The 56,472-nt window shown below is 73.1% G+C and carries 48 protein-coding genes and 2 pseudogenes (1 of these 50 only partly in view); 26 read left to right on the top strand and 24 right to left on the bottom strand.

Going from position 1 to position 56,472, the window contains the following annotated elements:
* A protein-coding gene (locus tag ABD385_RS21665) for a SufS family cysteine desulfurase (RefSeq protein WP_344578645.1) crosses the window boundary here: on the top strand, positions 1-812 show its 3' portion. Its footprint begins 553 nt before the window's first position; 812 of the gene's 1,365 nt are visible here — the last part of the coding sequence; its start codon lies off the left edge, out of view; it ends in the stop codon at positions 810-812.
* 275 nt (positions 813-1,087) lie between these two features.
* Positions 1,088-2,152 (top strand): sodium:calcium antiporter, encoded by a 1,065-nt coding sequence (locus ABD385_RS21660; RefSeq protein WP_344578643.1) that lies wholly within the window; start codon positions 1,088-1,090, stop codon positions 2,150-2,152.
* 12 nt (positions 2,153-2,164) lie between these two features.
* On the opposite strand, the gene ABD385_RS21655 is transcribed toward ABD385_RS21660, so the two are convergent.
* Positions 2,165-3,265 carry a cation diffusion facilitator family transporter gene (locus tag ABD385_RS21655; RefSeq protein ID WP_425585450.1) on the bottom strand — a complete coding sequence of 367 codons (1,101 nt, stop codon included), beginning with the start codon at positions 3,263-3,265 and terminating at the stop codon, positions 2,165-2,167.
* A gap of 64 nt (positions 3,266-3,329) precedes the next feature.
* On the opposite strand from ABD385_RS21655, the gene ABD385_RS21650 reads away from it, so the two are divergent.
* The gene (locus tag ABD385_RS21650; RefSeq protein ID WP_344578639.1) at positions 3,330-3,686 is read left to right on the top strand and encodes an ArsR/SmtB family transcription factor; all 357 of its coding nucleotides are present in this window, start codon (positions 3,330-3,332) and stop codon (positions 3,684-3,686) included.
* Positions 3,687-3,783: 97 nt separating this feature from the next.
* Here ABD385_RS21650 and ABD385_RS21645 read toward each other — a convergent pair whose 3' ends face one another.
* On the bottom strand, positions 3,784-4,653 hold the full coding sequence (locus ABD385_RS21645; RefSeq protein WP_344578631.1) for a MerR family transcriptional regulator: 870 nt from the start codon (positions 4,651-4,653) through the stop codon (positions 3,784-3,786).
* A gap of 333 nt (positions 4,654-4,986) precedes the next feature.
* Here ABD385_RS21645 and rsgA point away from each other — a divergent pair, with 333 nt between their 5' ends.
* Positions 4,987-6,117: a ribosome small subunit-dependent GTPase A gene (gene rsgA, locus ABD385_RS21640; RefSeq protein WP_344578627.1), complete on the top strand. Its 1,131-nt coding sequence runs from the start codon at positions 4,987-4,989 to the stop codon at positions 6,115-6,117.
* A 177-nt stretch (positions 6,118-6,294) separates the two neighbouring features.
* On the opposite strand, the gene ABD385_RS21635 is transcribed toward rsgA, so the two are convergent.
* Entirely contained in the window at positions 6,295-6,777 is a 483-nt protein-coding gene (locus tag ABD385_RS21635; protein ID WP_344578622.1) for a DUF456 domain-containing protein, read from the bottom strand.
* A gap of 195 nt (positions 6,778-6,972) precedes the next feature.
* Here ABD385_RS21635 and ABD385_RS21630 point away from each other — a divergent pair, with 195 nt between their 5' ends.
* The 3 genes from ABD385_RS21630 (at position 6,973) to ABD385_RS21620 (ending at position 11,440) form a co-directional block, all read left to right on the top strand.
* Entirely contained in the window at positions 6,973-8,730 is a 1,758-nt protein-coding gene (locus ABD385_RS21630; protein WP_344578619.1) for a hypothetical protein, read from the top strand.
* Between the two features lie 146 nt (positions 8,731-8,876).
* Positions 8,877-10,619, top strand: coding sequence for a pyruvate dehydrogenase (locus tag ABD385_RS21625; RefSeq protein ID WP_344578618.1), 1,743 nt, complete (start codon positions 8,877-8,879; stop codon positions 10,617-10,619).
* 449 nt (positions 10,620-11,068) lie between these two features.
* On the top strand, positions 11,069-11,440 hold the full coding sequence (locus tag ABD385_RS21620; RefSeq protein ID WP_344578616.1) for an ATP-binding protein: 372 nt from the start codon (positions 11,069-11,071) through the stop codon (positions 11,438-11,440).
* Between the two features lie 40 nt (positions 11,441-11,480).
* Here ABD385_RS21620 and ABD385_RS21615 read toward each other — a convergent pair whose 3' ends face one another.
* Both ABD385_RS21615 and ABD385_RS21610 read right to left on the bottom strand, forming a co-directional pair.
* On the bottom strand, positions 11,481-12,584 hold the full coding sequence (locus tag ABD385_RS21615; protein ID WP_344578613.1) for a DUF2637 domain-containing protein: 1,104 nt from the start codon (positions 12,582-12,584) through the stop codon (positions 11,481-11,483).
* A gap of 229 nt (positions 12,585-12,813) precedes the next feature.
* Positions 12,814-13,665 carry a (2Fe-2S)-binding protein gene (locus tag ABD385_RS21610; RefSeq protein WP_344578612.1) on the bottom strand — a complete coding sequence of 284 codons (852 nt, stop codon included), beginning with the start codon at positions 13,663-13,665 and terminating at the stop codon, positions 12,814-12,816.
* 134 nt (positions 13,666-13,799) lie between these two features.
* Between ABD385_RS21610 and ABD385_RS21605 the strand changes: the two genes are divergently transcribed.
* Positions 13,800-14,570: a GntR family transcriptional regulator gene (locus ABD385_RS21605; RefSeq protein ID WP_344578611.1), complete on the top strand. Its 771-nt coding sequence runs from the start codon at positions 13,800-13,802 to the stop codon at positions 14,568-14,570.
* A gap of 53 nt (positions 14,571-14,623) precedes the next feature.
* Here ABD385_RS21605 and ABD385_RS21600 read toward each other — a convergent pair whose 3' ends face one another.
* From ABD385_RS21600 to ABD385_RS21590, 3 genes are all read right to left on the bottom strand, one after another.
* On the bottom strand, positions 14,624-15,490 hold the full coding sequence (locus ABD385_RS21600; protein WP_344578861.1) for a hypothetical protein: 867 nt from the start codon (positions 15,488-15,490) through the stop codon (positions 14,624-14,626).
* 335 nt (positions 15,491-15,825) lie between these two features.
* A complete protein-coding gene (locus ABD385_RS21595) occupies positions 15,826-16,656 on the bottom strand; it encodes a hypothetical protein (RefSeq protein WP_344578610.1) in 831 nt (276 codons plus the stop codon).
* 359 nt (positions 16,657-17,015) lie between these two features.
* Positions 17,016-18,683: a PucR family transcriptional regulator gene (locus tag ABD385_RS21590; protein ID WP_344578608.1), complete on the bottom strand. Its 1,668-nt coding sequence runs from the start codon at positions 18,681-18,683 to the stop codon at positions 17,016-17,018.
* 262 nt (positions 18,684-18,945) lie between these two features.
* On the opposite strand from ABD385_RS21590, the gene ABD385_RS21585 reads away from it, so the two are divergent.
* From ABD385_RS21585 to mgtA, 6 genes are all read left to right on the top strand, one after another.
* Complete coding sequence (locus ABD385_RS21585) at positions 18,946-19,848, top strand: FAD binding domain-containing protein (RefSeq protein WP_344578606.1); 903 nt, start codon at positions 18,946-18,948, stop codon at positions 19,846-19,848.
* Positions 19,839-20,438 (top strand): (2Fe-2S)-binding protein, encoded by a 600-nt coding sequence (locus ABD385_RS21580; protein ID WP_344578603.1) that lies wholly within the window; start codon positions 19,839-19,841, stop codon positions 20,436-20,438. Before ABD385_RS21585 ends, ABD385_RS21580 begins: the two co-directional genes overlap by 10 nt.
* A 2-nt stretch (positions 20,439-20,440) precedes the next feature.
* Positions 20,441-22,828 carry a xanthine dehydrogenase family protein molybdopterin-binding subunit gene (locus ABD385_RS21575; protein WP_344578602.1) on the top strand — a complete coding sequence of 796 codons (2,388 nt, stop codon included), beginning with the start codon at positions 20,441-20,443 and terminating at the stop codon, positions 22,826-22,828.
* A gap of 346 nt (positions 22,829-23,174) precedes the next feature.
* A complete protein-coding gene (locus tag ABD385_RS21570) occupies positions 23,175-24,641 on the top strand; it encodes an NCS2 family permease (RefSeq protein WP_344578597.1) in 1,467 nt (488 codons plus the stop codon).
* Between the two features lie 33 nt (positions 24,642-24,674).
* A complete protein-coding gene (locus ABD385_RS21565; protein WP_344578596.1) occupies positions 24,675-25,868 on the top strand; it encodes an XdhC family protein in 1,194 nt (397 codons plus the stop codon).
* Between the two features lie 803 nt (positions 25,869-26,671).
* Positions 26,672-29,437, top strand: coding sequence for a magnesium-translocating P-type ATPase (gene mgtA / locus ABD385_RS21560; protein WP_344578592.1), 2,766 nt, complete (start codon positions 26,672-26,674; stop codon positions 29,435-29,437).
* A 36-nt stretch (positions 29,438-29,473) separates the two neighbouring features.
* Here mgtA and ABD385_RS21555 read toward each other — a convergent pair whose 3' ends face one another.
* Positions 29,474-30,796: an MFS transporter gene (locus ABD385_RS21555; RefSeq protein WP_344578590.1), complete on the bottom strand. Its 1,323-nt coding sequence runs from the start codon at positions 30,794-30,796 to the stop codon at positions 29,474-29,476.
* 302 nt (positions 30,797-31,098) lie between these two features.
* Between ABD385_RS21555 and ABD385_RS21550 the strand changes: the two genes are divergently transcribed.
* Positions 31,099-32,193 carry a helix-turn-helix domain-containing protein gene (locus ABD385_RS21550; RefSeq protein WP_344578583.1) on the top strand — a complete coding sequence of 365 codons (1,095 nt, stop codon included), beginning with the start codon at positions 31,099-31,101 and terminating at the stop codon, positions 32,191-32,193.
* Positions 32,194-32,203: 10 nt separating this feature from the next.
* Positions 32,204-33,457, top strand: a complete 1,254-nt coding sequence (locus ABD385_RS21545; RefSeq protein WP_344578580.1) for a GNAT family N-acetyltransferase — start codon at positions 32,204-32,206, stop codon at positions 33,455-33,457.
* Positions 33,458-33,471: 14 nt separating this feature from the next.
* Here the strand turns inward: ABD385_RS21545 and ABD385_RS21540 are convergent, their stop codons facing one another.
* Positions 33,472-34,020, bottom strand: a complete 549-nt coding sequence (locus ABD385_RS21540; RefSeq protein WP_344578579.1) for a GNAT family N-acetyltransferase — start codon at positions 34,018-34,020, stop codon at positions 33,472-33,474.
* A 116-nt stretch (positions 34,021-34,136) separates the two neighbouring features.
* Here ABD385_RS21540 and ABD385_RS21535 point away from each other — a divergent pair, with 116 nt between their 5' ends.
* Positions 34,137-35,081 carry a LysR family transcriptional regulator gene (locus tag ABD385_RS21535; protein ID WP_344578578.1) on the top strand — a complete coding sequence of 315 codons (945 nt, stop codon included), beginning with the start codon at positions 34,137-34,139 and terminating at the stop codon, positions 35,079-35,081.
* 182 nt (positions 35,082-35,263) lie between these two features.
* Positions 35,264-36,805 carry an AMP-binding protein gene (locus tag ABD385_RS21530; protein WP_344578575.1) on the top strand — a complete coding sequence of 514 codons (1,542 nt, stop codon included), beginning with the start codon at positions 35,264-35,266 and terminating at the stop codon, positions 36,803-36,805.
* A gap of 460 nt (positions 36,806-37,265) precedes the next feature.
* On the opposite strand, the pseudogene ABD385_RS21525 reads toward ABD385_RS21530, so the two are convergent.
* Together ABD385_RS21525 and ABD385_RS21520 are read right to left on the bottom strand one after the other, a co-directional pair.
* Positions 37,266-37,493 (bottom strand): annotated as a pseudogene (locus tag ABD385_RS21525) (chaplin); the annotation flags it as partial.
* 418 nt (positions 37,494-37,911) lie between these two features.
* Positions 37,912-38,091, bottom strand: a complete 180-nt coding sequence (locus ABD385_RS21520) for a hypothetical protein (protein ID WP_344578573.1) — start codon at positions 38,089-38,091, stop codon at positions 37,912-37,914.
* Between the two features lie 324 nt (positions 38,092-38,415).
* On the opposite strand from ABD385_RS21520, the gene ABD385_RS21515 reads away from it, so the two are divergent.
* Entirely contained in the window at positions 38,416-38,706 is a 291-nt protein-coding gene (locus ABD385_RS21515) for a hypothetical protein (protein ID WP_344578570.1), read from the top strand.
* A 316-nt stretch (positions 38,707-39,022) separates the two neighbouring features.
* Here the strand turns inward: ABD385_RS21515 and ABD385_RS21510 are convergent, their stop codons facing one another.
* Together ABD385_RS21510 and ABD385_RS21505 are read right to left on the bottom strand one after the other, a co-directional pair.
* Positions 39,023-39,370 carry a hypothetical protein gene (locus ABD385_RS21510; protein ID WP_344578568.1) on the bottom strand — a complete coding sequence of 116 codons (348 nt, stop codon included), beginning with the start codon at positions 39,368-39,370 and terminating at the stop codon, positions 39,023-39,025.
* A gap of 128 nt (positions 39,371-39,498) precedes the next feature.
* Positions 39,499-40,116 carry a hypothetical protein gene (locus ABD385_RS21505; RefSeq protein ID WP_344578875.1) on the bottom strand — a complete coding sequence of 206 codons (618 nt, stop codon included), beginning with the start codon at positions 40,114-40,116 and terminating at the stop codon, positions 39,499-39,501.
* A gap of 713 nt (positions 40,117-40,829) precedes the next feature.
* On the opposite strand from ABD385_RS21505, the gene ABD385_RS21500 reads away from it, so the two are divergent.
* The 3 genes from ABD385_RS21500 (at position 40,830) to ABD385_RS21490 (ending at position 42,127) form a co-directional block, all read left to right on the top strand.
* Entirely contained in the window at positions 40,830-41,075 is a 246-nt protein-coding gene (locus ABD385_RS21500) for a hypothetical protein (protein ID WP_344578566.1), read from the top strand.
* Positions 41,076-41,395: 320 nt separating this feature from the next.
* Positions 41,396-41,671: a hypothetical protein gene (locus ABD385_RS21495; protein ID WP_344578564.1), complete on the top strand. Its 276-nt coding sequence runs from the start codon at positions 41,396-41,398 to the stop codon at positions 41,669-41,671.
* A gap of 126 nt (positions 41,672-41,797) precedes the next feature.
* The gene (locus tag ABD385_RS21490) at positions 41,798-42,127 is read left to right on the top strand and encodes a hypothetical protein (protein ID WP_344578561.1); all 330 of its coding nucleotides are present in this window, start codon (positions 41,798-41,800) and stop codon (positions 42,125-42,127) included.
* Between the two features lie 267 nt (positions 42,128-42,394).
* Here ABD385_RS21490 and ABD385_RS21485 read toward each other — a convergent pair whose 3' ends face one another.
* From ABD385_RS21485 to ABD385_RS21470, 4 genes are all read right to left on the bottom strand, one after another.
* Positions 42,395-42,670, bottom strand: a complete 276-nt coding sequence (locus tag ABD385_RS21485; RefSeq protein ID WP_344578560.1) for a hypothetical protein — start codon at positions 42,668-42,670, stop codon at positions 42,395-42,397.
* A gap of 133 nt (positions 42,671-42,803) precedes the next feature.
* Entirely contained in the window at positions 42,804-43,577 is a 774-nt protein-coding gene (locus ABD385_RS21480) for a hypothetical protein (protein ID WP_344578559.1), read from the bottom strand.
* A gap of 591 nt (positions 43,578-44,168) precedes the next feature.
* Positions 44,169-44,447: a hypothetical protein gene (locus tag ABD385_RS21475; protein ID WP_344578558.1), complete on the bottom strand. Its 279-nt coding sequence runs from the start codon at positions 44,445-44,447 to the stop codon at positions 44,169-44,171.
* Between the two features lie 321 nt (positions 44,448-44,768).
* Positions 44,769-45,269, bottom strand: coding sequence for a hypothetical protein (locus ABD385_RS21470; protein WP_344578557.1), 501 nt, complete (start codon positions 45,267-45,269; stop codon positions 44,769-44,771).
* Between the two features lie 936 nt (positions 45,270-46,205).
* On the opposite strand from ABD385_RS21470, the gene ABD385_RS21465 reads away from it, so the two are divergent.
* The 4 genes from ABD385_RS21465 to ABD385_RS21450 all read left to right on the top strand — a co-directional run bounded on the left by ABD385_RS21465 (position 46,206) and on the right by ABD385_RS21450 (position 51,050).
* Complete coding sequence (locus tag ABD385_RS21465; RefSeq protein WP_344578554.1) at positions 46,206-47,333, top strand: PP2C family protein-serine/threonine phosphatase; 1,128 nt, start codon at positions 46,206-46,208, stop codon at positions 47,331-47,333.
* 392 nt (positions 47,334-47,725) lie between these two features.
* On the top strand, positions 47,726-47,977 hold the full coding sequence (locus ABD385_RS21460) for a hypothetical protein (RefSeq protein WP_344578552.1): 252 nt from the start codon (positions 47,726-47,728) through the stop codon (positions 47,975-47,977).
* Positions 47,978-48,437: 460 nt separating this feature from the next.
* Entirely contained in the window at positions 48,438-50,138 is a 1,701-nt protein-coding gene (locus ABD385_RS21455; RefSeq protein WP_344578549.1) for an AMP-binding protein, read from the top strand.
* Between the two features lie 234 nt (positions 50,139-50,372).
* Positions 50,373-51,050, top strand: coding sequence for a hypothetical protein (locus tag ABD385_RS21450; RefSeq protein WP_344578548.1), 678 nt, complete (start codon positions 50,373-50,375; stop codon positions 51,048-51,050).
* Positions 51,051-51,194: 144 nt separating this feature from the next.
* Here ABD385_RS21450 and ABD385_RS21445 read toward each other — a convergent pair whose 3' ends face one another.
* The 6 genes and pseudogenes from ABD385_RS21445 to ABD385_RS21420 form a co-directional block, all read right to left on the bottom strand.
* Positions 51,195-51,572 (bottom strand): MmcQ/YjbR family DNA-binding protein, encoded by a 378-nt coding sequence (locus ABD385_RS21445; protein WP_344578547.1) that lies wholly within the window; start codon positions 51,570-51,572, stop codon positions 51,195-51,197.
* Positions 51,573-51,619: 47 nt separating this feature from the next.
* Positions 51,620-52,138, bottom strand: a complete 519-nt coding sequence (locus ABD385_RS21440; RefSeq protein WP_344578545.1) for a GNAT family N-acetyltransferase — start codon at positions 52,136-52,138, stop codon at positions 51,620-51,622.
* A gap of 68 nt (positions 52,139-52,206) precedes the next feature.
* Positions 52,207-52,977, bottom strand: coding sequence for a hypothetical protein (locus ABD385_RS21435; RefSeq protein ID WP_344578859.1), 771 nt, complete (start codon positions 52,975-52,977; stop codon positions 52,207-52,209).
* A 476-nt stretch (positions 52,978-53,453) separates the two neighbouring features.
* Entirely contained in the window at positions 53,454-54,911 is a 1,458-nt protein-coding gene (locus tag ABD385_RS21430; RefSeq protein ID WP_344578543.1) for a catalase, read from the bottom strand.
* Positions 54,912-55,130: 219 nt separating this feature from the next.
* The gene (locus ABD385_RS21425) at positions 55,131-56,342 is read right to left on the bottom strand and encodes a thiamine pyrophosphate-binding protein (RefSeq protein ID WP_344578541.1); all 1,212 of its coding nucleotides are present in this window, start codon (positions 56,340-56,342) and stop codon (positions 55,131-55,133) included.
* Between the two features lie 9 nt (positions 56,343-56,351).
* Positions 56,352-56,472 (bottom strand): annotated as a pseudogene (locus tag ABD385_RS21420) (2-hydroxy-3-oxopropionate reductase); the annotation flags it as partial.

The raw sequence follows: 56,472 nt of genomic DNA, 5'->3' as shown, positions 1-56,472 counted from the left end.
AGACCCGGGCCCGGGTGGTGCCCGTCCCGCTCCGGCCCGACGGGCAGATCGACCTCGACGCCTACGCCGACCGGCTCTCCATGCGGACCCGGCTGGTCGCGCTCAGCCAGGCGTCGAACGTCCTCGGCACCGTCCCGCCGGTCAAGGAGATGACCGCGCTGGCCCACCGCTACCGGGCCAAGGTGCTGGTCGACGGCGCCCAGGCGGTGGCCCACTTCCCGGTCGACGTGCGCGATCTCGACGCCGACTTCTACGTCTTCTCCGGCCACAAGCTGTTCGCCCCCACGGGCATCGGCGCCCTGTACGCCAAGCCGGAGGTCCTCGAAGCGATGGCCCCGTGGCAGGGCGGCGGCAACATGATCGAGTCCGTCTCCTTCGACCGCACCGTCTACGCACCCGTCCCGCACCGCCTGGAGGCCGGCACCGGGCACATCGCCGGCGTGGTCGGCCTGCTCGCCGCCATCAACTGGCTGAGCGGCTTCGACCGGGACGCCGTCGCCGCCTACGAGACCGACCTGCTCGCCTACGCCCAGCAGGCGTTGGCCACGGTCCCCGGACTGGACCTGATCGGCTCCGCCGCCGACCGGATCGCGGTGCTGACCTTCACCCTGGCCGGCCACGACCCGGCCCGGATCGCCGACTGGCTCGACCGGGACGGCATCGCCGTCCGCGCCGGCCACCACTGCGCCCAGCCGGCCCTCGCCCACTACGGACTGACGAGCGCCGCCCGCGCCTCGCTCGCCCTCTACAACACCCCCGAGGAGGTGGACCAGCTGGTCGCCTCGCTGCAACGGCTCCAACGCTCCGCCTGACGCCGCCGGCACGTCCGCTTCGGCCGACGTGCCGCCGCGCCCGTGGTGTGTAGGGTGAGTGGCGGCGAAGGGGAGTAGCCCCGCGAACCGGTCGTCGACACACTGGAGCCGCAGCCGGCTCCCGGTGGCCGGGCCCACGCAGTGACTGCGCGGGCGGGCGAGACCTTCGGCCCCATGTCGACGACTTCGAACGCGTCGGCGGGGTCGAAGTCGTGCCGCCGCTCCCACGCCGGTCGTCGTCGAGGCCCGCCGGAGCGGAAAGGCTGACGATCAGCGTGCTGCATTTCGTGCTGCTCATCGCGTGCGCGGTGGCGATCTACCTCTCCTGCGAGTGGTTCGTCAACGCCGTGGAATGGCTGGGGGAACGGCTCAACGTGGGCCGGATGGCCGTGGGCACCATCCTGGCCGCCTTCGGCACCGCCCTGCCCGAGTCCGTGGTGACCCTGGTCGCGGTGACCACCGGCGCCACCCCCGAGGCCAAGGACATCGGCGTCGGCGCCGCGATGGGCGGCCCGCTGGCGCTGGCCACCGTCGCCTACGGCGTGACCGGCACCATGCTGCTGCTCCGGCGGCGCAAGCTCCGCGCCGCCGCAGAGACGGGTGCGCCCGCCGCCAAGCCGGACCGGCCGGCCACCGCGGGGCGGCCGGAGCAGGCGCTGGGCTCGGAGCGGGAACTGCGCCGGCTGGCCAAGGACCAGAGCTGGTTCCTGCCGGTGTTCGTCGTCAAGGTCGCGCTCGGCCTGGTCGCCTTCGCCTTCAAGCCGGTGCTCGGCCTCGCGTTCTTCGCGGTGTACGCGGTGTACTTCTGGCGCGAGATCCGCGGCGACCACGAGGAGGACGCGGACGGCGTCGCGTTGGAGCCGCTGAAGTTCCAGCCCAAGGCGGCGTCCCCGGCGACCTGGGCCGTGGTCGCCCAGACCCTGGCGACCCTCGCGGTGATCTTCTTCGCCTCGCAGCTCTTCGTCCATCAGCTGGACGCCATCGGCCCGATGCTCGGACTCTCCGCGTCGGTCACCGCGCTGCTGCTCTCGCCGATCGCCACCGAACTTCCCGAGATCATGAACGCCGTGATCTGGGTGCGCCAGGGCAAGACCAAGCTGGCGCTGGCCAACATCTCCGGCGCCATGATGATCCAGGCCACCGTCCCCAGCGGCCTCGGCCTGCTCTTCACCCGCTGGGAGTTCGACACCGCCCTGCTGTGGTCCGGCCTGATCACCATCGCGGCGATCGGCTACCTCCTGCTGACCATGCGCGCGCACCGCCTCACCCCCGGCCGGCTGGCCGCGGCGGCCGGGTTCTACGTGGTGTTCGGACTGGGACTGATCCCGATCCTGCGGTGAGCGGCCGGCCGCTCAGCCGGCCGGGGCGTGGTGGGCCAACGCCGCGTGCGGGTCCGGCCCGCCGGCCTCCGGGGTGTGGTCCAGGTGGACGGTGGCCGCGGTCAGCCGCGGTACGCCGTGGATCAGCGCGTGTTCGGCCGCCACCGCGATCCGGTGCCCCCGGGCCACGGTGAGCTGCGGGTCGAGGACGATGTCCGCCTCGGCCCGCAGCGCGTGGCCGATCCAGCGCATCCGCACCCGCCCCACGCCGCGGACGCCGGGCACGCCCCGCAGCGCCGCCTCGCCCGCCGCCACCAGCGCCGGGTCCACCGAGTCCATCAGCCGCCGGAACACCTCCCGCGCCGCGTCCTTGAGCACCAGCAGGATCGCGACGGTGATCAGCAGGCCGACGACCGGGTCCGCGGCCCGCCAGCCCAGCGCCGAACCGCCCGCGCCCAGCAGCACCGCCAACGACGTGAAGCCGTCGGTGCGCGCGTGCAGCCCGTCCGCGACCAGCGCGGCCGAGCCGATCCGGCGGCCGGTGCGGATGCGGTAGCGGGCCACCCACTCGTTGCCGAGGAAGCCGACCAGGGCGGCGGCCGCGACCGCCCACAGGTGAGACACGTCCCGCGGGTGCAGCAGCCGGTCGACGGCCGCGTAGAGCGCGGGCACTGCGGACGCCGCGATGGTGAGCACGATGACCACCCCGGCCAGGTCCTCGGCCCGGCCGTAGCCGTAGGTGTAGCGGCGGGTGGCGGCCCGCCGGCCGAGGAGGAAGGCGATGCCGAGGGGGACCGCGGTGAGCGCGTCGGCGGCGTTGTGCAGCGCGTCGCCGAGCAGCGCCACCGAGCCGGACAGGGCGAAGACGCCGGCCTGGACCACGGTGGTCAGCCCGAGGACCGCGAGCGAGAGCCACAGCGTGCGCAGGCCCTCCCGGGAGCCCTCCAACGCCGCGTCGACCTTGTCCCGGGCCTCGTGGCTGTGGGGGGTGACGGCGTGCGCCAGTCGGTGCCGCAGCCGGGCGGCGCGGGAGCGGCCGGCGGGCCCGGTGTGCCGGTGCGCCGCGTGGTCGTGGTGGTGGCCGTCGCCGTGGGAGTGGGGCTCGGAAACCGGCAGCTGCGCGTTCACGGGCATCGCACCTTCCCGACGTCCGGGGCGCGGCTTGTGCCGGGCGCCCTCGTCCCCCCATTATGTGCGTATGAGCGCACGCATGCACCTATCAGCTGCGCACGGTGCGCAGGAGCCCGACGACGGCAGGCGGCTGGCCGTCGCCGTGGAGATCCTCGGACTCCTCGCCGACCGCACCCGACTGACCCTGCTGCGGCGGCTCGGCGCGGGCGAGGCCGACGTCACCACCCTCACCGAGGCATGCGGCGCCTCCCGCACCTCCGTCAGCCAACACCTCGCCCGCCTCCGGCTGGCCGGGCTCGTCACCACCCGCAAGGACGGCCGCCGGGCCGTCTACGCGCTGCGCCACGGCCACCTGCGCCGCCTGGTCGACGAGGCCCTCAACGCCGCCGACCACCAGATCCGCCACCTGCCGCCGCACGACTGAGCCCGGGCCCCGGCCTGGTGGGTCGTCCCGAACTCCGTTCTTCCTACGGTGAGTTCGCGCTGCCGGAGCCGTTCCCGCGGCACCCCGGCGGGCTCCCTCACTCCCAGGTCGCGGAGTCCGGATCGACGCCGTGCGCCTCGGCGTTCGCGAAGATCACGTCGCGCAGCCACCGGGTGAGGTCCGGCGCCAGGGCGTCGAAGTACTCCGCGTAGCCGGGGTCGTCGACGAACATCCGCCCGAGGCAGGCGTGCATCGCGTGGGTGCAGTCGAAGTACCGCGAGAGCAGGGCGCGGTGCCGCTCGGCGAGGGCGTTCGCCGCGTCGGAGCCCGGGGCCACGCCGGCGCGCAGCGCGGCCGCGAGGTCGGCGTTGAGCGCCTCGGTCGAGGCCGCGACCTCCTGCCAGTCCGCCGGCGTCATCCGCGCGGCCCGCTCCGCGTACTGGCCCCACTGCGCGGTGTCGCCCCAGCGCTGCTCGGCCTCGTCCACCCAGGTCGGCTGCCAGTCGGCACCGAAGATCTCGACCTGCTCCTCCGGGGTCAGCCGCATGCCGGACCTCGACGCCGCCAGCATCTGGTCGACCGCACCGACCATCTTCTCCAGCCGGGCGATGCGCGCCACGAGCTGGGACCGCTGCCGGCGCAGGTGCTCACGCGCGTCGGCGTCCGGATCGTCGAGGAGGCGGCCGATCCGGGCCAGTGGGAACCCGAGCTCCTTGTAGACCAGGATCCGGTGGATCCGGGCGACGTCGTCACCGGAGTACACCCGGTACCCGGCCCAGGTGCGGCCGCTCGGGCGCGCCAGGCCGATCGCGTCCCAGTGGTGCAGCGTCTTCACGCTGACCCCGACGAGCGCGGCCGTGCGCCCGACGGTGAGCCCGTCGGGGCCGGCCCGGTCGGCGCCCTCCCAGATGATGGTCGGTTCCTCCTCGGGGGCATCGGGGGAACCACCAGGGGATTCACTCGTCATCGCTCCAGTGTTGCGCACGGGGGGCCGCGGCGCGCAGCACCGCAGGGCCGGCGTCGCGGCGGCCGAAGGGGCACCTCCCGGTGGGAAAAACCATTGGCGCCCCCGCCCGGGCCCGTTCTACCGTGGGCGCGTTCGGACGGCGGCCCAGGGCTGCCGTCGCTCAGCCGTCGAAGGTTCGGGAGGTGGGTACTGATGACTGTCGCCACGAGGGGCGTTGCCCGCATGCAGAAGACCATCGTTTCCCTTTCCGCGGTCTCCGGCTGACTCGACCTTTTCGTTTTCCCGCGCGTTGCGCGCACGGCCGGGACCGCTCCTTCTCGAAGGGCCTTCCCGTTGTTCGACCTCGACTTCCCCGCTGCCCGTCCACTGACCGCCTATGGCTGGGACGAAGGCTTCGCGGAGAGTTTCCTCCCCCATGCCGGGCAGGGGTGCCTGCCCGGCCGCGTGGTCCGCGTCGACCGCGGCCGCGTGGACGCCGTCGTGCCGGACGGCACCGGCGTCCGCACCGTCCTGTTGGACACCGCCCTGGTGGCGACCAGCGATCCGACGCGGGTGCCGTGCACCGGCGACTGGGCCGTCGTCGACCTGCACAACGGTCGCGTCGGCGACCATCTCGACGGCGTGCTGCGGGCGTTGCTGCCGCGCCGCACGGCGATCCTGCGTTCGGCCTCGACCAAGCGTTCCGAGGGGCAGGTCCTGGCCGCGAACGTCGAGTACGCGGTCGTCGCGGTCTCGCTGGCCGAGGCGCTGGACCTGGACCGCGTCGAGCGGTTCGTCTCCCTGGTGTGGGAGAGCGGGGCGCAGCCCCTGGTGGCGCTCACCAAGGCGGACCTGGTGGCGGACCCGGCCGCGCTGGGTCACCTCGTCGCGGACGCCTCGGACGCCGCCCCCGGCGTGCAGGTGCTGGCGGTCAGCGCGGCGACCGGCGCCGGCGTCGCGGAGCTGACCGCGACGCTCTCGGGGGCCACCGCCGTCCTCCTGGGCCGGTCCGGCGCCGGCAAGTCCACCCTGGCCAACGCGCTTTACGGGGCGGACGTGCAGGACGTGCGGGCGGTCCGCGACCAGGACGGCAAGGGGCGGCACACCACCACCACCCGTGACCTGCTGGTGCTGCCCGGCGGCGGCGTCCTCATCGACACACCGGGGCTGCGCGGCGTCGGCATGTGGGACGCGGCGGACGGGCTGGCCCGGACGTTCTCCGACGTGGAGCAGCTGGCCCAGCAGTGCCGGTTCCACGACTGCGCCCACCAGGCGGAGCCGGACTGCGCGGTCCAAGACGCCGTGGAACACGGCGAGTTGGCGGTCCGTCGACTGGAGAGCTACCGCAAGCTGCAGCGGGAGAACCAGCGGATCGTGGCCAAGACCGACGTCCGACTGCGCGCCGAGATCCGACGCGACTGGAAGCGCAAGCAGGCACTGGGCCGCCACATGATGGAACGGAAGCGGGGACCGGGCGCGGGCTAGGAGCGCGGCGCCCGCCGCGCCGGGGCCGCGGGAGGCGCTTGGCGGCACCGCCCTGGTGGCAGGGTGTCGGTCCGCGCCCGCGGCTCCGTTCCCGGTACGCCGCGGCGTCCTGTAGCACCGTTACAGGACGCCGTCGCGTGCGCTTCCGGGGCGCGGTGGCCGCGGGCGTTGCGGCCCTCACCGCGCGACCACCGCCCCCATCCAGGCGCCCACCACCACCAGGCAGGCGAACAGTTCCACCAACACGCTCAGGCCGATGGCGCGCAGGACCGTGCGGGTCGAGGCCCAGGCGTCGCCGTGGCCGCCGAGGCGGACCCGTTCGAGGACGTAGAGGCCGCCGAGCGCACCCAGCGGGCACCCGATGACGGGGACCAGGAAGAACCCCGCGACACCGGCCAGACCGGCGAGGAGCAGCGTGCGGTAGGGCGCGCCCGCTTCGCGCAGGTCGCGGGCCGGCAGCAGCCACTTGAGCACCTGGTTGAGGAGGAGCACGGCGGTGCCGGCCGTGAACACCGCCCAGGCGAGGGAGGACCGTTCCGCCGTCGCCCACCACAGCAGTCCGGCCCAGACCACCAGCGGCCCCGGGAGGCCGGGGACCAGCACCCCGAGCACCCCGAGCAGCAGGACGAGGCCGACGCCGGTCAGCTGCCAGGCGTTCATGCGCCCGCCCCGGCGGCCCCGGCGGCGCCGGCGCGCGGGCGTGCCGCGGACGGCGCAGGCACGACGCCGGTTCGCACGCTGGGCTCTCTCCCGGCCGGCATGGCCCAAGCCTGCCGGAACCGGCCGGCCCGCGCTTCCTGGAATGCCCTTTTCGCGCCCTGTTTCGACGGCCCGCGCCACGGGACAATGCGGCCCATGAGGCAGCAGGGGCCGGGCCGTGGCAGGGAGGACGACTGGTGGTGGCGGGAGCTGTACGGCGACGCCCCCGAGGCGGGCGGTGAGCACGCCGGGGGCCCGCCGTCCGCCGTCTCCGACACCCTCGACGAGCGGATCGAGTCGGCGTTGCGGACGGTGGGCCGGCGCCGGGCATCGGGCCCGCCGGGCGCCGCGGGCACACCGCAGCCCGGCCCGGACCGGCGGCGCTCGCCCGCCGCACCGCAGGTGCCGGACCAGCGCGTCGGGTGGGAGGCGCCGGAGCCGCCCGCCGGGCCGGGGGCGAAGGATGCGCGCGGCGGAGCGGACCGGACGGCGGGGCCCGCCGGGCCGGGACGACCGGACCCGGCCGCCGCCACCGCGGCCGGAGAGCCGAGCGCCGGGGAGCCGAGCGCCGCGGGACGGGCCGTACCCGGGGCGTCGCCGGCCGGGGGCTTCGACCCGAACGGGTTCGAACCCCGGCCGTGGGAGCCGAGCGGGTGGGAGCCGCGGCCCTGGGAACTCCCGGGCAGCACGGCGACGCCCCCGGGCGGCCCGGCACAACCGCCCCCGCCCCCGCTCGCGTGGCGCGCCACGTGGCCGGACGTCGAGGCGCCGGCCGACGAGGCGCCGGACGGCGGGATGCCGGCCGTCGACCCGGCCGACGGCGCGACGCCGGACGCCGGGCTGACGGCCACCGAGCCGCGATACGCGACGAACAGCGCTGCCGAGAGCAGGGACCTGCGGGACGGGGCCGCGGAGCCCGCCGCCCCGCCGTCTGCCGCCCCGCCGTCTTCCGCCGCGCCGCCTGCCGTCTTGCCCTCCATCGCTCCCTCCTCCCCACCGGCCGGCGCGCCCGCGCTCCCGGCCAACTCGCCCTCGCCCGGGGCCGACTCGCGGGCGGCCCCCGACACCTGCCCGCCGACCGCCCCGGACGCCCTCGACGACTGGGTGCCCGACACCGTTCTGGACGGCGTCGGGTTCGGCTCCGTCGCGGTCCGTGCGGTGTCGCAGCGCGGCGACGCCGCCCGCGAGCGGGGTGACGTGCGCGGCGAGGCGTTCGGCACCGCCCGGTTCGGGACGGGCCGGGACGCACTGCTCCTGGTGGCCGTCGCCAGCGGCCCGAGCACGACGGGGGCGGCCGCGCACCGGGCCGCCCGCGACGCCTGCGCGTGGGCTTCCGGCGCCGTCGGCGGCTGCTCCACCCAACTGGCGCAGGACCTGCGTGCGGGTCGGCGCGACGCGCTCAAGGCGGGGCTCCAGCGCCTCACCGACCGCGGGTACGGCAGGCTGCGCGCTCGCGCCGCGGACCCGGCGGCGGCGTCCGGCGGGCACCCGGCCGCGCTGCGCTGCCTGTTGTTGTCCGCCGACCCGGACTGCCGGACCCGGGTGTTCTTCGGCGTCGGTGCCGGCGGACTCTTCCGACTGCGCGCCGGCGGCTGGGAGGACCTGGAACCCACCGCCACCGCACCGACGGACCCACGGCCCGCCCCGTCCGCGCCGCAGCCGCCCGGTGGCGCGGCACCCCGCCCCGCGCCGTTCCGGTTCCGCGTCGTGACGGGTCGACCGGGGGACGTGTTGCTGTTGTGCGGCCCGGGGCTGGCGGGACCGCTGAGCGGTGACCCGGACTTCGCCGCCCGGCTCGCCGCGGCCTGGTCCGTTCCCGGACCGCCGGACCTGGCCGACTTCCTCACCGCCGTCCAACCCCGCGGCGCGGGCGACGCAGAGGACCGCACGGCCGCCGCGTTGTGGGAGCCGTAGTGGCCGGCGCCACAACCGCGCCCGCCCGGCTCGCCCGCCCCGCCGCGGCCCATACCGCCGCGGCACCCGGTTCTCCCGGAGGCGCCCCGCGCCCCTGCATGGGTTGATGGGAACCGTTCGCCCCGCCGATCGAGGAGGCTCCTGCCGTGGCCAAGCAGACCGTAGCCGAGCAGTTCATCGACATCCTGGTGCGGGCCGGGGTCCGGCGGCTCTACGGGGTCGTCGGGGACAGCCTGAACCCGGTGGTGGACGCCATCCGCCGCAACCGCGCCATCGACTGGATCCAGGTCCGGCACGAGGAGACCGCCGCCTTCGCCGCGGGCGCGGAGGCGCAGCTCACCGGCAAGCTCGCGGCGTGCGCCGGATCCTGCGGGCCCGGGAACCTCCACCTGATCAACGGGCTCTACGACGCGCACCGCTCCATGGCCCCGGTGCTCGCGCTGGCCTCGCACATCCCGTCCAGCGAGATCGGCACCGGCTACTTCCAGGAGACGCACCCGGACCGGCTGTTCTCCGAGTGCAGCCACTACAGCGAACTGATCTCCAACCCCCGCCAGATGCCGCGGGTGGTGCAGACCGCGATCCAGCACGCCGTGGGGCAGGGCGGCGTCGCGGTCGTCTCGCTGCCCGGGGACGTCGCCGCCGAACCCGCGCCCGAACGCGCCGTCGAGCACGCCCTGGTCACCTCCCGGCCGTCGGTGCGGCCCGGGGACGACGAGATCGACGCGCTGGCCCGGATGGTCGACGAGGCCCACAAGGTCACGCTGTTCTGCGGCAGCGGGACGGCGGGCGCGCACGCCGAGGTGATGGAGTTCGCCGAGCGGGTGAAGGCGCCCGTGGGCCACGCGCTGCGCGGCAAGGAGTGGATCCAGTACGACAACCCGTACGACGTCGGCATGAGCGGGTTGCTGGGCTACGGCGCGGCCTACGAGGCGACCCACGAGTGCGACCTGCTGATCCTGCTCGGCACGGACTTCCCCTACAGCGCGTTCCTCCCCGACGACGTGCGGATCGTCCAGGTCGACGTGCGGCCCGAGCACCTGGGCCGCCGCACCACACTGGAGCTCGCCGTGTGGGGCGATGTCCGGGAGACGCTGCGGTGCCTGCTCCCCAAAGTGCGGGAGAAGGGCAACCGCACGTTCCTGGACCGGATGCTGAAGAAGCACGCGGACGCGCTGGAGGGGGTGGTCAAGGCGTACACCCGCAAGGTGGAGAAGCACCTGCCGATCCACCCGGAGTACGTGGCCTCGGTGCTCGACGAGGAGGCCGCCGCCGATGCGGTCTTCACCGTCGACACCGGGATGTGCAACGTCTGGGCGGCCCGGTACCTCACGCCCAACGGCAGCCGGCGGGTGATCGGTTCGTTCAGCCACGGCTCGATGGCCAACGCGCTGCCGCAGGCGATCGGCGCGCAGCTCATGGACCGCGGCCGGCAGGTCGTCTCCATGTCGGGGGACGGCGGCTTCTCGATGCTGATGGGCGACTTCCTGACGCTGGTCCAGTACGACCTGCCGGTGAAGGTGGTGCTCTTCAACAACTCCTCTTTGGGAATGGTGGAGTTGGAGATGATGGTGTCGGGCCTGCCGGCGTACGGCACCACCAACCGCAACCCCGACTTCGCGGCGATCGCGCGGGCGGCCGGGGCGTACGGCGTGCGGGTGGAGAAGCCCAAGCAGGTGCGCGGCGCGCTGCGCGACGCGTTCCGGCACGAGGGACCGGCGCTGGTCGACGTCGTCACCGACCCCAACGCGCTGTCCATCCCGCCGAAGATCAGCGCCGAGATGGTCTCGGGCTTCGCGCTCTCCGCCGGGAAGATCGTGCTGGACGGCGGGGTGGGCCGGATGGTGCAGATGGCGCGGTCCAACCTGCGGAACGTCCCGCGGGTGTGAGCACCCGCGGCCGGGAGCGCCGTGGCGCACGGGGACTTCCGCCCGTCCCCGCCGCGCGGCTGCCGGACACCCGTACCGCGCCCGGCACTTCGGGGCGCCGCACCGGCAGCCGGCCGACCGGTGCGCGGACCGGCCCGCTCCGGCCGGTCGCGGAACGCCTTCCCGCCCCGCCAGGTGAGGGTGTGGTCCGTGCGGGCGCCGCAGACCGCCAGGCCCGGTCCGTGCGCCCGGCGTGCGCCGGCGGGGGCCAAGCGGAAGCATGGTGGCGGGCCCGATGGGAATGCTGACCGTGAGGCTGTTCGAGGCAGAGCGCTGGTGGTTCGTTGGGGGCGGGGGAGAGCATGCGTCAGCCTGTGCGACGCGAGGACCGGAACAGACGGCGACGAGCGGACGGGGGGAGCGGGGGCGCGGCGGTCGCGGAGCGGCCGTCCCGCACGCTCGAGCGGAAGGTGCGGCAGGCCGATCTGCAGGCCGTCGGCGAAGTGCGCAGGGAGCTGCGGGAGTTACTGTGCCGCTGGGTGCCGCCCGACGGCGAGGCCCCGGCGGACCCCGAGGTGGCGACGCTGCTGACCAGCGAATTGGTCACCAACGCCCTGCTGCACACCGAGGGCGGGGCGGTGGTCACGGCGTGGGTCACCGACCGGCTGCGGGTGGAGGTGCGGGACTGTGCCGAGCGTCGCCCCGAGCCGCGGGAGCCGTCGGCCGACGGGACGTCGGGACGGGGGCTGATGCTGGTCCGGGCCCTGGCGGACGCGTGGGGCATCCGGTCCGAGGGGGTCGGCAAGTGCGTGTGGTTCGAGTTGGGCGGCGGACCGGCCTGACGCGGAGCCGGCGGGGTGGGTCGGCGCGGTCCGCCACCGCTCAGCCGAACTGCCTTTCGATCTCGGCGAGTTTCTCCTCCAGGGAGTCCAGCCGCGGGATCGTCTGGGCCTCGTCCTCGACGGTGAGGTCCGCGGCACCGCGCCGACCGGGCGCGGAGCCGTCCGGCTCGGCGCCCGACACGGCCTTGAGGGCCGGCCGCGGCCGCTTGACCGGCTCGCCGTGGTGGGGCGGCGCCGCATCGGCGGGCCCGGCGGCATCCGGACCGGCCGACGGGGCCTCCTCCGTGGCGGGCGCCGCGGGCACGGCCGGCGCGCCCACCGGGGCGGCGACCTGACGCGCCCCGCCCCTGCCCCATGACCGGTGCTGCCGGTTGAGGGCCTTGATGCGGGCCCGTTCGAACTTGCCCTGCTCCCGCCTGCGGAGCCGGTTCAGCGCCTTCTCCCGCTTGTCCTCGCGGACCTCCTCGACCGCCTCGTCCAGGGTGCGGACGCCCTCCAGCAGCATCAGCGACCAGGCCGCGAAGGTCTCGCGGGGCGCCCGCAGCCAGCGCACGATGCGGATCTGCGGCAGCGGCCGGGGCACCAGGCCCTGCTCGCGCAGCGCCGCCCGGCGGGTCTGCTTCAGCGCCCGGTCGAAGAGGACCGCGGCGGACAGCGACATGCCGGCGAAGAACTGCGGTGCGCCGGCGTGGTCCAGGCCGCGCGGGGCGTGCACCCAGTTGAACCACGCGGCGGCGCCGGCGAACGTCCACACCAGCAACCGCGAGCCGAGCGCCGCATCACCGTGGCTGGCCTCGCGCACCGCCAGGACGGAGCAGAACATCGCCGCACCGTCGAGCCCGAACGGGACCAGGTACTCCCAGCCGCCGGTCAACCCGAGGTTCTGCACGCCGAAGCCGACCAGGCCGTGGAAGGACAGTGCCGCGGCGACCGCGGCGCAGCAGAACAGCAGCACGTAGGAGGCGGAGGCGAAGACGGTCTCCTTGCGGCGGCGGCGCTCCTCGCTGCGTTCCCAGGAGTCGTCGGCGCCGGCCCGTCGGTCCGCGCGGCGCCCGCGCAGCACGAGGACGGCGGTGATCAGGACCCCGGCGAGCAGCAGAAGAGCTGGAATCAGCCAATTCGGCGATATGTCGGTCATTCTCATTCCGGGACCCCTTGCTCAGGTTGCTCAGATTGCTCAGGTTGCGGCGCTTCCGCGGATTCGCGAAGCGCGCGCCATCCTGGCGGAACCGGACCCGGCCGCACGGGATTTCGGAGCAAGAGAACGCCAAGGGGTGCCGGAGTGGTCAGTTGAGCGACCAGGGGATCGAACTCCCGTGCCCGGTGGGGGAGTTCCGTGCGAAGTGCGGCCACTCCTGCGGGTGGTTGATGGGTCAGGAGGTTGCGGTGAGGCGACTGATGCGCTCCGCGTCGCAGGTGCGCGGGCAGGTGACGCAGGTGTCCTCGGGGCGCAGCGTGTAGTACATGCAGCAGCTGGCGCGGTCCCGGGTGGACAGCGCCGCGCCGTCCGGCCCGGTCAGCTCGCGGAAGCCCGCGCCGGCCGCGTACGGGGCGGTGGACCCCGGCAGCAGGCGCGCCAGCTCGCGGACGGCCCGGCGCTCCTCGCCCAGCAGCTGTCCGACGTACCAGAGCCCCTCGACGATCTCGTCGGAGGCCATGCCCCACAGGGCCCGCGGGCCCCGCCGCACCCGGGTGCGGAAGCCGTCCAGCACCGGCCCCAGGTGGGCGGCGACCGCGGCGCGGAGCTCGGTGCGCAGCGCTTCCTCGTCCGGCACCACCCGGGCGCCGGGCAGGGCCGCCGCCGGGTCGTCCGGGAGGCATCCGAACGTGCCCGCCCGTACGGCCATCCGGCCCAGCTCGCGGTGGAAGCGGACGTCGCCCGCGGACAGGTGCGGCACCCGGCGGTGCAGGAACCACGGGACGGTGATCAGCAGGCAGGCCGGCCAGGCATAGCGGTGCAGCGCGAAGCTCGCGACCACGTCGGGGCGGGCGGAGCGGCCGTAGTCCCGGGTGATCCGCGCCGCCTCGTCGGCGAGGAAGACGTCCAGCGCGGGCCCGGCTGCGGCCAGTGCGGCCGCGTCCAGCCATCCGTCGCCCTCGGACGGCGTCGGGTGCCCGAGCGTCACCCGCAGGTCCGGGAACACCTCGGCGAGCCGGGCGTAGGCGTCCGCCACGGGGTGGGTGGCGGACGGGGCGGCGGGCGCGGCAGCAACGGCAGGGGGCATGCGGGGGACCACCGAATCGCGATCGTTGGCAGGTAAGGCTTACCTTATCCGACATCCCTACCCGGGCCCGCTGAGGTGTGAACCCGGGCGACGGACGCTTATGGTGCTGGCAGCCGTCAGCAGGAGGAACCGTCATGGAGCAGGGCACAGCGGAGCCGCAGCCGGAGACCCGGGTGTGGCTGCCCGCGCAGGCCGTCTCCGGCGGGCCGGCCGGCGTCCGGGACCGGGCCGCGGGCCCGGGGACCGGTGAGTCCGGCGTCCGGCCGTCCGCCCCGCGACCGCGCCGGCACTCGGTGCGCGGCCAGGTCCTGGCGGCGCTGCGCCGGGCGCTGACCGCCGGCGAACTGCTGGCCGGCGAGATCTACTCCGCCCCGGTCCTCGCCGAGCGGTACGGCGTCTCCGCGACCCCGGTCCGGGAGGCCATGCAGCAGCTCGCCGGGGAGGGCGCCGTCGAGGTGGTGCCCAACCGCGGCTTCCGGGTCTGCGAGCGCAGCTCCCGGGACCTCGCCGAACTCTCCGAGGTCCGCACCATGCTGGAGCTGCCGGCCATCGTCCGACTGGCCCGGGCGGTGCCCCCGGAGCGCTGGGAGGAGCTGCGTCCGCTGGCCGAGGACGGGGTGGCCGCCGCCGCCCGCGGCGACCGGTCCGGGTACGCCGAGGCCGACCACGCCTTCCACCAGGCGTTGATCGCGCTCACCGGGAACCGCCGGCTCACCCAGGTCACCGGTGACCTGCTGCGCCGCGCGCAGTGGGCGGCGGGCGGCGCGGGGCGGCCCGGCACGGCCGCCCTGCTGGCCGACGCCTCCGAGCACACCGCCCTGCTCGACGCGCTGCTCGCCCAGGAGCACGGGGTCGTCGAGCGGATCGCCCGCGCGCACCTCTCGGCGGCCCGCCACCGGCACTGAGGCGGGCGCGGCCCGGCGGCGGGCCCAGGGGACGGTGGGGCGGCCGGGCGGCCTCAGAAGGCGGGCAGCAGCTCCGCCAGGGGCAGCGCCGCGACGTCGGCGGCGGGTCGGGAGACGTACAGCTCGGCGTGGTAGAAGCCGTCGGCCTCCTTGCCGCCGACGGTCAGTCCGCGGCGCGCCAGGGCCTCGACGGCGGCCCGCCGCTCGGCCTCGTCGGCGAACCGCCGCTGCCGGAACGTCCGGGTGGTGAGCCGCTCGGTGACCAGCCCGGCCCGGGCCAGCAGCGTCGAGACCGGCCGGTACGACACGGTGCGCAGCACGAACGCGGCGACCCAGGGCGGCGCCGAGACGCAGTCGAAGAGCCGGGCGAAGGTGCGTGCGGTGATGTAGCCGACGCCGCCGGTGACGGTGATCAGCTCGGTGCCGTCCAGCGCCCGGCACAGCTCGGGGGGCGCGGCCTCGTCCTCAAGGTTCGCCGCGAAGCCGTGGTCGAGCAGCCCGGCCGCCACCGCGTAGCCGACCGCGCGCTCCGCCGCGTCGATGCCGGTGATCCGGGCTGCCGCGGGCCGGCGCCGGGCCGCGTAGAACGCCCGGTCCGCCTGGGCCAGCCGGTCGCCCCCGGGGGTGTTGGGGCCGGTGCCGGCGTAGCGCCGGTAGAGGTCGTCGAGGGTCAGCTCGTGGTTGAACAGCGCCGCGTTGACCCCGTACGAGCAGCACAGGTCGACGACGCGCAGCGGCGGTCGGTCCCCGCGGCGGCGCTGGAGGGCGGCGGCCAGGGCGCGGAACACCGCCTGGCCGTGCTGCGGGATCTGGTACTCCAAGGGTTGCAGCGTGCTGAAGTACCGGCGTGGATCGGGGCAGTTGTAGATCGCCTCGAAATGGGCCTTGCCCCAGTCGGTTCCGGTGCTGGTGTGGGTCACTCCTGCCACGGTGGGCCTCCTGAAGGCTCTGCCAGGGGGAAGCTGGACGCGGACCAGCATCCAGGCCGCGCCGCCGTGCCGCAGTGCGACTTGTGGCCATTCTCGGGGCAGGTGGGACGCGGCGCTACCGACCGGTCGGCGACCGGCCGCCGCCCGGCAGCCACCGGGGCCCGGCCGATCCGCCGCCGGCAGGGCCCGGATCCGGCCATTCGATCCGGGGTGCGGCATGGCCGAGGTCGGGTGGTTGACGGCCACCCCGACGGGCGGAGCCGGTCCGGTCCTGGGACCGGACCGGGACCGGGCCGTGGCCCCGGCCCCGATCCGCCGGCCGGGTGCTAGCTCCCCGCGGTCGCCTGCGGGGGCTCCGCCTCCTCCGGCGGGGGCGGCGGGAGCTGGCCGGCGAGCCAGGTGGGGACGCCGCCCATGAGCCGGAACAGCCGGGCGGCCTCGGTGCGCAGGCGGGCCGCCTCGTCCTCCGGTGCGGCGTCGGCCAGCGCCGCCAGCGCCGGTGCGGTGCCCACCAGGAAGCCCAGCTCCTCGCGGATCCGCAGGGACTCCGCGAAGCCGTGCCGGGCCTCCGCCAACTCCCCGTCGCGCAGGGCCAGTCCGGCCAGGTGTCGCCAGGTGAAGGAGAGCAGCAGGGCGTCGCCGTGGGCGGTGGCGCCGGCGTGCGCGCGGCGGTAGGCGGCGCGGGCGGAGTCGGGGCTGTCGGCGACGTGCTCGGCCATCAGGCCGCGGCGGAAGTCCAGCAGCGGGCGGCCGGCGGTGCCGGGGGCGAGCAGCGCGGCGGCCCGACCCAGCGCCGAGCGGGCCTCGTCGGCGCGGTCGCGGACGCCCAACACCGTGGAGGTGTAGGCGAGTTGGCCGCGTTCACAGGCGGCGCCGCCGCGTTCGTCGTCGCCGCCGGCCAGCGCCTCCGCGGTACGCAGCGCGTCCTCCGCCTCGGCCCAGCCGGCGGCGGTGAACATGCAGCGCTCGACGAGCAGGGCGGCGCGGCGCAGGGCGGCGGGCGCCTGCCGGGCCGCGAGCGGCTCCAGGAGGGCGGCGGCGTCGAGCCAGCAGCCGCGGGAGCGCAGCCGCCACACGGCGCGGTCGAGGGGGTCGTCGCCGGCGGGGGCGGCCGCCGGTCGTGGTGCCGGGACCGGTACCTGATCCACGGACCTCATGGAATCCGCGGGATCCGCGGATCCGGACATGGCGGTATCCGCCACAGTGCCCTCCCCGAGCGCGCCATTGAGACGGGAATGCAGGATGCTGTGGGCGCATCTCAGCACGAATTCCGTCGCCGGGCCAAGGGGGCGGGTGAAAGATTTCACAATCGCGCGGGGTGGTATCGGTGGCCGGTATGCGGTGGTTCGGCCGTGGTGCGGGGCGGGACGACGGCCCGGTGTGGCAACGCCGTTGACGCGACGCCCCCCGATCGGGGGACCCCGGACGGCGTACCGCCGGCGGCGCTCGCGCGACGTGCGTCGGGCCCGGTGCGCACATAGCACCGGGCCCGACGGGACGCCTCCCTGAGGGGGTGTCAGCTCATCCGCAGTGCCAGGAAGAAGTCCAACTTGTCCTCCAGGCGCGCGAGGTCACGGCCGGTCAGCTGCTCGATCCGGCCCACGCGGTAGCGCAGGGTGTTGACGTGCAGGTGCAGGCGGGTCGCGCAGCGCGTCCAGGAGCCGTCGCAGTCCAGGAACGCCTCCAGCGTGGGGATCAGCTCGGCGCGGTGGCGGCGGTCGTAGTCCCGCAGCGGGTCCAGGAGCCGGGCGGTGAAGGCCCGGCGGACGTCGTCGGGGACGAACGGCAGCAGCAGGACGTGCGAGGCCAGCTCCTCGTGGCCGGCGGCGCAGACCCGGCCGGGGCGGGCGGCGGCGACCCGCCGGGCGTGCCGGGCCTCCTCCAGGGCGCCGCGCAGTCCCTCGGCGGAGTGCACGGAGGCGCTGACGCCGATGGTGAGCCGGCCGTCGCCGTCCAGGCCGCGGCCGAGCGGCTCCTGGATGACGCGCAGCAGGTGGTCGGCGTGCAGGCCGTCCGTCGAGGCGGCCTCGGTGGAGTCCTCCGCGACGGCGGGCAGCGGCACCAGCGCGACCGCCTCGTCGCCGGTGTGCGCCACCGCGATCCGGTCCGACGGCTCGGGCCCGAAGGTGCCGGGATCGACCAGCACCTCCTCCAGCAGGCTCTGCGCCACCGGGCCGCCGGGCACGTCGCCGCCCTCCCACTCGACCCGGGCCACCACGATCTGCCAGTGCGGGGCGGCGCCCAGGCCGGGCAGCAGCACCGGTGCGGCCACCCGCAGCCGGGCGGCGATCTCGGCCGGCGGCGCGCCCGTCTGGACCAGCTCCAGGACCTCCTGGGCGAGCCGGCGGCGGACCGTGCGGGCGGCGTCCCTGCGGTCCCGTTCGACGGCGATCAGCTGGGTGACGCCGTGCAGCAGGTCCAGCCGCTCCTCGGACCAGTCGCCGGCGTCCGCCTCGACCGCCAGCAGCCAGTCGCTGAGCAGCGTCTGCCGCAGGTCACGGCTCTCGTAGCGGATCGGGAAGAGCGAGTAGGTGGCGCCGGCCAGGCCGATCCGGTGCGGACCGCGACGGCCGCTGCGGGCGGCCGCCAGGTGCTCGCCGGCCAGCCGGGCGGCCAGCTCCGCGGGCAGCTCCGGCCCGGCGCCGGCCAGGCTGGAGCCGGCGATCTGCCGGCCGATGGGGGAGAGCACCCAGGCGCGCAGGTCCAGGTCGGAGCCGAGCAGGTCCAGGACCACCTCGGGGCCGCCGCCGGCCGGGCCGGAGGTCATCATCCGCCGGTGGCGGTCGACCACGGCGGCCAGGTCGCCGGCCCGCTCGCTGGAGACCTGGCGGACCACGTGCTCGGTGATCGAGGCGAACGAGACCGTCTCGTCCACCGAGAACAGTGGCAGCCGGTGCCGGGTGCAGGCCCTCACCAGGTCGTCGGGGATGGCGCCCAGTTCGGCCTCGCCGGCCGCGAGGCCGGCGACGCCGGCGCCGGCCAGGATGCGGACGAACCGCTCGGAGTCCTCGGCTTCCCGGCGCCAGGCCAGGCCGGTGAGCACCAGCTCGCCGCCGGAGAGGTACCGGCTGGGGTCCCGCAGGTCGGTGGTCATCACGCCACGGACGGTGCGGTCCAGCTCGTCCTCGCCCCCAAGGAGCTGGAGGCCCAGGGAGTGTGTGTCCAGGAGTGCGCGGAGCCGCATGACCTCGCCCGCCGTTCTGTGCTGTCTCGTGTGGCCGGTGGAATGCCGCGAGGTTTTGATCCCTCGTCTTTCGTTCGAATCTACAAGACGGGCGGCGTGGCCAGCCAACCGCTTCATGGTTTCGGTGACTGCACCGGGTGGGGCCACAGCGCGTTCACTAAGCCCAACCGCGTTAACAAGACATGAACGACGCCATGGCGCCGAGGGCCGAAGGTCCCGACCATGAGCAGCGAACGACCCCATTTCGTAGAAGAGGCCAACCATGGACTTCCTTCGCCCCGCCAGCTGGGAGGAGGCGCTCGCCGCCAAGGCAGAGCACCCTACCGCTGTGCCCATCGCGGGCGGTACGGACGTGATGGTCGAGATCAACTTCGACCACCGCCGCCCGGAGTACCTGCTCGACCTGAACCGGATCGCCGATCTGGGTGAGTGGGAGGTCGGGGAGAAGACCGTACGCCTGGGCGCGTCCGTCCCGTACACCAAGATCATGGAGAACCTGCGGGCCGAGCTGCCGGGCCTGGCCCTGGCGTCGCACACCGTCGCCTCCCCGCAGATCCGCAACCGCGGCGGCGTCGGCGGCAACCTCGGCTGCGCCTCGCCGGCCGGTGACGCCCACCCCGCACTGCTCTCCGCCGGTTGCGAGGTCGAGGTCGAGTCCGCCGAGCGCGGCGTCCGCATGATCCCGATCGACGAGTTCTACCTCGGCGTCAAGCGCAACGCCCTCCAGCAGGACGAGCTGATCCGCGCCGTGCACCTGCCCAAGGCCGACGGCCCGCAGCAGTTCTCCAAGGTCGGCACCCGCAACGCGATGGTCATCGCGGTGTGCGCCTTCGGCATCGCCCTGCACCCCGAGACCCGCACGGTCCGCACCGGCATCGGTTCGGCCGCGCCCACCCCCGTTCGGGCCAAGGAGGCCGAGCAGTTCCTGGCCGCGGCGCTGGACGAGGGCGGCTTCTGGGAGTCGGGGGCGCCCATCCCGCCGTCCGTCGCCAAGCAGTTCGCGCAGCTCGCCTCGGGGGCCTGCAACCCGATCGACGACGTGCGCGGCAGCGCCAAGTACCGCCGGCACGCGGTGGGCATCATGGCGCGCCGCACCCTCGGCTGGACCTGGGAGTCCTACCGCGGCAACGCCCATGGCACCAAGGGAGGCGCACAGTGCGCGTGAACTTCACCGTCAACGGCCGCAAGCAAGAGGCCGACGACGTCTGGGAAGGCGAGAGCCTGCTGTACGTCCTGCGCGAGCGGATGGGCCTGCCGGGCTCCAAGAACGCCTGCGAGCAGGGCGAGTGCGGCTCCTGCACGGTCCGCCTGGACGGGGTGCCGGTGTGCTCCTGCCTGGTCGCGGCCGGGCAGGTCGAGGGCCGTGAGGTGGTGACCGTCGAGGGCCTGGCCGACTTCGCCAAGCAGCGCGCCGAGCACGGCGGCTGCGCCTCCGGAGCCTGCGGGACGAGCCTGCAGGACGCCCAGCAGTGGCAGTCCAAGCCGGCCGACTCGCAGGCCGGCGAGAACGGCGAACTCGCGCCGATCCAGCAGGCGTTCCTCGACGCCGGCGCGGTCCAGTGCGGATTCTGCACCCCGGGCCTGCTGGTCGCCGCGGACGAGCTGCTGGAGCGCAACGCCTCGCCGTCGGACTCCGACATCCGCGAGGCACTGTCGGGCAACCTGTGCCGCTGCACGGGTTACGAGAAGATCCTCGACGCGGTCCGGCTGGCGGCCGCCCGCGGCGAGAACCAGACCGCGGGACAGGGGGCCTGATCATGGCTGGTGCCACCCGTACACCCACCAACCTCACCCAGGGCGGCAAGACCGACGCCGGCATCGGCGCGTCCACGCTCCGCCCGGACGGCACCTTGAAGGTGACCGGCGAGTTCGCCTACTCCTCGGACATGTGGCACGAGGACATGCTGTGGGGCTTCACGCTCCGCTCCACCGAGGCGCACGCCGAGATCGTCTCCATCGACACCGCGGAGGCGCTCGCGACCTCCGGCGTTTACGCCGTCCTCACCTACGACGACCTGCCCACCGAGGTGAAGAACTACGGCCTGGAGATCCAGGACACGCCGGTTCTCGCGCACGGCAAGGTGCGGCACCACGGCGAGCCGGTGGCGCTGGTCGCCGCCGACCACCCGGAGACCGCGCGCCGCGCGGCCGCCAAGATCAAGATCGAGTACAAGCAGCTGCCGCTGGTCACCGACGAGGCCAGTGCGCTCGCCGAGGGCGCGCCGCTGATCCACGAGGGGCGCGACGACCACCACATCGGGCACGTCCCGCACCCCAACATCGTCCACCGCCAGCCGATCGTCCGCGGCGACGTCACCGAGGCCGCCAAGAAGGCCGACGTCATCGTCTCCGGCGAGTACGTCTTCGGCATGCAGGACCAGGCCTTCCTCGGCCCGGAGTCCGGCCTCGCGGTGCCCGGTGAGGACGGCGGCGTCGACCTCTACGTCGCCACCCAGTGGCTGCACTCCGACCTCCGCCAGATCGCCCCGGTCCTCGGCCTGCCCGAGGAGAAGGTGCGGATGACGCTGTCCGGCGTCGGCGGCGCCTTCGGCGGCCGCGAGGACCTGTCGATGCAGGTCCACGCCTGCCTGCTGGCGCTGCGCACCAGCAAGCCCGTCAAGATCGTCTACAACCGGTTCGAGTCCTTCTTCGGGCACGTCCACCGGCACCCGGCGAAGCTCTGGTACGAGCACGGCGCCACCAAGGACGGCAAGCTCACCCACCTGAAGTGCCGGATCGTCCTGGACGGCGGCGCCTACGCGTCGGCCTCCCCGGCGGTCGTCGGCAACGCCTCCTCGCTCGCGGCCGGCCCGTACATCGTCGACGACGTGGAGATCGAGGCGATCGCCCTCTACTCCAACAACCCGCCGTGCGGCGCGATGCGTGGCTTCGGCGCGGTCCAGGCGTGCTTCGCCTACGAGGCGCAGATGGACAAGCTCGCCGCGAAGCTCGGGATGGACCCGGTCGCGTTCCGGCAGCTCAACGCCATGGAGCAGGGCACGCTCATGCCCACCGGCCAGGAGGTCGACTCGCCCGCTCCGGTCGCCGAACTCCTCCGCCGGATCAAGGCGATGCCGCTGCCGCCCGAGCAGCAGTGGCTGGCGGCCGGCGAGGGCGCCGACGTCCGGGCGCTGCCCGGCGGCCTGTCCAACACCACCCACGGCGAGGGCGTCGTCCGCGGCGTCGGCTACGCCGTCGGCATCAAGAACGTCGGCTTCTCCGAGGGCTTCGACGACTACTCCACCGCCCGGGTGCGCCTGGAGGTCATCGCCGGCGAGGCGGTGGCCACCGTGCACACCGCGATGGCGGAGGTCGGCCAGGGCGGCGTCACCGTGCACGCCCAGATCGCCCGCACCGAGCTCGGCGTCCAACAGGTCACCATCCACCCGGCCGACACCCAGGTCGGCTCCGCCGGCTCCACCTCCGCCTCCCGGCAGACGTACATGACCGGCGGCGCGGTGAAGAACACCTGCGAGGCCGTGCGCGAGAAGGCCCTGGAGCTCGGCCGCCGCAAGTTCGGCACCTACCACCCCGCGTGGGCCACCGCCGAACTGCTCCTGGAGAGCGGCAAGGTCGTCACCGACGGCGGCGAGGTCCTGGCCGACCTCGTCGACGTCCTGGAGACCGAGGCGATCGACCTGGAGCTGGAGTTCCGGCACCGGCCCACCGAGGCGTTCGACCTCACCACCGGCCAGGGCTTCGGCCACGTCCAGTACTCCTTCGCCGCGCACCGCGCGGTGGTCGAGGTGGACACCGAGCTGGGCCTGGTCAAGGTCATCGAGCTGGCCTGCGCCCAGGACGTCGGCAAGGCGCTCAACCCGCTCTCCGTCGTCGGCCAGATCCAGGGTGGCACCACCCAGGGCCTGGGCGTGGCGGTGATGGAGGAGATCATCGTCGACCCCAAGACGGCGAAGGTGCGCAACCCCTCCTTCACGGACTACCTGATCCCCACCATCCTCGACACCCCGACCATCCCGGTCGACGTGCTCGAACTCGCCGACGAGCACGCCCCGTACGGGCTGCGCGGCATCGGTGAGGCCCCCACCCTGTCGTCCACTCCGGCCGTCCTCGCGGCGATCCGGAACGCGACCGGGTTGGAGCTCAACAAGACCCCGGTACGTCCCGAGCACCTGACGGGCACGTAACGGAGAACCGCCTGGGGGCCGCCTCCCCAGGCCCCCAAACCCTCCGGGCGGTGCGCGAACAAGGGGTGTCCTGTCCGTCCTCCGCAGCGCACCGCCCGGAGTTCTCCTCGCACCACACCGCACCACACCGCACCACCGCACCACACCGCACCACCGCACCACACCGCACCACCGGACCGCTCAGCACCACCGCACCACGTCGCATCACACCCCGACTGACCTGCGGCAACTCGACGCAGTCAGTACCCGTTCGTCTCGGGCCGTCCCCCGGGTCGTGCAGCCGAATATCCATCCCAAATCTCGCCGCCTCGGCGGGGGCCCCTTTGAACCTTGGGAGTAAGGCACCATGACCCAGCAGTCCACCGAGCCGAGGACCACGGCGGAAGACGCGGGTGAGGGCTCACGCCCACCCGCCGGCCGCTCCTGGCTCGACCGCTATTTCCATATATCCGAAAGAGGGTCGAGCTTCGCGCGGGAAACGCGCGGTGGCATCACCACCTTCATGGCCATGTGTTACATCCTGCTGCTGAACCCCGTGATTCTGGGTTCGGTGCAGGACGTCCAGAAGGACACCCTGGCCCACGGCGCGCTGGTCACCGCCACCGCGCTGGGCGCCGCGATCTGCACCCTGCTGATGGGCTTCGTCGGCAAGGTCCCGCTGGCCCTCGCCGCCGGCCTCAACGTCTCGGCGGCACTGACCACGCAGGTGGTCCCGCACATGACCTGGCCGCAGGCCATGGGCATGTGTGTGATGTACGGCGTCGTCATCTGCCTCCTGGTCGTCACCGGGCTCCGCGAGATGGTCATGAACGCCATCCCGCTCGCCCTGAAGCACGCGATCACCATGGGCATCGGCATGTTCGTCGCCCTGCTGGGCCTGGTGAAGGCCGGGTTCGTGGGCAAGGGCGCCGGCGGTCCGGTCACGCTCGGCAGCGACCTGTCGGGCCACCTGGTCGGTTGGCCGGTGCTGTTCTTCTGCATCACCCTGCTCCTGATCTTCATGTTGCAGGCCCGCAAGGTGCCCGGCGCCATCCTGATCGGCATCGTCGTCGGCTCCGCACTCGCCATCGGCGCCACCAAGTTCGGCGGGCTGACCGCCAAGGACTGGGGCGGCAGCCCGCCGAGCCTGAGCGGCAGCGCCGTCTCCATGCCGGACTTCGGACTCTTCGGGCACGTGGAGTTCGGTGGCTGGGGCTCCATCGGCGCACTCAGCGTCACCATGATCGTCTTCACCCTGGTGCTGGCCGGCTTCTTCGACGCGATGGCCACCATCATCGGCGTCGGCACCGAGGCGAAGCTCGCCGACGACAAGGGCCGGATGCCGGGCCTGTCCAAGGCGCTGTTCGTCGACGGTGCGGGCGGTGCGATCGGTGGTCTGACCGGTGGCTCCGGCCAGACGGTCTTCATCGAGTCGGCCAGTGGTGTCGGCGAGGGCGCCCGGACCGGCCTGTCCTCCGTCGTCACCGGTCTGCTCTTCGCGGCCTGCCTGTTCTTCACGCCGGTGACCCAGCTCGTGCCGGCCCAGGTCGCCGCCGCGGCACTGGTCGTCATCGGGTCGATGATGATGAGTGTGGCCGGCCACGTGGACTGGAGTGACCGGGCAACCTCGATCCCGGTGTTCCTTACCGTTGCCCTGATGCCGTTCACTTACCAGATCACCACCGGCGTCGGTGCCGGCGTCATCGCCTACACCGCCATCAAGGCGGCCCAGGGCAAGTGGCGCGAGATCGGTGCCTTCATGTGGGTGCTGACCGGCATCTTCCTCGTCTACTTCTCGCTCCATCCGATCGAGCAGTGGCTGGGCGTCAAATAACGCCCGCCGGCTCCCTCCCGTAAGGAGACCGACATGCTGGACATCGCCGACGAGCTGAACCGGTGGGTCGAGCAGGGACGCACGTTCGCGGTGGCCACCGTGGTGGCCACCAACGGCAGCGCCCCGCGCCAGCCCGGTGCCGCGCTCGCCGTCGACAGCGACGGCACGGCGATCGGGTCGGTCTCCGGTGGATGCGTGGAGGGAGCCGTCTACGCGTTGTGCCAGGAGGCGTTGCAGACCGGCGAGTCGGTCCTGGAGCGCTTCGGCTACAGCGATGAGGATGCCTTCGCCGTGGGCCTGACCTGCGGCGGGATCATCGACATCTTCATCACACCGGTACGGGCGAGCGCCCCCGGCGCCGCTGCCGAGCGCGGCCCCGCGGGGGACGTGGTGGACAGCAACGCCGCACCGCTCGCCGCCGCGCTGGCCGCCGCCTCCTCGGGTGAGGCGGCGGCGGTCGCGCGGATCATCGAGGGCCCGGCCGACCTGCTCGGCCGCGCCCTGGTGGTGCGCCCCGACGGCAGCCACACCGGCAGCCTCGGCGGCCACCCCGCCCTGGACCGCACCGCGGTCGAGGAGACCCGCGCCCTGCTGGACGCCGGCCGGACCACGACGCTGGAGATCGGCGCGGACGGCTCCCAGTGCGGTCAGCCGGTGGTCCTCCTCGTCGAGTCCTCCGTGCCCGCCCCGCGCATGATCGTCTTCGGGGCGATCGACTTCGCGTCCGCGCTGGTGAAGGTCGGCAAGTTCCTCAATTACCACGTCACCCTCTGCGACGCCCGCCCCGTCTTCGCGACCCGGACCCGCTTCCCCGAGGCGGACGAGATCGTCGTCGACTGGCCGCACCGCTACCTCGACTCCCAGGAACTCGACTCCCGCGCGGTGCTCTGCGTCCTCACCCACGACGCCAAGTTCGACGTCCCCCTGCTGGAACGGGCGCTCAAGCTCCCGGTCGCCTACGTCGGTGCGATGGGCTCCCGCCGCACCCACCTCGACCGCCAGCAGCGGCTGCGGGACGTCGGACTCACCGAGATCGAGCTGAACCGGCTGCGCTCGCCGATAGGGCTGGACCTGGGCGCCCGGACGCCCGAGGAGACCGCGCTGTCCATCGCCGCCGAGATCGTCGCCAACCGGCGCGGCGGCACCGGCTCCCCGCTGACCGGCGCGCACACCCCGATCCACCACGAGGCCCCCCGGCCGGTGGGACGGATCGGCGAAGTCGCCTGACGTCACGTCAGGAACGTTGCGCGCCACGCTCGTCGGCGTGCGGCACCCCGTCCCGCGCGGCCGGCGCCGACCGTGCGCACGCCGCCCGCGGGACGCACGAGACCACGGGACCGACGTACCTGACGGCGCCGGACCCGGGGGAGGGCGAACCTGTGGTTCGCTACGGCACGGGCGCGGCACTGTGTGGGGGTCGCGCCCGTGCCGGTTCGTTTTCCGGCGCCCACCCGTGGCGTTCGCCCGGACCGAGGCGCGCGAAAAGGGAATTGCCGTGCCCCGCGCCGCTTATCGCGAACGACCCGTCCGGGAGTGACGCGACGCACCTCACACCCCGCATTGACCGCCTTGGTCGAAAGGATGACGGGAAATCCGGGAACGTATGGCAGGATGGGCCATCGAGGGCACCGGCGTCGAGGGTGTCCGGCAATGTCCGCGCGAGCGAGGAGGTGATCGGGATGAGTCCCGAAGGAAGTCCTTGCCGCAGCGCTGCCCGCTGCTGATCGCGCCGTTCGCCGCGTGATCGCGGCTTTTCCCCGCACTGCTGTGCGCACTCACCGGTGATTCCCGGGCGCTTCGTGCTGCCCGTCGGACCGGGCTGAACCGTATTTCCACCACGGCCCTTCCGTGCTGCCTTTTTGCCGGTGCACGCCTTTTCCCCGGTATTTTTCCGTAATTCTCAGCGCCCGCGCGCACCGGCCTTTTTGGCCTGCCCGGAAACAATTCCGCCGGAACTCCGAGTTCTTTGAATTCCGTGGTTCGACGGCGGTCGGTCCGGCCTGCCCGCATGCGCGTCAGGAGGTTTCGCCATGATCACGAAGACCACGCCGCCCACCCGGGGGACGCTCGCTCCGCCGGGCCGGGGCCCCCGCCGCGAGCGCCGGGCCGCCGAACTGGAGACGCGCACCCGGCGCGTCGCCGGCCGGCTCGCGGAGTTCAGCGCCCGCCCCGCCGAGCAGGTCCTGCACGACCTCGGCAGCACCCCGAGCGGCCTCACCCACCGCGAGGCCGCGCTCCGGCGGGAGCGCGACGGCGCCAACGCCCTCGCGCAGGAGCGCCCGCCGCGCTGGTACGCACAGCTCGCCAGGGCGTTCTGGAACCCGTTCATCCTGGTGCTCGCCGTACTGGTCGCCGTGATGTACGGCCAGTGGCTCCAGGTCGCCGACACCGAGCCGTTCGACCCGAAGATCGCCATCCTCGGCGCGATGGTGCTGATCAGCGCCGGCCTCCGCTTCTGGCAGGAGTACCGCTCCGGCAGCGCGGCCGCCGCGCTGCGCGCCCTGGTCACCACCACCACGGCGGTGCAGCGCCGGGCCGGCCGCGGCCGGCAGCCGGCCACGCTGGAGATCCCCATGGCCGACGTGGCCGCCGGCGACGTCGTCAAGCTGGCCGCCGGCGACCTCGTCCCGGCCGACCTGCGGCTGCTCACCGCCAAGGACCTGATGGTCAGTCAGGCCGCGCTGTCCGGCGAGTCGTTGCCGGTCGCCAAGGCCGACACCCGACCGGCCACCGACCGCGGACAGACCACCACCCGCGACCCGGTCGAGGCCGACAACCTCGTCCTGACCGGCACCTCCGTCACCTCCGGCAGCGCCACCGGCGTCGTCATCGCCACCGGCGCGGACACCTACCTCGGCTCCATGGCCGGTGCGCTGGCCGGCGAGCGCCCGGAGACCAGCTTCGACCTCGGCGTGAAGAAGGTCAGCTTCCTGCTGATCCGCTTCATGATGGTGATGGTCCCGGTGGTGTTCCTCATCAACGGGCTGACCAAGGGCGACTGGGCGGAGGCGTTCACCTTCGCGGTGGCGGTCGCGGTCGGCCTCACCCCCGAGATGCTGCCGATGGTCGTCACCACCAACCTGGCGCGCGGCGCCGTCGCGCTCTCCCGCCGCAAGGTCGTCGTCAAGCACCTCAACGCCATCCAGAACCTCGGCGCCATGGACGTGCTGTGCACCGACAAGACCGGCACCCTCACCGAGGACCGGATCGTGCTGGACCGCTACCTCGACGTGCACGGCCGGTCGGACGGCGAGGTCCTCGAACACGCCTACCTCAACAGCCACTTCCAGACCGGGCTGCGCAACCTGATGGACCAGGCCGTCATCGACCGGATGCACGAGGCCGAGGAGGTTGTCGTCGACGCCCGCTTCACGCTGGTCGACGAGATCCCCTTCGACTTCGCGCGCCGCCGGATGTCGGTCGTGCTGCGCCGCAACGACCTCGACGGCCTCGCCGCCGAGCACCTGCTGATCACCAAGGGGGCCGTGGAGGAGGTCCTCGACCGCTGCGAGCGGGTCACGTACGCCGGCGACACCGTCGAACTCACCGACGTCCTGCGGGACACCGTGCTGCGCACCGCCGAGGAGCACGGCCGGCAGGGCCTGCGGGTGCTGGCGGTGGCCACCCGCACCCTGCCGGTCGGCCCCGACGACGCGGCGGACGGCGCCGCCACCTACACCGTCGCGGACGAGGCCGGGCTCACCCTGATCGGCTTCCTAGCCTTCCTCGACCCGCCGAAGCAGGACGCCGCCGAGGCGCTGCGGGCGCTCGCCGACAACGGCGTCGCGGTCAAGGTCGTCACCGGCGACGGGGAACTGGTCGCGGCCCGGGTCTGCGAGCAGGTCGGCATCGACCCCGGCACCCCGGTCACCGGCGCCGAGATCGACACCCTCGACGACCTCGAACTCCTGGAGAGGGCCCGCACGGCGACCCTGTTCGCCAAGGTCAACCCGGTGCAGAAGGCCCGGATCGTGCGCGCGCTACAGGCGGACGGGCACACCGTCGGATTCCTCGGCGACGGCATCAACGACGCCGCCGCACTGCGCGACGCCGACGTCGGCATCTCCGTCGACACCGCCGTCGACATCGCCAAGGAGTCCGCCGACATCATCCTGCTGGAGAAGGACCTCACCGTCCTCGGCCAGGGCGTGCTGCGCGGCCGGCTGACCTTCGGCAACACCATCAAGTACCTGAAGCTGACCGCCTCGTCGAACTTCGGCAACGTCTTCTCGGTGCTCGTCGCCTCGGCGTTCATCCCGTTCCAGCCGATGCTCGCGCTCCAGCTGCTCGTGCAGAACCTCTGCTACGACGTCTCCCAACTGGCCACGCCCTGGGACCGGATGGACGCCGACTACCTGCGCACCCCGCGCAAGTGGGACGCCCGGGGCATCCGCCGCTTCATGCTCGTCCTGGGCCCGACCAGCTCCGTCTTCGACATCACCACCTTCGCGCTGATGTGGTACGTCTTCGGCGCCAACAGCGAGGTGCACCAGGCGCTGTTCCAGTCCGGCTGGTTCGTCGAGGGCCTGCTGACCCAGACCCTGGTCGTCCACATGCTGCGGACCCGCCGGATCCCGTTCGTCGAGTCCCGGGCCACCTGGCCGGTGCTGCTGATGACCGCACTGGTGATGGGCGTCGGCCTGTGGCTGCCGTTCTCGCCGCTGGCCGGGGCGCTGGGCATGCAGGCACTGCCGCTGGGCTACTTCCCGTGGCTGGCCGCGACGTTGGCGGCGTACTGCCTGCTCACGCAGGGGGTCAAGGGGTGGTACATCCGCCGGTTCGGCGAGTGGCTCTGAAGTCACCGAGGGGCCCCGTGCCCGCGGCGTTCGGCCCTACCGGCCGGGCGCCACGGGCACGGGGCCCTCGCCGTCCCCTTCCGGCCGGGCGTGCCGCAGCCCCCGCACCGCCCCCGACGCCAGCGGCAGCACCGCGGCGAGCGCGGACACCACCCCGGCGATCGCCACCACCCGGAACCCGCCGTACGCCCGGGCCAGCGGTCCCACGCACAACTGCCCCACCGGGATCGCCGCGTACGCCAGCAGATCGCCGGTGGCCGCGACCCGGGACAGCGCGTGCGCCGGGACGTGCTCCTGGAGCGAGGTGTCCCAGGCGATGCCCGTCACGCAGACCCCGAGCCCGGCGACGAAGCCGCCCGCGACCAGCCAGGGCGCGTCCCACCGCGCGCCGAGCACCAGCAGCGGCACCGCCCCCAGCGCACCCGCCGCCTGCCCCCACGCCAGCAGCCGGCCGACCGCCAGCCGGTACAGCACCGCCCCGCTGACCAGCAGCCCGACGCCCCGGGCGCTGAGCACCAGCCCCCAGGCGGCCCGGCCCGCGGTCCGCTCGGTCAGCGCCGGGCCCAGGATCTGCCAGGTCCCGGTCTGCACCAGGTTGATCACGAAGAACGAGAGCGTCGCCGGCGCCGCCCACCGGACCCGTCCGAACTCCCGCCAGCCGCCACGGACCGCCGCCCACAGGGGCCCCGCCGCCCGCGCGGGCCGCGACCCGTCCCCCGGCAGGCGGGCCAGACACCCGGCGGCGACCACGAAGCTCACCGCGTCGCAGACGATCGCCGGCCCGCTGCCGACCGCCACCACCAGCCCGCCCGACAGGCTCGGCCCCAGCACCTTGGCGGCGTTGCGCACCGTGCTCAGCAGCGCGTTGGCCGGCCGCAGCGCCGCCGCGCCGACCACCTCCGGCACCAGGCCGCGCAGCGCCGGCGTGGTGAACGCCGCGCACACCCCGCCCAGCACCTCCACCCCGGCGACCGACGGCAGCGCGTAGTGCCCGGTCAGCAGCAGCCCGGCGACCGCGCCCTGGGCGGCCGCCGACCCCAGGTTCGCCGCCACCAGCACGGTCCGGCGCCGGAACCGGTCGGCACTCACCCCGCCCACCACCAAGAACGCCAGCATCGGCAGCATCCGGGAAGCGAGCACCACCCCGAGGTCGCCGGGGCGGCCGCCCGAGCCGTCCAGCACCGCGAAGGCCAGGGCCACCGGCGCCATCGCACTGCCCAGCAGCGACACCGCCTGCCCGGTCAGGAACCAACGGAAGCCCGGGTACGCGAACGGGGACGCGGCGCTCCGGGCGGGCGACCCCGGCCGGGCGGCGGGAGAGGGAACGGGGCCGGAGGCGGGGCGGGGGTCGGGGTCCATGGGCCGGAGTCTGCGGGGCCCGCCGCGCAAACCTATGCTTTCGGTCCCGGGCGAAAGGTCCGGGACCGAACACCGAACCGGCTGACACTGAACAGCGAACCGGCTGACACCGAACAGTGAACCGGCGGACACCGACCCGCACGCACCGCGCCCGCACGTACCGCGCCCGCCCGCGCCGACCCGCAGACACCGCGTCCGCACGCACCGAGCCCACACACACCGCGCCCGCCACCACCACGCCCCCGAGCACCGCGGACACCGGGCCGGCGGCGGACCCACGCCCCGGAGGGAGGCGGCAACCGATGGCAGTGCTGCGCCTGAGTCCGCTCGCCCTGTCCCGCTCCCGCTTCGCGCTCTCACCGCTCGCCGAAACCCTCGGCACGGTGATCGCGCTCGCCCGGCCGGGCCCCGCCCCCTGGTTCGCGGCCTGGCACGCCCGCCACCTGCCGGCCCTGGCCGCCGTCGGGGCCGCCGACCCGTTCGCCCGCGGCCTGATCGGACTGGTCAGCTCGACGACCTGGCTGCCCCGCTGCGTGGCGATCCCCCCGCCGGACGGCCTGCGCACCACCCTCGCCGACGAGTTGGCCGCGGTCCGCGCCGTCCCCGACGCCGCCTTCCGCAGCGAACTGGAGACCTCCGCGGCCCACCCGCACCCCCGCCACGCGGCCCGCCACCACCGCCACCGCGACCTGTCCTGGCTCACCGGGCACGCCTGGGCCGACCGCACCGCCGACCTCCTCCAGGCCCTGTGGCACACGCACGTCGCCCCGGACTGGACCCGCCGCCGCACCCTCCTGGAACGCGACGTCGCCCACCGGGCCGGACTGCTCGCCACCCGCGGCTGGCCCGCCGCCCTCGACCAGATGAGCCGCCACAGCACCTGGGAGGGCCCGAACGCCCTCCGCTTCGGCCCGCGCCCCGGCCCGGACCGCGTCATCGGCGACACCGGCCTGCTCCTCGTCCCGGTGAGCCTGGCCACCGGCACCTGGCTCTGCGAGGGCCCGCCCGGCCACTACGCCCAGGTCTACCTGGCCCGCGGCGCCGCCACCGTGCACGCGGCCCCGGAGCACACCGCCGCCCCCGGACGGGCCCTCGCCCGCCTCGTCGGCACCGGGCGCGCCGGCCTCCTGCACGCCCTCCGGCAGCCCGCCACCAGCACCGAACTCGCCGCCCGCCTCCAGCAGTCCCTGGGCACCGTCGGCGGCCACCTGGCGGTCCTGCGGGACGCCGGCCTGGTCGTCGGCACCCGGGTCGGCCGGCGGGTGGTGTACCGGCGCACCGAACGCGGCGAGCTGCTGGTGGGCGACGCCGAGCCGGACCCGGGAGATGCGGCCGACGGGCTGAATCCCGCCCCTGCCGGAGAAAACGGGATGAGCGCGACGGACCCGTCCGGTTAGCGTCGCCCGTGTGACCACGAGCCACCGCACCGACCTGACCGTCCGCACCATCCCGGACGCCGACCTCGACCAGGCCGTCGACCTCACCGCCCTCGCCTTCCACCTGAAGCTCGACGGCAAGGGCCGCGCCCAGCAGAGCGAGGTGCTGCGCGGCGCGCTCCGGATCGGTGCCTACGACGACCGCACACTGGCCGGCATGGCCGCCGCCCACCGCCTCCGGATCGCCGTGCCGGGCGGCCAACTCCCGGTCGCCGCACTGGACTTCGTCTGCGTCGCGGCCACCCACCGGCGGCGCGGCGCCCTGCGGGAACTGCTCGCCGAATTCTGGCGGCACTGCGCGGCCGAACGGCTCCCGCTGGCCTGCCTCTGGGCCTCGGAGAGCGCGATCTACGGCCGGTTCGGCTTCGGCGCCGCCACCGAGGCGTACCGCCTGGAAATCGACTCCGGCCGCCCCCTGCGGCTCCGCATCGCGCCCGACGACCGCCCGCTGCGACTGCTGGACCCGGCCGACGCCCCGGCCGTACTCGGCGCGTTCCACGAGGAGCAACTGAGCGCCGGCGCCGGGCGGTTCAGCCGCGACGCCGCATGGTGGCGCCGGCACGTGCTCGGCCTGGAGGACGCCGACGACGACGAGGACGACTACGGCCCCCTCCGGGTGGTGGTGCTGGGCGCCGCCGGCGAGCACCCCGGCGGCTACGCCCTGTACCGCACCCGCGGCGCCGACGGCCACGCCCCCGGCGCGGTCGACGTCCAGGAACTGGCCGCCGCCTCCGCCCCGGCCGCCGCCGCACTGTGGACCTACCTCGCCGGCATCGACCTGACCAGCACCGTCCACGCCTTTGCCCGGCCCGTCGACGACCCCCTGCTGCAGTTCGCCGCCGACCGCGACCAGGTACGGGTCACCCGACAGGAACCGTGCCTGTGGCTGCGGCTGGTGGACGTGGGCGCCGCCCTGACCGCCCGCTCCTGGGCCGCCCCGGTGGACGTCGTCCTCGACGTCCGCGACGCCGCCCTGCCCGCCAACGACGGACGCTTCCGACTGACCGTCGGCCGGCCCGGCACCGCCGCCTCCTGGACGCCGACCACCGACACCGCCGACATCGCCCTGGACGTACGGGAGTTGGGCGCCTGCTACCTGGGCGGGATGCCGTTGCGCCGGCTCGTCCAGGCGGGGTTGGTCACCGAACGCACCCCGGGCGCGGTCCGCCGCCTGGACGCCGCGTGGGAGACCGAGCGGCTGCCGTTCACCGCGGAGGACTACTGAGCCGCCCGCCGCAACTACCGCGCCGGCCGGAGCGCCGCCATCAGCAGCACGTCGTGCCGGGCCCCGTCCCAGTACAGGGCCTCGCGCAGCCGGCCCTCCAGCACGAAACCGCACGCCTCGTAGGCGCGCCGGGCCCGCTCGTTGTAGGTGAAGACCTCCAACTGGACGCGGTGCAGGCCCACGCGGTCGAAGGCGTGGCCGAGCAGCAGCCGGATCGCCTCCGGGCCCAGGCCGCGGCCGGTGGCGCCGGGCACCAGGGCGATCCGGAACGCGCCGTGGGCGTTGTCCTGATCGATCTGGCTCAGCGCCAGGTCGCCCAGGTAGTCGCCGGTCTCCCGGTCCTCGATGGCCAGATCCAGCCGGTCGGTGCGCTGCGCGCAGGTGGCGACCCACGCCCCGATCTCCGCCCGGCTCCAGTCGCGGTGGGTGCCGGTCAGCCGCCTGGTCTCCGGATCTTGGAAGGCGGCGTGGAAGGCGTCCGCGTGTCGATCGGCGAGCGGCAGCAGCCGTATCCGGTCGCCTTCGAGGACGGGCTTCGCGGCGAGTGCGCTGGCATCGATCATGGGTGGATGATGGCCGGGTCGCGGCAGGCGCGGCAAGGGAATTGACTCGCGGGCGACGCCGTTGACGCCGGTGGCCTACGGGGGGCCGTGGCCCGAGGGGCCGGGGAGGGGCGCGCGTGGAACTCCAACAGGTGCACTGTTTCGTCGTGGTCGCGGAGGAGGGACACCTCAGGCGGGCCGCCGAGCGCCTGGGCCTGCCGCGGTCGGCCGTGGCGCACCGCATCCGCGAGCTGGAACGCGAGCTGCGGACCGCGTTGTTCGACCCCGCCCTACCGGGGCCGCGGCTGACCGCCGCCGGCGACCGGTTCCTCCCGGAGGCCCGGATGCTGCTCGCCGCCGAGGAACGCGCCCGCGCCGTGCTCGCGCACCGCACCGTCGCCGCGCCACCAGGCGCCCCGCCCCGCACCCTGCGCCTGGGCACCAGCCCGGGCCTGGCCGGGCACCTGGAGCGGGTGCTGGACGCGCTCGCCCGGATCGCCCCGCACTTCGCCGTCGAGCCGGTCACCGCACCGGCCCCGGAGCGGCCGGCGCTGGTCGCGTCCGGAGCCCTGGACGCCGCCCTCGTCCGCGGCCCGGCTCCCGGACCCGCCCGGGACGGGCTCCGCCACGTCCCCCTCTGGCAGGACGCCCTGGTCGCCGCCGTCCCCGCCCGCCACCCGCTGGCCGCCTCGCCGGGCACCATCAGCCTCGCCGAACTCGCCGGCGTGCCCCTGGTCCTCACCGACCGCGACGCCAACCCGCCGCTGGTCGACCTGGTCACCGCCGCCTGCCACGACGTCGGATTCACGCCCCTGCCGGGCCCCCGGCACCGCTCGCTGGAGGCCACCTTGGCCGCGATCGGCGCCGGCGCCACGGCCGCGGGGCTGTGGACCGTCGTCTACGACACCTACGCCCGCCGGCTGTCCGCGCCCGGCGTGCGCTACCTGCCGTTCCGCAACCCGGGCATGGAGTTGACCACCTCCCTGGTGGTCCGCCGCGCCAATCCGCCCGACGGCGTCGAGGCGTTGCTGCGGGCCTGCGCGGCGGCGGGGGAGAGCGGCGCACCGGCCGTCCCCCACTGACCGCCCGGCCCGCCGGTCCGGCGTCGCCCGCCCCGCCCCCAGCGGCCGCCAAAAATGACCGTTGCTGACGCAAAACCGCTGCTTGAACCCCTGATGGGGGTCTCAACTGCCAGACTCCATGCCACCTTCCGGACGCCCTCGCGGGCGTCCTCGCACCGGGCAGACCGAGCACAGGAGAGAGCATGCGGACACCGATGACGATCGCGGACTTCCTCGACCGGGCCGAGTTGGGGTTCCGCACCGGCCCGGGCGTGATCGACGAGCCGCAGCAGCCCGCTCCGCCGGTGCCCACCTCCACCTACGGACGGTTCGCCGAACGCGTCCGCGCCTGGCAGGCGGGCCTGGACGCCCTCGGCGTCGGCGAGGGCGAACGCGTCGCGGTGGCCAGCCACAACTCCGCCCGACTGCTGGAACTGCTGTTCGCGGTCCCGATGAGCGGCCGGATCTGCGTCCCGGTGAACTTCCGCCTCAAGCCCGAGGAAGTCGCCTACGTGGTCGAGCAGAGCGGCGCCACGGTCCTCCTCGTCGACCCGGAACTGGACGGGGCCCTCGCCCACGTCACGGCGCGCCACCGCTTCGTCCTCGGCGAGCAGACCGAGACCGAGCTGATGCGGTTCGGCGTGGCACCGCGCCCGTGGTCGCGCCCGGACGAGGACGCCACCGCGACGATCAACTACACCTCGGGCACCACCGCCCGCCCCAAGGGCGTGGAACTGACCCACCGCAACATCTGGGTGAACGGCATGACCTTCGGCCTGCACACCCGCGCCTGGGAGCGCGACGTCTACCTGCACACGCTGCCGATGTTCCACTGCAACGGCTGGGGCATGCCCTACGTGATGGCCGGCCTGGGCGCCAAGCAGGTGGTGCTGCGCAAGGTCGACGGCACCGAGATCCTCCGCCGCGTCGAGGAACACGGCGTCACCCTCATGTGCGGCGCCCCGACGGTCTGGAACATGGTGCTGGACGCGGCGGCGACCTGGGAGGGCGCCGTCCCCGGCCGGGACCGGGTCCGCATCGTGTGCGCCGGTGCCCCGCCGCCCAGCCGGACCATCCAGCGCGTGGAGGAGGAACTGGGCTGGGAGTTCACCCAGCTCTACGGCCTCACCGAGACCTCGCCGTTCCTCACCTTCAACCGCACCCGCCCCGCCGACCTCGACCTCCCCGCCGAGGAGCGGGCCCGCAAGCTCTCCCGCGCGGGCCTGCCCGCCCTGGGCGTCACGCTCGCGCTCTCGGACGCCGGCGAGGTCCTGGCCCGCTCGAACACGGTGCTCAAGGGGTACTGGGAGAAGCCGGAGGAGACCGCCCAGGCGCTGGCGGACGGCTGGTTCCACACCGGCGACGGCGGCACCTTCGACGAGGCCGACAGCCACCTGACGATCTCCGACCGGAAGAAGGACGTCATCATCACCGGCGGCGAGAACGTGTCGTCCATCGAGGTGGAGGACACCATCTTCAGCCACCCGGCCGTCGCCGAGGTCGCGGTCATCGGCGTACCGCACGAGAAGTGGGGCGAGACGATCAAGGCCCTGGTCGTCCTCGCCGAAGGGGCGACGGCGGCGGAGGCCGACATCATCGCCCACTGCAAGCAGCATCTGGCCGGCTACAAGGCCCCGACCTCGGTGGAGTTCCGGGACGCCATTCCGCGCACCGCCACCGGCAAGATCCAGAAGTTCAAGCTGCGCCGGCCCTACTGGGCCGGACTCGACCGGGGCGTCAACTGACGCCCGGTCAGTGCACCGCTCCGGGGGCCCGGGGCCCCCGACCGGCAGTTCACCACCGTCGGCGGTGAACTGCCGAGGAGCACCAGCCGTAGCCCGGGCCGCGAAGACCCGGGCTGCGGTGCGAACTTCGAAACGTTCGGGCGCGAAGCGCGCGTCCCGGTTCCCGGACGCGCGCCGCCCCGCCGTTTCCCGCTCAGTGGTGAGCGGTGCGACGACCCCGGCGGTACAGCAGGACGCCACCCATCAGCAGTCCGGCGCTGGTCGCGATGGCCAGGCCGGTCTCCGCCCCACCGGTCTTCGCCAGCTGCGGGCGAACCGGAACGTTGCGGTGCTGCCGGTGCTCAGGCGCGGCGACCGGCGCGGCCGGCAGGTGACGCCGGGCCACGGGGGCCTCGTGGTGCACCTGCGGCTTGCTCTCCTGCATCCTGTGCTGGTGGTGCCGCACGTGGACTTTCGACACGTTGGCGCAACGGTTGCCGAAGGCGGGGTTGAGCGCTCCGACCACATCCACCGTGTTGCCGCACACATTGACCGGGATGTGAACGGGCACCTGGATCTGATTGCCGGAAAGTACGCCCGGAGATCCGGCAGCGGTGCCATGGGATCCGGCGTCGGCCGCGGACGCTCCCGCTCCTGCGAGCAGCAGACCGCCCGTGGCAACCGAAGCGGCAATGACCTTTTTGATCACGAGACTCCTCCTTGACAGTGCGGTCACATCCGCGGACCGCACACCACACAACGACGCTGAACGCAGAAAGATCCGAATGCATCATTTCGATCACTCTTTCAGCTTGCTGCGTATGCCTACTCGGTGGAATGTGCAGGTAGATATTTTTGTATGCCAATGCATTTCGCATGATGAGTGGGTCACCGAAAAATAATCGCGAAAAAGTGCTCGCGGCAATAGCGGCGAACTCGTGGAAAACCTGGAATCACAAAAGTCGCGTGGGGCGGGTGGCCGGTGGTCCGGCGTCCGCGGGCCGCGGAGCGCAGCTCGACGCGGCCGTCGCGACGGCACCGGACGGCGGGGCGCCCTGAGCCGGCGTGTCCCGATTCCCGCCGGTTTCACGGGGCTTCTCAGGGCGCCCTGGCCGGTTCGGGACGGGTCAGTTCCGGTTGAGCAGCGGCAATCGGCCCACGTGCAGCGGGCCGATGTCGCTGGCGACCTTCAGGGGGTCGCCGAGGACTCCGGTGACGCTCGGACCGGTCCCGTCGGCGTGGGCGGGTGCGGAAAGGGCCCCGGCGAGGGCGAGGGCCCCCAATAGGGCGGCAAGGGCACGGCGCATAGCGGCTCCTGCTCCATTCGTGGTGGTGACGTGCAACTGGCACCGGCCACCCTGGCAGCAGTGCATCGCAGAAAACCGGAAGACGTTGCGGCGCGGAGGACTTGCCCGAGGTAATTCGGCTGAACAGGGGAATTTCCGGCCGGCGGCCACTTCGCCCGAAGGTCCTCGGTGCCGCAAATTCGGTGCGTGCCAAGGAAATCAAGAAATCTCGATCATACAATCCGGCGCGTCGTTCAACGACTTCACGCACATTTCCTATTAGCCTCACCAACTGTACGAAGTCGTTACCTGACGACCTCAACCGCTCAATTCACCGGAGAAGAAATGCGCAAGCTTCACAAGGCCGTTGTCGTGGCTGCTGTCCTCGGTAGCGTCGGTTTCCTCGGCGCCAGCACCGCCAACGCCGATGGAGGGGAGGGCGGCGGCAAGGCCCGCTTCGACATCAAGCAGAGCGCCTCGTGTCGGTCGCACGACACCAACGTCGACGTCCTCGGCGAAGTCGGGATCGCCAACGGCCTGGGCGGCAACCTCCTCGGTGGCGAGGGCTCGCCCGGCGCGCAGAGCACCCACATGGGTTCGTCGATGGGCTGCAGCAACGACGCATTCGGCAAGTAACCGGAACGAAGAGGGGTCCCGGCGTCCACGCGGACGCCGGGACCCCTCTTCGTGCGTCCGGGCACCGCTGCGGTCGGCGGCTCCGGCAACATCGGACACCGCCCGTCCAACGGGCCCCGGAAGCCCGGCCGTTGCGTGCCGAACGCCCCGCGGCGTCCGCCGCCTCCCGGACGAGAGGCGGCGAGCCGGCGGGGGCGGATGGACGGACGGCAGCGACACGCAGAAGCGGGGCCGGTCGCCGAGCGGCGTTCCGACCCCGCTTGGGTCGTCACCGGGTGCGGGCTCGCCGCCACCCGGTCAACGACCGCGTGCGCCGTTAGAAGTCGGCACGCGGCCGCTCGAACCCCTTGGGCAGCACGAAGTGGTTGGAGCAGTTCATCCGCGGACCGATGTCCGTGTGCTCCCGGCTCGCCAGGCCGGTCTCGGGCCACACCACGCGCTGCCGGGCGGCCGTCGAGCAACGCTGCATCTGCCGGATGACGACGCGGTCGCCGTCCTTGGTGCGGTAGGTCCCCTCGTTCTTGTGGACGCAGGTTCTGTCGCCGGCGGCGCCGCGGCTGCACTCGGCGCCGTCCGTGGCGTGCGCCTGGGGAGCCACGAGGCCGGCCGTGGTGAGGCCGCCCATCAGTGCCACGATGGTTGCGATCTTCTTCCGACTGAACATGGACTGCGTTCCTTTGTGATCGAGGCCGGGCGCGGTGCACCGCGAACGGGCCCGCGCCCGGGCCCTGGACATGCCGAAAGGGGTTCTGGTGCCCGGGCCCGTGGGCCGGACACCAGAACCCCGAGGTGTTACTTGTTGAGGGCGGAGTTGTTGCAGCCCATCCGCGAGCCCTGGTGGGTGCCCTGCTTGCCGGGGGAACCCTCACCGTTGAGCGCGTTGCCCAACACGCCGTTCAACAGCCCGACCTGGCCGAGGACGTTGAGGTTCATGTCGTGCGACCGGCACATGGTGTGCTGACCGATCTTCACGTCCTCGTGACGCTTCTCGGCGGACTGCTGGACGGGTGCCTGCTGGACGGTCGCCTGGGGGGCGATCTGCGGCGCGGGCGCCTGCTGCACCGGCATCTGCTGCACCGGGGCCTGGGGGGCGATCTGCGGGGCAGGGGCCTGCTGGACCGGAGCCTGCTGCACCGGAGCCAGCGGGGCGGCCTGCGGGGCAGGGGCCTGCTGGACCGGCTGCGGGGCGGCCTGCGGAGCCGGAGCCTGCGGGGCGGCCTGCGGGGCGGTCGCCTGGGGGGCGGCCTCCTGGTCACCGCGCTCGCCGCCGGACGAAGAGGCCCCGGCGGCCGAGACGGCCCAGGCGTTGGCCTGCGGGCCGTACCCGTCAGCGAAGCTGACTCCGGCACCGGCGGTGGCGAGGCAGCCGATGGCTGCGACGACGATGGCGACTCTCTCAAGTTTGCGCATGGAACCCTTGATCCTTGGTTGCGGGGACGGGGATGATGCCGCGACTACTAAGTGTGAGGATATGCACACTCAACGTAATCAATCGTGGATTTCGCCCTCTACACTTTCCGTGTCGTTCCCGCAACAGGAGGAACTCTCCCTTACGTCCGTGACGCGTCGAACCCGGCGTGCTCCGCCGTCCCGGATGGCGAGCGGCGAACTCCCGTGCGGCATTCCGGGCGATTGCCCGGAGGTGCTCAACGAGCTTGTTTGGCAAGCGAATTGAGGTCGAAGCGATGCAATGGCAACCCGGCTGTCGATTCGCGTGACGGCCTGCTCGGCATTGCCTGGCGAACCCTTCTTCTGTGCTCTGCGGAAGGTGAACGAGGTGGGCCCCCAATAGGGGCACGGGAGCGGCTCGATACTCACCCGTTTGCCGTGAGTGTCACCGCCCTCGGCGCATGCCAAAAGATCGCGCCCGCAGGGTCGGCGGTCATGTGAAGCGGGGCGCGGTCGAGATGCTTGATTAGCCCGCCGGTGTGACTATCGGGGTTCCATAAAGGCGGCCCGGAGTGCGGGAAACTCGCAGCTCAGAGCGGTTTCTGTCGCCTTTTCTCGTCTTTCGACACAGGGCGCGCAACGGAGTGGAACCCCCAGATTGGCGACTGCTAGTGTGCGCGCAGTCACAGCCAGCAATTAGGGCTTAAGTAGAGGTACGAAGGGTCGAGGGTTCCATGCGCAAGCTTCACCAGGTCATGATCGTCGCCGCTGCGGCCGGCGGTCTGTCGGCCGCCGGTGCCGGAATTGGCACCGCCTACGCCCACGATGGCGGCAGGATGCACAAGAACGATCTCTTCCGTCCGTACCAGGAGTGCAGCCCGCAGACCTTTGCCGAGGCCAATCTCCCGGTCGGCGTGCTCGCCGTTCCCGAGACCTTGGGCACCACCTGCGGTCAGTTCAACCACGCTTTCACCAAGTAAGGCGCGTCGGGCGATCGCGCCCGGCATCGCTCGCGGGCCCTTCGGGAAATGCTTCCCGAGGGGCCCGCTCGCTTGTGGCGGAACAATTGCTTCGGGCCGGTGCGGCCGAACGGGTGATTCGCTGCGAGGAGCTCGCGTACGGCTCGGCCCGTTGAATGCCCAAGTGGGCCGGAACTTGCCATGGTTGCAAGGGCCAAGTCCGCTCCATCGGGTCGTACCATCCGGCGCGTCGCCCAGCAACTGTGAGTCTTTCGTATTAACTATCAGCAACTGCACGAAGTCGATCGGTAACCGATCGTTTCCGCTCACATGGAGAAGAAATGCGCAAGCTTCACAAGGTTGCTGTCGTGGCCGTCGCGCTGGGCAGCGTTGGCTTCTTCGGTGCCGGCACCTCGTACGCCATGGGTGGTTCGGGCGCGGGTATCGGCCAGGGTTCCCAGTGCCGGACCCACGACCTGAACGTCGACGTCCTCGGCGAGGTCGGCATCCTCAACGGAGTGCTGGCCAACGCACTCAACGGAGAGGGCTCGGCCGGCGCCCAGGCCACCCCGATCGGCTCGGGGATCGGCTGCAACAACAGCGCCCTCGGCAAGTAGCAGAGAAGGGGTCCGGCGGCCGGCCCACGGGTCCGGGCGCCGGACCCCTTCCGGCATCCCAGGGCCGGGCGCGGGCCCGTTCGCGGTGCACCGCGCCCTGGCCTCGATCACAAAGGAACGCAGTCCATGTTCAGTCGGAAGAAGACCGCAGTCGTCGTGGCACTGATGGGCGGCCTCACCGCGGCCGGCCTCGTGGCTCCCCAGGCGCACGCCGATGCCACCGGGCTCTGCACCCGTGACATCCAAGGCAACGTCACCTGCCTCCAGCGGACCACCGGTACCAACGAGGACGGCAGTTATACCCTCAACCAGCAGCAGAGCTGCGTGCCGACATCGCCGGTGACCCTTCCGGCCCACGGACTGCTCAACCCCGGGACCACGCAGGTCGGTCCGGCCATCACGTGCAACAACTCGGCGCCGGTGCCTGCCGGCGACCAGATGGCCCCGATGGACTGAGCCGCTGCGAGGAGCCGGGGTGCGGCGGCCGGCGCGCGAGCGCCGGCGTCGAGCCGGTTGGAGGGCGGTCTGCTTCCCGCTCCGCCCGAACGAGGGGTGACGACACGGCACACCCCGTCAAACGGCGCATGGCCGGACCGAGTTGCCTGAGGTCCGGCCATGCGTCGCGTGCGGGATGCGGGCGGTTCCGCGCAAACCAAAGGCCCCGGAACCGAGTGGGTGGCTCGGTGCCGGGACCGGATCAGTTCCAGCGCGGGGGAGCGGGCGTCAGAAGGCGTTGTTGTCGCACTTCAGGTTCGCGCCCATGTGGGTCGGCTGCGAACCGGGCGAGCCCTCGCCGTTGAGGGCGTTGCCCAGGGTGCCGTTGAGGATGCCGGCGGCGCCGAGGACGTCGACGTTCATGTCGTGCGACCGGCACTCGGTGCCCTGCCCGAGGCCGATGTCGTGCCCCGGCTCGCCGTGGGCGTGGGCGGTGCCTGCGCTGAAGGCGCCGACGCTGCCGAGGGCGGCAGCCACGATGGCGGCCTTGTGGAACTTGCGCATTTCTTCTCCGGTGATCGAGCGGTTGTGAGGTGTTGACTGGGCGGCTTCGGCCGATGCCGGGGCCGCACGGGAGGTGCCGCGCCCCGACGCCGGTGGCCCGGAAGGGGAAGCGCCTTGTGGTGGTCCTGGTGGATCAGGCCATGCGGGGCAGGTCGAGCGCACCCAGCGGAGGGGCTGCCAGTCGCCCGAGCCCGACCGGGTTCACCTGCGGGACGTCCGGCGAAACCAGCGGGTTGACCAGCGGGTTGACCTGGGGGTTGATCTGCGGGTTGACCTGCGGCGCGGGTTGCGGCGAGAAGACCTGCGGAACGGCGACCTGCGGCGCGACCTGCGGCGTCACCTGGGGCGCTGCCTGGGGCGCGACCTGCGGGGCGGCTTGCGGTGCGGCCTGGGGAGCCGCCTGCGGTGCGGACTGCGGGCCGCCCGGGGAGGTGGAAGCCTCCGCGGCACCGCGCGACGTGGCCCACGCGCTGGCGTGCGGGCCACCGAACTGCGGTCCGTACTGCTGCGAGGCGGGTGCCTGGGGGGCCGGCTGCGGGGCGTACTGCGGCGCGGGTTGGGGGGCGTACTGCTGGGGTGCGGGGGCGTACTGCTGCGGAGCCGGCTGCTGGGCGTACTGCGGCGCGGGTTGCGGCGCGGGTTGCGGGGCCGCCTGCTGCGGTGCGGGGGCGTACTGCTGCGGAGCCGGTGCCTGGGGGGCCGGCTGCTGGGCGTACTGCGGCGCGGGTTGGGGGGCGTACTGCTGGGGTGCGGGGGCGTACTGCTGCGGAGCCGGGGCTTGCGGAGCGGTGGGCGTGGTGGCGCCGTTGTACCCGGCCGGAGCATCGGCATAACTCACGCCGGCGCCGATGGTGGACAGACCGCCAGCCGCTGCGACGACGAGCGCGATCTGATGAAGCTTGCGCATGGAACCCTCGGCCCTTCATTACCTGTATGGAAAACTGATTACTTATCGCTGTCGTGAGTGTGCGAACAGAGGTAATCCCGGACTTCACGCCTTGCGCACCACGTGCAAGTCCAGGACGGAAGCCGTCCGTCGGACCGCGGCAACGCCCGTCGTCAGGCCCTCCAACGGCCTTCGGTAGCGGCGGCGCAGCCCGTCACCTCTCCTCCGCATCGCGTCGGACAACCTCGTCGACATGGTTGCCGCAGGCCGCCCCGGAGCCCGGACGAAGAGGTCCTGGTCGGCGGCCCATGGGTCCATTCGCTGTTCTCTCCCAGCGAGGAACGGCGAATTGCCGCTGACAGTAACGGGAATCAAAGGATGGTCACCCATTTGCCCGCCGGTGTGCATCAATTGGAGTGCCCGCGCTGTGCCGGAACGGCGAACCGGCTCGGCAGCGAGCCACGCACTCGGCAACATCGGTATGTTTATCGGTAATTACTGGACGGGCGGGACGGTGCGGCCGTGAAAGAGAACGCAAAAAAAGGTTCTCGACGCCGGCCTTGCGGCTCGGCGTCGAGAACCCTATGGGTGACCTGCGTGGTTCCTAGTGGCTCAGAGTGCGCTGTTGTTGCAGCCCATGGTCGAGCCCAGGTGAGTCGACTGCGCGCCCGGCGAGCCCTCGCCGTTGAGCGCGTTGCCCAGCAGGCCGTTGAGGATGCCGACCTCGCCGAGGACATCCACGTTCAGGTCGTGCGACCGGCACTGGGAACCCTGCTTGATGTCGAACTGGCCGCCGCCCTGGCCGCCGAGGGCAAACGCGTTGCCGGCGCCGAGGAAGCTGATGCTACCGAGAGCGGCAGCCACGACCGCGGCCTTGTGAAGCTTGCGCATTTCTTCTCCGGAAGTTTGAGCCGATGTGGACTGCAATCTGCAGATGTGATCTGCGATGTACCGACTTCGTACAGTTGGGAAGGCTAATACGAAATACCAATCGACCTTGAGCGACGCGCCGGATTATGCGACAGAAAAAACGGAAGTTGCCCCGGAACCTGAGCAGTTAAGGACCGGGGTTGAGCGGGAACGGGCCGAAGTGCGCGCGGTGTTGCCTCTTTGTGGGTGGTGCGGAGTGGGGGCGGGCGGCTGGTCGTTCACGAAGGCCCTTCGAGGGAATTCCCCCGAAGGGCCCACGGCGGCACGGCCGCTGCGGCCTCCCTACCTGGCGGTCGCGAAGGCGTTGGCCTGAGTGTTGTTCTGGGTGCAGGAGAAGCCGTGGGTCTCAGGCGTGGCCAGCAGACCGATCGGCACGTTGGCGTCGAGCAACGACTGCGGGCTGCACTCCTGGTACGGGCGGAAGAGGTTGTTCTGGTCCTGCGGTCCGGACTGCGGCAGCAGTCGCGCCACCTGCGGCGAAAGCTGCGGGTTGAGCTGCGGGTTGAGCTGCGGCGACACCTGCGGGCCGGCCTGCGGACCGGCGGGCTGCTGCGGCGCGGCCAGCTGCGGGGCCGCCTGCTGCGGGCCGCCGTGCGTCCCGTAGGTGTGGGAGGTGGCGCCCGAGGCGGTCCAGGCGGCGGCCTGGGGGCTGTCCGGTTGGGGAGCGGTGGGCGTCGCGGCGCCGTTGTACCCGGCCGGCGCGGCCTGGCTGGCGCCGGCGCCGATGGTGGACAGACCGCCAGCCGCTGCGACGACCAGCGCGATCTGCTGAAGCTTGCGCATGGAACCCTCGGCCCTTCATTGCCTGTATGGAAATCTGATTATTTATCGCTGTGTTGAGTCCGCGAACGGGAATTCCCCGGGATTCGACGTGTGCGTGCCCTGCGTGAATCCACGGTGGGAGCCACCTGATGGACCGCGGCCACGCCGATCGTGAAGTCGCCCGCGCGGTCACGGAGTCGATGGCCCGATCCATCGCCGCTCCTTCGACTCGCGCGGGACGCCCGTCGACGTCGATTCCGCGGAACGCCCGCCACCGGGGAGGAAAGGGCCGTCCCGGCCGGCAGATCCACGAGGTCCATTCGCTGTTCTCTCCCAGCGAGGAACGGCGAATCCGCGTCCCCGGTAACGGGAATCAATGCACGGTCACCCATTTGCCCACCGGTGTACGAGCTTTGCGGCGGTGGCGCCCTTGCCTTCGCGCGGCGAGGCGTTCTCGTACCGCAGGGGTGGGGCGAATGGTTTATACGACTGTCCGAAGTCGTGGCATTCGGCGCGGGGAGGGGAGCGGAGAGGGGGCCGGCCCGGAGACGTAGCGGTCGGGGAGCGTGGCCAGGGGAGGCGACGGTCAGCGTGGAAGGGCTGACAACACGCTGACCGTCGCTGTTCTCCCACCTGAAAGAACGTCGTCATCCTAAGCCACGGAGGTGCTCGCGGCCCTGGCCGTGGGCGGGCGGGTTGGGCGGGGGAGCGGAGGGTGCGGCGCCGGCTCGGCGCGGGTTTTCGTGCGGTGTTCTTTGGCAACTCGTCGAGGAATTCCCCCTGTTGTGGTGGGCGTGGTGTGGTGGTGGGGCGGAATTGTTGGGAGTTCCGTGTCCGGGGCCGGTGGGGGACGTCCTTGTGGTGTCGCGGATATCGTCCGGGCGAATGGGAGCATGGGGTATGCCCATGCGACGGCTGACGCGATTGCACCGACGACCTGACGCATGGCGCGGGCTGATGCTGGTTCCGCTCGGGCTGATCGCCGCGGTTCTGGTGGCGGATGCCCTTTCCCCGGCGGAAGTCCACCTCAGGCCGCTGCTGGTCGCCGCCCCCGCCCTCACCGCCGCCTTCGCCGGACCCGGCCCGACCGCACTCATGGGCGGCCTGGCGGTGGCGGCCGAGTTCGGCGTCGCCGCGGGCCAGGGAGTCCTGGGCACGGGAAACTTCGCCGCGCAGATCAGCGCCCTGATCGTGGTGTCGGGCTTGGTGTTCCTGTTCACGGTGGTGCGGGAGCGCAATGAGCGGCGGCTGTCGCGGAGCCGTTCGGTGGCCGCGGTGGCGCAGCAGGTGCTGCTGCGGCCGTTGCCGGCGCGCAGCGGGGACTTGGAGTTCGCCTCGCTGTACGTGGCGGCGGAGGAGGAGTCCGAGATGGGGGGTGACCTGTTCGCCGCGGTGCGGACGGCCACCAGTACCCGGTTGATCGTCGGGGACGTCCGCGGCAAGGGGCTCCCGGCGTACAGTCACGCGGCGCTGATCCTCGGTGCGTTCCGTGCGGCGGCGCACCGGCAGGCCACGTTGCCCCGGCTCGCCCGCCATCTGGACGGCGCGGTCCGCTGGGACACCAGTCAGTGGGACACGGCTCCCGCGCGGCCGGCCACCGACCCCACGTCGGGTACCGCACCGGCCGATGCCGATGCCGACTCCGACGCCGCGGAGCTGTTCGCGACGGTCGCGCTCTTCGACGTTCCCGACGGGCGTCCCGAGCTGAGTGCGATCAGCTGTGGGCACCCGCCCGCGCTGCTGCTGCGGGACGGCCGGGCCCACAGCCTCGCCCCCGGGCGCTGCGCCCTGCCCATCGGGCTGGGGACCTTCGACGGCCCGCAGGACTACGACGTCGACACCTTCCCGTTCCTCCCCGGTGACCTGCTGCTCCTCTACACGGACGGGGTGATCGAGGCGCGCAACGCGGCCGGTGACTTCTATCCGTTGACCGAACGGGCCGGTGCCTGGAGCGGCAGCAGCCCCCGGTGCGTGCTCCGCCGGCTGCGGGAGGACCTCCTCGCCCACACCGGTGGCCGCCTCACCGACGATGCCGCGGTGGTCGCGGTCCGCCGCCTGCCGCCGCCCGCAGCGTCGGACCGGTGACGTCGGGCCGGTGACGTGAGGCCGGTGGCCTCGGGCGGGCGGTCGCGCGGCATACGAGTGAGGGGTGGGAACGGCCCGTCCGCTCGGTGTTCCTGACGGTGCGGCAGTGGAGCGGTCGGTGCGGGCTCGGGAGGGCGCCGCGACGGGCCGGGGCGTTCGGCGGGCGGAGCCGACGAGGCGTCACCTGCGGCTACTGCAATCGTGAAACGGGCTCCCCGCCGTCGTCCCACCCCCGTGGGCTGCGCTCTTTGCCCCGCGGAGCGCGGCGCCGCGGGCGGTGCCGGGCCCCGGATGCCAGCGTCGATGAGCGATATGCAGTTAATCAGATTAATCTCCGATATCAGCGCGATGTGGATCTTTGATGCTCGCTTCACTCGAACCAAGGAGGAGAAATGCGGAAGCTTCGCAAGGCTGCTGTCGTGGCCGCCGTTCTCGGTAGCGTCGCCTTTCTCGGTGCCGGCGCCGGCACCGCCAATGCCGCCGAGGAAAGGGGCGGCTGGGGGTGCGACGGCCAGGACCTGAATGTCGACATTCTCGGCCAGGTCGGGATCCTCAACGGTCTGCTGGGCAACGCCCTCAACGGTCGGGGAAACCCGGGCGCACAGATCAGCCCCATGGGCACCTTCTGTGGCGGTGGTCGCTAGCCACGCGGGTCACCGCAACGGGTCTCGGTGCCCGGGCCACTGGTCCGGGCACCGAGACCCGTTTTCGGCTGTGCCCGTATCCCTCTTCGGGTGGGGAACGGGTAGGCGAGCCGAGGGTGCTCCGGGGGCGTTCGACGCCATGCTGTACGCGGCACGTACAGGGTTGTTCGCGGGGGTGGATTTTCCGCGCCGGCGGGCAATCTTGCGGGTGGATGACCGCGATGGCCCACGACGGGATTGGGGAGCAGCCGATGAAGGTGTTGGTGCATGCGCTGGGGCAGGCACCCTCGGCGGGTGGAGGGGCGGGCACGCCCCTGGAGGGCGCTTTGGACGAGCGCGGCCGGTGGGTGGGGTGCGGCGAGTCGCCGACGACCGGCTCGGGCTCGATCCGCCGCGGCGTTGTGCGCGAGCGGACCGGGCAGGGCGGCGGCGGTGCCGCGTACGGGGAGGGGAGCCACCGGTGACCGGTCGGTCGGACATCGAGCTGTCGTACGCGAGCGGGGCGGCGGACCGGCCGCTGCTCGGCCGGACCATCGGCGCAGACCTGGCCCGTACCATCGCCCGCCACGGCGACCGCGAGGCGCTGGTCGAGGTGGCCGGCGGCCGCCGCTGGACCTACGCCGAACTGGGCCGCGCGATCGACGAGGTGGCGCTCGGGCTGCTCGCCAAGGGCGTCGGCAAGGGCGACCGGGTCGGCATCTGGGCGCCGAACTGCGCCGAGTGGGTCCTCGTCCAGTACGCCACCGCCCGGATCGGCGCGATCCTGGTCAACGTCAACCCGGCCTACCGGGTCCACGAGCTGGCGTACGTCCTGCGGCAGGCCGGCGTGACCGTGCTGGTCTCCGCCGTCACGCACAAGACCAGCGACTACCGACGGATGATCGAGCAGGTGCGCGCCGACTGCCCGGCGCTGCGCGACGTGGTCTACCTCGGCGACCCGACCTGGGGCGGGCTGCTGGCCGCGGGTGCGGCGGTGCCGCAGACCCGGCTCGTCGCCTGCGAGAAGGCGCTGACCGCCGACGACCCGGTCAACATCCAGTACACCTCGGGCACCACCGGCTTCCCCAAGGGTGCGACCCTCTCGCACCACAACATCCTCAACAACGGCTACTGGGTCGCCGAGACGCTCGGCTACACCGAGCACGACCGGGTCTGCCTGCCGGTGCCCTTCTACCACTGCTTCGGGATGGTGATGGGCAACCTCGGCATCACCACGCACGGGGCCTGCATCGTCATCCCGGCGCCCTCCTTCGAGCCGGCCGCCACCCTCCGCGCCGTCCAGGACGAGCGCTGCACCTCGCTCTACGGCGTGCCCACCATGTTCATCGCCGAGCTGAACCTGCCGGACTTCGCCGACTACGACCTCTCCTCGCTGCGCACCGGCATCATGGCCGGCTCGCCCTGTCCGGAGGAGGTGATGAAGCGGGTGGTCTCCGAGATGCACATGGCCGAGGTGTCGATCTGTTACGGCATGACCGAGACCTCCCCGGTCTCCACCCAGACCCGTCGGGACGACGACCTCGTCCACCGCACCGCGACCGTCGGCCGGGTGCTGCCGCACATCGAGGTCAAGGTCGTCGACCCGGCGAGCGGGGCGACGGTGCCCCGCGGCACCCCGGGCGAGCTGTGCACCCGCGGCTACGGCGTGATGCTCGGCTACTGGGAGGACCCCGAGCGCACCGCCGAGGTCATCGACCGGGCGCGCTGGATGCACACCGGGGACCTGGCGGTGATGAACGACGACGGCTACGTCCGGATCGTCGGCCGGAGCAAGGACATGATCATCAGGGGCGGGGAGAACGTCTACCCGCGGGAGATCGAGGAGTTCCTCTACTCCCACCCCAAGATCGCCGACGTGCAGGTCGTCGGCGTCCCGGACGAGAAGTACGGGGAGGAGATCGCGGCCTGCGTCATCCTCCGCGACCCCGCCGACCCCCTCACCCGCGACGAACTGGCCCGCTACTGCCGTTCCCGGTTGGCGCACTACAAGGTGCCGCGCTATCTGGAGATCACCGACGCCTTCCCGATGACCGTCAGCGGCAAGGTCCGCAAGGTCGAACTGCGGGAACGGCTCGCGGCGAAGTGGGGGACGCTCGCCCCGCCGGCGGCGCCGGAAAACGCCGCCGAGCCGGCCCGGGAGGACACCCTGGACACGGTGTGACGCGTTGAGCGGTGCGGGGCCCAACACCCCGTGCCGCACGGGCAGTTCGTCCGGACCCGGCCGCCGCCTCGCGGTGGCCGGGCCGCCGTCGTTCCGGGCCGGACCGGCCGATAGGGTCCTGACCTGGCCCGTTCCCGGTTCCGGGGAGGGGTGAAAGGCCGTCAACCAGGCCAAACTTCAAGGCCGTTCACCAGGACGGGAATCCCGCGGGATTCCCGTCAAGAGGGGACATTCATGACCCGTATCGCTCGTTGGGCGACCACTGCCGCCGCCGTGGCCGCCGCCCTGGGGAGCTTCGCCGCCCCCGCCTACGCCGACGTCGTCCAGCCCGGCAGTCCGGGCGGTCCCACCCGCGAGGTGCTCACCGCCGGCTGCGCGAGCGGCGAGGACGCGGCGACCGTGGCGCCGACCGTGGTCGACGCCGACAGTGCCGCCAGCTTCTACCGCTGCGACCCGGTCACGCACCGGGTGGCGGCCCAGGACGGGCACGCGACCTGCGCGCCCGGCGGTCTCTTCGACTGGAACCGGGGGCTGTGCGAACCGGCCGCCACGGTGCCCGAGATGGCGACCCGGCTGACCGCCGGCAAGGCCACCCTGTCCACCAAGCCGCTGAAGGTCATCGGACTGCACGCCACCCTGGTGCGGGCCCGTGCCGCCGGCCCGCAGGACGCGATCTGGAACGCCACCATCACCTTCAAGGACACCACCGGCAAGGTGCTGTGCGTGGCGAAGACGGACGTCGCCGGTCGGGCGTCCTGTGACGCCGAGCAGCCGCGCTCGGGCGCCGAGGTGCTCAGCGGCGGCTACACCGCCGAGTACGCCGGCAACGGTGCGGTGAACGGCGGCTACGACACCGTCGCCCAGGCCACCGCACAGGGCGGCATCCGCGCCGTCCTGCCGCCCCAGGTCTGACGGACCGTCGGCAGCGGTGCCCCGCGGTCGCCTCTGACCGGCTCGGCGCGGCCGCCCGCTCCCGCGGGTGGGTGCGCCGGACCGGTCCCGGTGGGAGGAGTGAGCGCGGGGGGCCGCGTCGCGCGCCGGCCCCGCGCGGCCCGGTCAATGCCGCTCGCCCGGCCAGTCCAACAGCAGCCGCTGGGCGCGCGGGAGCGAGGCGACGACCAGGTCGTAGGAGTCCTCGATCAGCTCCCGCACCATCCGGTCCGGGAGGGCTCCGGTCAGTGAAACGGTGTTCCAGTGCCGCTTGTTGAGGTGGTAGCCGGGGATCACCTCGGGGTGCGCCGCCCGCAGCCGCTGGGCCAGCTCCGGGTCGCACTTGAGGCTGACGGTCAGCGGCGCCGCGTCCAGTGACGTCAGCGCGAAGACCTTGCCCCCGACCTTGAACGTGCAGACCTCGGGGTGCCGGGGGAAGGGGTTCTCCTCGGTGGCGCCGTTGAACCCCAGGCAGGCGGCGCGGAGCGCTTTCGCATCGATCACCGGCACATTATGGCCCCAGCCGCCGACATCGCTGACGGTGCGTCACATCAGGCCGGTGGGACCGCTTCCCGGCGCATGCAGACCCGCGGCCAGCGATCCAGACCCAGCTCCGCCTCGTGGGCGCGGATCGCCCGCAGCCCCGGCGTCAGCGCGGCGTCGGCGAGCCGGCGGAACCCGAGCCGGGCGTAGTACGGGGCGTTCCAGGGGACGTCGGCGAAGGTGGTCAGGGTCAGCGCGGGCCGGGCGCCGTCCCGTTCGGCCCGGTCGATCAACGCCCGGCCGATGCCGCGCCGGGCCCGCCCGGGGTGCACGGAGACCTGCTCGACGTGGCAGCAGCCGTCGACCGGGTCCCAGAGGAGGTAGCCGCACGGCGCCTCGTCCGGCCGCGCACCGTCGTAGGCGGCGAGGGCCCGGCCGGCCCGCCGGTACTGCGCCAGCAGTTCCACCGGCGGCGGTTCGTCGTCCGCGATCCGCGCCATGCCGAGCGCGCGGAACGGCTCCCCGGCGGCGCGTTCGAGGGCGCGCAGGGCCGGCAGGTCGGCGGGGTCCGGAACACGGATGATCATGAGGCCAGTGTCGCGGGTCGCGGCGCGCGGGGCGAACGGGTTTCCGCCGCGGGGGCGCCGCGGTGGGCTCAGCCCGGCGGCCGGGCGCCCTGGGTGATCAGTTCGTCGGCCGCGTCGTTGACCGGCTGCGGGGTGCCGGTGAGGTCCATGACGAACAGCGGGACGTGCAGTTCGTCGGCGCGGGAGCGGGCGTCGCGGGCGTAGCCGGCCAGGGAGAAGAAGACCGCGACCGCGGAGTCCACCAGGCCGTTGAGCCAGACGCACTCGATCTCGCGCAGGGTGGTGGCCCGCGTCGTCGGATCGACCTGGGCGACCACGCCGCTGCCGCGCAGGTCGACGCCGGCGGCGGTCCGCTCCTGGGCGCGGGCGACGTCGGTGAAGCCCAGCCACTTCAGGTACTGCGCGGCCGCGGTGATGCAGTCCCGCGCGGTCCGGATCGTCACCGGGCGGAACGCCGGGCGCTGCGGCGGCGGACCGGTGGCCGGTCGGGGGCGGGCCGGTGGAACCGGGGCCGACGCGGGCGGGCGCGCGGTGGTGGGGGCCGCGCCGGGCAGCTCGGACGGGAGCGGTGCGGTGGGCGTCGGGGTGACCGGTACCCGCACGACCGTGCCGCAGGCGCACCCGCTCTCCGGCGCCGGCCAGGCGTCCTGGCGCCCGCAGACCTCGCACCGCACGTCCACCCAGGACGCTTCCCAGGTGCGGTGCAGTATCTCGACCGGCACGCCACCGCGCAGCACCGGCAGGGTCAGCGGGGCGCCGCAGGCGCAGGGGAAGGTCGGCGGGGTGAAGGCGTTCTCGCGGCGGCACGTAGGGCACCGCACCGGCACGCTGTCGGCCATGGTCGGCTCCAGGCAGGTCGGGCAGGCTGTCGGTCGGCTCTGCTTGCCGTCCATGGTCTCGCCCCGGGGGCCCCTCGGGGGCGAGAATGCGCCGAGAGGTCACGTTGGGAGGCGGCGGAGGGGAGCACGGGGGGCGCGGGAACGCCACAGGGCCCGGAATCCGTGACCGTACGGAATTCCGGGCCCTGTGAGTGGTTCCCGTCCGACAGTGCGGGAGTGGGCGCGACGGGACTTCCCCCGGCTACTGCCGGGAGATACCCCCGCACCGTCGGACGGAGTCTGGGGGAGGGGTGGGTGGTGCGGGGCAGCAGGCGGGCTCCGCGGCGGGGAGGCGGCTCGCCCTCCTTGACGGGCGAGCCTGCCACCGCACTGGAATCTCCCCGGGATCCCGCGGAGCTCCGCGCTACTTCCCCGTACCGGCCGACCACCCCTCAACGGGCCGACCGGTACGGGTGCGCAAGGTGACTGACCTCCCGTCAGTCCTCGCGCAGCTCGCGGACGCGCGCCTCGACGCGCTTGCCGTAGTCCTGGTCGGCGGCGTGGAAGTGCGCGAGGTTCTTCTCGATCACGTCGTCGCGGCTGACCTGGGAGAGACCGCCGGCGATGTTCTCCACCAGGCGCTTCTTCTCGTCCTCGGACATCAGGCGGTAGAGCTCACCGGCCTGGAAGAAGTCGTCGTCCTTGGTGTGCGCCGGGGCCTCGTGGGTGCCGACGTAGCCGGAGACGGCCAGCGGGGCCGACAGCGGCTGGTCGGTCTGGACCGGGCCGGCGTACGAGTTGGGCTCGTAGTTCTTGGCCTGGCGGTCGTAGCCGTTCGACGCCATGAGGCCGTCCCGGCCGTAGTTGTTGACGGTGGTCGCCTTGGGGGCGTTGACCGCGAGCTGGGTGTGGTTCACGCCCAGGCGGTAGCGGTGCGCGTCCGCGTAGGCGAACAGCCGGCCCTGGAGCATCTTGTCCGGGGACGGGCCGATGCCGGGAACGAAGTTGTTCGGCGAGAACGCGGACTGCTCGACCTCGGCGAAGACGTTGTCGGGGTTGCGGTCCAGGACCATCCGGCCGACCCGCTGCAGCGGGTAGTCCGAGTGCGGCCACACCTTCGTCAGGTCGAACGGGTTGAAGCGGTAGTTGGCCGCCTCGGCCGCCGGCATGACCTGCACGTACAGGGTCCAGGAGGGGTACACGCCCCGCTCGATGGACTGCAGCAGGTCGGTCTGGTGGCTGTTGGCGTCCTTGCCGACGAGGTCGGCGCCCTGGTCGGCGGAGAGGCTGCGGACGCCCTGGTTCGTCTTGAAGTGGTACTTGACGAAGAACGCCTCGCCCTCGGCGTTGGTCCACTGGTAGGTGTGGGAGCCGTAGCCGTTCATGTGGCGGTAGGAGGCCGGGATGCCGCGGTCGCCCATGAGCCAGGTGACCTGGTGGGTGGCCTCGGGGGCGTGCGCCCAGAAGTCCCAGACGTTGTCCGCCTCCTGCTTGCCCGTGAACGGGTCGCGCTTCTGCGAGTGGATGAAGTCGGGGAACTTGATCGGGTCCTTGATGAAGAACACCGGGGTGTTGTTGCCGACGAGGTCGTAGTTGCCCTCTTCGGTGTAGAACTTCAGCGCGAAGCCGCGCGGGTCCCGGACGGCGTCCGCGCCACCGAGGCTGTCGGCCACGGTCGAGAAGCGGATGAAGAGCTCGGTCCGCTTGCCGACGGTGCCCAGGAAGTCGGCCCGGGTGAAGCCGGTGACGTCGTCGGTCACCTCGAAGTAGCCGTACGCGCCGGAGCCACGGGCGTGGACGACGCGCTCCGGGATGCGCTCGCGGTTGAAGCGCGCGAGCTTCTCCAGCAGGTGCTGGTCCTGGAGGATGATCGGGCCGCCGACGCCGGCGGTGGCGGAGTTCTGGTTGTCGGCGACCGGGGCGCCGGACTCGGTCGTCAGCGTGGGCTTCGACATGGTGACCTTCCGTACGAGAGCGCGGAAGTTGGCTTCCGCATGTCGGAGCGTAGAAAGCGCTCCGACCAAACGTCAACAGTTTGTTGAAACTATCTGTGGTGTTCACGGGTGGGTATTCCGGACGGTGGCCGCGCCTGGGCGCGACAGGACAGGTGTCAGCGCGACCACCGCCCGGAAGCTTGTTGTCGGCGGGCCCGGGAGAACCCTTCGGCGACGGGCTCAGGTCCCGTACGCGCGGGTCGGCACCGGCTCCACCGGCAGTCCGTCGTACGCGTCCGCCGCGCGTGCGGTGCGGACCTCCACCAGGACCGGGCGGCGGGTGGAGACGGCCTCCTTGCGGGCCCACTCGACCGCCGAGCGGAACTCCGCCGGGTCCACCACGTCCCGGCCCGCGCAGCCGTACGCCTCGGCGAGCTTCACCGGGTCGGTGAACGGATCGGTCTCCGCGGGGTCCCCGAGCAGCACCACCACGAACGGCACTTCGTACTGTGCCGCCGCGGCCAGCTCGCCGGCCGTCAGCGGGAAGCCGCTGCCGTCCACGACCACCACGACCTCCGCCGACCGCTCGCCCCGGGAGTCCAGGGCCGTGCGGACCCCGATCGCGGTCGGCACCTCCCAGCCCGGCGGACCGCTGCGACGGGGCACGCGGTGCCGCTGCGCGGCGTCGTCGCCGGGCGCACGGACCTCCGGCAGACCGCTGACGACGTAGGTGTCCGCCGCCGGCCGGGCGGCGAAGACCTCGGCCAGCTCCGCCAGGGCCCAGCGGGTCCCGGCGTCCGCCGGGTCGGGCGGGACGACCAGGGGAACCACCGCTCCCGGCGCCGGGGACCCGACGCCGTCCACCAGGGCCGGGCCGGCACCGGGAGCGGAGGGGTGGACCGGACTCGGGCCGCACACGATCTCCGCCGCGGCCAGATCGGCCGGGACGTCGATCAGTACGGGGCCGGGCCGGCCCTCCCGCGCGATGCGGAACGCCTCACGGAAGGCGCCCGGGATCCGCGCGGGGTCCTCGATCCGCTCGGCACGCTTGGTGACGGCACCGGCCAGCCGGACCAGGTCCGGCGGTCGGTACCCCGCGTGCCGCAGCGGCAGGGCGGGGGCCTGCGGCGCGGACGCCTCCCGGCCGGTGATGCACACCAGCGGGACGGCGTCCTGCTGCGCCGCGTACAGGCCGCTGAGCAACCGGACCGCTCCGGGTCCGGCCGCCACCGCGGCCACGCCGACCTTTCCGGTCGTCCGGGCCCAGCCGTCGGCCATGTGCGTGGCGCCCTCGGCGTGGCCCGCCGACAGGTGGGCGAGGCCACCGGTCCGTTCCATCGCCGCGTACAGCGGCAGCAGTGCGGGGCCGGGGCAACCGAAGACGGTGTCGACGCCCTCGTCCCGCATGATCTCAACGGCCGCCCGTACGGCGGGAATGCGACGTGCCCCCATGATCGGGTCTCAGCCCTTGAGGTCGTATCCGGAGAGGCGTTCCACGCCGCGCAGGAGGGCGGAGTGGTCCAGGCCGCCGTCGCCCTGGGCGCGCAGGGAGGCGACGAGGGAGGCGACGACGGAGCCGACG

It is taken from the genome of Streptomyces lunalinharesii, assembly GCF_039532155.1.
Taxonomy (GTDB): Bacteria; Actinomycetota; Actinomycetes; order Streptomycetales; family Streptomycetaceae; genus Streptomyces; species Streptomyces lunalinharesii.
Note: the sequence above shows the minus strand (reverse complement) of the source record. Positions and strands in the feature narration are given on the sequence as shown.

Coding starts and splice junctions, on each gene's coding strand:
- ABD385_RS21655 (WP_425585450.1), bottom strand. CDS start 3,265: ATGCCCGTGAACGCGCAGCTGCCGGTTTCCGAGCCCCACTCCCACGGC.
- ABD385_RS21650 (WP_344578639.1), top strand. CDS start 3,330: ATGAGCGCACGCATGCACCTATCAGCTGCGCACGGTGCGCAGGAGCCC.
- ABD385_RS21645 (WP_344578631.1), bottom strand. CDS start 4,653: ATGACGAGTGAATCCCCTGGTGGTTCCCCCGATGCCCCCGAGGAGGAA.
- ABD385_RS21635 (WP_344578622.1), bottom strand. CDS start 6,777: ATGAACGCCTGGCAGCTGACCGGCGTCGGCCTCGTCCTGCTGCTCGGG.
- ABD385_RS21630 (WP_344578619.1), top strand. CDS start 6,973: ATGAGGCAGCAGGGGCCGGGCCGTGGCAGGGAGGACGACTGGTGGTGG.
- ABD385_RS21615 (WP_344578613.1), bottom strand. CDS start 12,584: ATGAGAATGACCGACATATCGCCGAATTGGCTGATTCCAGCTCTTCTG.
- ABD385_RS21610 (WP_344578612.1), bottom strand. CDS start 13,665: ATGCCCCCTGCCGTTGCTGCCGCGCCCGCCGCCCCGTCCGCCACCCAC.
- ABD385_RS21605 (WP_344578611.1), top strand. CDS start 13,800: ATGGAGCAGGGCACAGCGGAGCCGCAGCCGGAGACCCGGGTGTGGCTG.
- ABD385_RS21595 (WP_344578610.1), bottom strand. CDS start 16,656: ATGAGGTCCGTGGATCAGGTACCGGTCCCGGCACCACGACCGGCGGCC.
- ABD385_RS21590 (WP_344578608.1), bottom strand. CDS start 18,683: ATGCGGCTCCGCGCACTCCTGGACACACACTCCCTGGGCCTCCAGCTC.
- ABD385_RS21585 (WP_344578606.1), top strand. CDS start 18,946: ATGGACTTCCTTCGCCCCGCCAGCTGGGAGGAGGCGCTCGCCGCCAAG.
- ABD385_RS21575 (WP_344578602.1), top strand. CDS start 20,441: ATGGCTGGTGCCACCCGTACACCCACCAACCTCACCCAGGGCGGCAAG.
- ABD385_RS21570 (WP_344578597.1), top strand. CDS start 23,175: ATGACCCAGCAGTCCACCGAGCCGAGGACCACGGCGGAAGACGCGGGT.
- ABD385_RS21565 (WP_344578596.1), top strand. CDS start 24,675: ATGCTGGACATCGCCGACGAGCTGAACCGGTGGGTCGAGCAGGGACGC.
- mgtA (WP_344578592.1), top strand. CDS start 26,672: ATGATCACGAAGACCACGCCGCCCACCCGGGGGACGCTCGCTCCGCCG.
- ABD385_RS21555 (WP_344578590.1), bottom strand. CDS start 30,796: ATGGACCCCGACCCCCGCCCCGCCTCCGGCCCCGTTCCCTCTCCCGCC.
- ABD385_RS21550 (WP_344578583.1), top strand. CDS start 31,099: ATGGCAGTGCTGCGCCTGAGTCCGCTCGCCCTGTCCCGCTCCCGCTTC.
- ABD385_RS21540 (WP_344578579.1), bottom strand. CDS start 34,020: ATGATCGATGCCAGCGCACTCGCCGCGAAGCCCGTCCTCGAAGGCGAC.
- ABD385_RS21530 (WP_344578575.1), top strand. CDS start 35,264: ATGCGGACACCGATGACGATCGCGGACTTCCTCGACCGGGCCGAGTTG.
- ABD385_RS21520 (WP_344578573.1), bottom strand. CDS start 38,091: ATGCGCCGTGCCCTTGCCGCCCTATTGGGGGCCCTCGCCCTCGCCGGG.
- ABD385_RS21515 (WP_344578570.1), top strand. CDS start 38,416: ATGCGCAAGCTTCACAAGGCCGTTGTCGTGGCTGCTGTCCTCGGTAGC.
- ABD385_RS21510 (WP_344578568.1), bottom strand. CDS start 39,370: ATGTTCAGTCGGAAGAAGATCGCAACCATCGTGGCACTGATGGGCGGC.
- ABD385_RS21505 (WP_344578875.1), bottom strand. CDS start 40,116: ATGCGCAAACTTGAGAGAGTCGCCATCGTCGTCGCAGCCATCGGCTGC.
- ABD385_RS21500 (WP_344578566.1), top strand. CDS start 40,830: ATGCGCAAGCTTCACCAGGTCATGATCGTCGCCGCTGCGGCCGGCGGT.
- ABD385_RS21495 (WP_344578564.1), top strand. CDS start 41,396: ATGCGCAAGCTTCACAAGGTTGCTGTCGTGGCCGTCGCGCTGGGCAGC.
- ABD385_RS21490 (WP_344578561.1), top strand. CDS start 41,798: ATGTTCAGTCGGAAGAAGACCGCAGTCGTCGTGGCACTGATGGGCGGC.
- ABD385_RS21485 (WP_344578560.1), bottom strand. CDS start 42,670: ATGCGCAAGTTCCACAAGGCCGCCATCGTGGCTGCCGCCCTCGGCAGC.
- ABD385_RS21480 (WP_344578559.1), bottom strand. CDS start 43,577: ATGCGCAAGCTTCATCAGATCGCGCTCGTCGTCGCAGCGGCTGGCGGT.
- ABD385_RS21475 (WP_344578558.1), bottom strand. CDS start 44,447: ATGCGCAAGCTTCACAAGGCCGCGGTCGTGGCTGCCGCTCTCGGTAGC.
- ABD385_RS21470 (WP_344578557.1), bottom strand. CDS start 45,269: ATGCGCAAGCTTCAGCAGATCGCGCTGGTCGTCGCAGCGGCTGGCGGT.
- ABD385_RS21465 (WP_344578554.1), top strand. CDS start 46,206: ATGCTGGTTCCGCTCGGGCTGATCGCCGCGGTTCTGGTGGCGGATGCC.
- ABD385_RS21460 (WP_344578552.1), top strand. CDS start 47,726: ATGCGGAAGCTTCGCAAGGCTGCTGTCGTGGCCGCCGTTCTCGGTAGC.
- ABD385_RS21450 (WP_344578548.1), top strand. CDS start 50,373: ATGACCCGTATCGCTCGTTGGGCGACCACTGCCGCCGCCGTGGCCGCC.
- ABD385_RS21440 (WP_344578545.1), bottom strand. CDS start 52,138: ATGATCATCCGTGTTCCGGACCCCGCCGACCTGCCGGCCCTGCGCGCC.
- ABD385_RS21435 (WP_344578859.1), bottom strand. CDS start 52,977: ATGGCCGACAGCGTGCCGGTGCGGTGCCCTACGTGCCGCCGCGAGAAC.
- ABD385_RS21430 (WP_344578543.1), bottom strand. CDS start 54,911: ATGTCGAAGCCCACGCTGACGACCGAGTCCGGCGCCCCGGTCGCCGAC.
- ABD385_RS21425 (WP_344578541.1), bottom strand. CDS start 56,342: ATGGGGGCACGTCGCATTCCCGCCGTACGGGCGGCCGTTGAGATCATG.